This is a genomic window from Mesorhizobium hawassense (genome assembly GCF_003289945.1).
Classification (GTDB): Bacteria; Pseudomonadota; Alphaproteobacteria; order Rhizobiales; family Rhizobiaceae; genus Mesorhizobium; species Mesorhizobium hawassense.
This window is the reverse complement of sequence record NZ_QMBP01000023.1, coordinates 1-55,884: the sequence shown is the minus strand read 5'-3', so window position 1 is coordinate 55,884 and position 55,884 is coordinate 1. Positions and strand designations below refer to the sequence as shown.

The following is a 55,884-nucleotide window of genomic DNA, read 5'->3' as shown; positions in this document are numbered from 1 at the left end:
GGCCGAACGCCTGCGATCTCTTTGGTCAACATGGGAGGAATGGAATGGCGGAAAAACTGCATCCGAAAATCGACAATGGCCTGCCGAAGGAAAGCGCTTCTTTTTCCGGCGGCACGCTGGTCTGCGCCTGCACCAGCAAGCCGGTGAAGGTGAAGGTCAAGGGCCAGATCGCCCACAACCACGCTTGCGGCTGCACCAAATGCTGGAAGCCGGATGGCGCGGTGTTCTCGGTGGTGGCCGTTGCCGGCACTGGCGACGTCACGGTCACCGAGAACGGCGACAAGCTGAAGGTGGTCGACCCGGCCGCGCTCATCCAGCGCCATGCCTGCACCGGCTGCGGCGTCCACATGTACGGCCCGGTCGAGCGCGACCACCCCTTCAAGGGGCTGTCCTTCATCCACCCGGAGCGCTTCGAGGAGGACGGTTGGTCGCCGCCCGGCTTTGCCGCTTTCGTCTCCTCGATCATCGAGTCCGGCGTCGATCCGAAACGAATGGACAGTATCCGCGCCCAGCTGAGGTCGATCGGGCTGGAGCCCTATGACTGCCTCAACCCCGGCCTGATGGACTACATCGCCACCTGGACGGCGAAGAAGTCCGGGGCGCTTCCGGCCTGACGCCGTTGGAGCCAGCCGGCACCGTCCTGCGTGAAATACCTCATGGAGCAGGCTGACGGGCGATCGGATGATCGCCCGTTCTGTCTTGAGACGGCAACTGGAGGGGTTCATGCAAGCGCTCTTGATCGCCGCAGCGGTGCTCGTCACCGGGCTCGCCTTGGCTTATGGCATCAAGCGGTTTTCACTGGGCGACAGCGTGACGCTGATCGCTCTGATGATCATTCCGCTGCTCGCCTATGGCGTGGTCTCGGGCGACATCAGTGAGTTCACCGCGCCCGGCGGCTGGGGCGCAAAATTCCGCGAAGAGGCCAAGAGGACGATCGACCCGGTTCCGATCAGCTCTTCCATCGTAGAAGGTGAATTCGTCGCCAAGGGTGATTTTGTCCAACTTGAAAACGTCGACCGCAATTTGGCGCCCGGAGAGCCGGTGAGCATGACCTTGCAACTTGGCCGCGGCGACTACTACCAAGCGCCGGTCGTCGCCGAGTACATCAGGGTACTGTCGCAGCATGATCCCGATATGTCGGTCGTGGTGATCGACCCAGCCGGCAAATATGTCGCCTCGGCCAAGGGCAGCGTCGTTCTGGCGCAATTGACCAACCCCAAGAGCTCCGACCAGGCCGACCAGTTGATGAGCGCGCTACGTGGATCAGACCCGCGGCGATACTGAAGATCAGCGGCTTCTCCGACAAATCCATCGCCGACACGGCCAGCAATGTCGAAGCCTTGCGGAAAATGCAAAGCGAGAATACAGCCCGCTTGGTGGCGGTTACCCCGGAGCGAGTGCCCGAAGGCGTCGTGCTTCGCGACCTGATCGTCACCCGGTTGCTGGTCGAACTGGCGCCGCAAGACAAATAACCACCAGGAGCAGCCGATCGCCCGGGATATCATCATCTACGTCGATGCGGACGCCTGCCCGGTCAAGGCCGAGGTCGAGAAGGTCGCGGAGCGCCATGGCGTCGTCGTGACCTACGTTTCCAATGGCGGCTTGCGGCCGTCTCGCGATCCGATGATCCGCAACGTCGTCGTTTCCAAGGGCGCGGATGCCGCCGACGACTGGATCGCCGGGAACGCCAGGGCCAACGACGTCGTGGTGACGGCCGACATCCCGCTTGCCGCGCGCACGGTGGCGCTCGGCGCGCATGTGCTGGGACCCACCGGCCGCCCTTTCACGCCCGAGACGATCGGCATGGCGGTGGCGATGCGCGATTTGAAGCAGCATCTGCGCGAGACCGGCGAAAGTCGCGGCTTCAACGCCTCCTTCACGCCAAAGGACCGGTCGCAGTTTCTCGGTGAGCTCGACCGCATCTTGCGGCGCGCGCTCAAATCCGTCACACCGAACTGATCCGCACGCCTTTCAGGAGGCCGGGCCATGGGTGACGACACGACCCTCAAAAAACCGATGCGTCGGCACATGCAGTTCGCCTTGGCCGCGGCCATCGGCATCGTCGCACTGCTGCTTGCCCTGCTGCTGCGCGCGCCGCTCCCCTATTCGATCGGCGCCAACGTCTTCTTTGCATCCTATATCGCCTTGGTCCTCGCCTTGATGCCGAGGCTCACCGGCCGTTACCTCAGCAAGAACGCCCGCGCCACCGACATGCCGGTGCTGCTGATCTTCGCCGTCACGCTCTTCGTTGTGGTGGCGGCCATCGTCTCGCTGTTCCTGCTCATCAACCAGAAGGACGCAGCCCACCCCTGGCAGCTTGGCTTCGCCATGCTGTCGATCCCGCTCGGCTGGTTCACCATCCACGCCATGGCGTCACTGCACTATGCCCATCTCTACTGGAAGGACGGCGACGAGATCGACGAGAAGACCCAGAAGAAGATGCCGGTCGGTGGGCTCGATTTTCCCGGCGACAAACGTCCGGAAGGCTGGGATTTCCTCTATTTCGCGACCGTCATCGGCATGACGGCGCAGACCGCCGACACGGCCATCACCACTTCGCACATGCGCATGGTCGTGCTCGTCCACTCGATCCTGACCTTTTTCTTCAACACGGTGATCGTTGCCGCGGCGGTCAATCTGGCGGTCAGCCTGGGCACCCCGTAATAAATCCGTGATCGCATGAAACATTGCCTTGTGCGGCGACGTATTGAGGGGGAGACAATGACCTGAGAAGCCGCTTCCAAGAGGCGGCCGGAGGCAGAATGGACACTGTTGCCAACAACCAATCCGCCGCCAAGGCGGACGGCAAGGACACGACCCTCATCTATCGGCAATCGCGCTGGACGCGGCTGACCCACTGGATCTGGGCTTTCTCGCTGTTTTTCATGCTGCTTTCCGGCTTGCAGATCTTCAACGCGCGTCCGCAGCTCTATATCGGCAAGCAGTCCGGCTTCGAGTTCAACAACACGATCCTGCAGATCGGCGCCGAGAACACCGCGAACGGCCCGCGCGGTTTCACGCAAATCTTCGGCCATCGCTTCGACACCACCGGCGTGCTCGGCTGGTCAGGCCCACCGGGACAGGAGACGCAGCGCGCCTTCCCTTCCTGGGCGACGATCCCCTCCTACTACGATCTCGGCACCGCCCGCGTCGTGCATTTCTTCTTCGCCTGGCTGCTCAGCGCGACGCTGCTGATCTGGCTGGTCGCCGGGCTGATTAACGGCCATATCCGCCGCGATCTCGCCCCGCGCCTCTCCGATCTGCGCAAGCTGCCACGCGATATCGTCGACCACGCCAAGCTAAAATTCCATCATACGCGCGAATACAACACGCTGCAGAAGATGGCCTATGGCGGCGTGCTGTTCGTGCTTCTGCCGCTGATGATCATCACCGGGCTCGCCATGTCGCCGAGCATGAATTCGGTGCTGCCCTGGCTGAACGAAATCCTCGGCGGCCGGCAGACCGCGCGCACCATCCACTTCACCGTCATGCTGCTTCTGGTCGGCTTCTTCGTCATCCACATCGTGATGATCCTCGCCGCTGGCCCGATCAACGAGCTGCGCTCGATCATCACTGGCTGGTACCGCACCGACCCGCCGGAAAAACACGACCAACCGACCGAGAGGAGCGTCTGACATGGCAAAATTCCAGATCAGCCGCCGCAAGTTTTTGACCGCCAGCAGCCTCGGCCTGTCCGGCATCGCGCTTTCGGGTTGCGATGCCTTTGACAGCGGCCTCGGCATCGGTGGCGGTCTGCGCAGCTTCCTCGAAAACGCCAACGGCCTGACCTACCGCGCGCAGCGCCTGCTTGCCGGCCGCAACGCGCTGGCGCCCGAATTCACCGAGGCCGATATCCGCCAGCCGCAGCGGCCGAACGGCGTCACCGCGCCGGATGACGACACCTACAAAGGTCTGCTCGCCAACAACTTCGCCGACTGGCGGCTGGAGGTCACCGGGCTTGTCGAAAAACCGCTGTCGCTGACCCGCGAGCAGCTTCAGAATATGCCGAGCCGAACCCAGATCACCCGCCATGACTGCGTCGAAGGCTGGAGCTGTATCGCCAAATGGACCGGCACGCCACTGTCGCTGGTGCTCGACCAGGCGGTGGTGAAGCCGCAGGCCCGTTACGTGATGTTCCACTGCCTCGACACGATCGAGCAGAGCCTGTCCGGCGACATCAAATATTACGGCACGATCGATCTTATTGACGCCCGCCATCCGCAGACGATCCTGGCCTATGGCCTGAACGGCAAGCCGCTGCCGGTTGAGAACGGCGCGCCGCTGCGCGTCCGCGTCGAGCGCCAGCTCGGCTACAAGATGCCGAAATACCTCTACAAGATCGAGCTGGTCGACAGTTTCGCCAGTGTCGGCGGCGGCCGCGGCGGCTATTGGGAAGACAATGGCTACGACTGGTATGGCGGGATTTGATAGTCCCTCTCTTGCAGGCCGAGCACGATCTTGCGCCGGCCGAGCCTAATGCCATTGAAGAACGGCTCAACGGCGACAACCGGCGTCTGACAGGCTGCGACGATGATCGCGGCCTGGTCTTTCTGCTGCGGGACACGGCCGGACACCCGATTGGCATCGCCGCGGGTTATTCCTGGGCGGGGATCGCCGAACTCAAGCTGATGTGGGTCGACGAAGCCTGTCGAGGCCTTGGCCATGGCAAGAGGCTGCTCGATGCCTTCGTAGCCGAGGCTGCCGCGCGAAGCGCTCGACGCATCTGGGTCGCAACGCACGACTTCCAGGCACCGGGTCTCTACGAGAAGGCTGGCTTTGAACGTGTGGGCGAATTCGCCGGATGGCCCGAAGGCCATTCCAACATCATCCTGTGCAGGACGGTCGCCGTTAGGCGACCTTGTCCAGCAGCGGCTTCAGCGCCGGGTGGATTTCAGGCGAAGCCTGCTTGATCAGCGTCAGCAGCGCGCGTTCGTTGTCGCGCAGCGGCCGCTGGCCGCCGCCGATGCGCGCGGCCAGCCATTCGGCTTCGTCGGCGTCGATGGTCTCGGCGCGGCGGGCAAGCGCCTCCGCGGCCCGATTCCTGGCCTCCCAGTCGGACTCGACGTCGCCGGGCGATTGATAGGCTTCGAGGATTGCGGAAAACCCGCCGGAGACCATGCGGCTGAAGAAACCGCCGAGCGTCGGCGCCGCCTCGTCGAGGAAATTTTCGTGGCGCAGCGCCACTTCGCGCGTCGGCGGCTCGTAGCCGGCCGAGCACATGACATAATTGGCGATCGCCTTGACGAAGAGGTCGTTCCACGACGGATCGTTCTGGGCGGCCGCGGTCTGGTTGTTGATCCTGAACAGGACCTCCGCCTCGGCCTTGCTGATGGCGATGTTGCCATCGCCGCCATAGGCGTAGAGAATGCGGCGCAAGAGATCGACCTCGGCCCGGGCGATCAGCCCCGGCATAAGTTGGCCGCCGAGCATCAGCGGCCCTTTGCCGTCGATCACCGCATGCGCGACCTGCTCCAGCGCATAGGCCGAAAGCTGCCCGGGCGAGGTTTTCGCCTCTTCCAGCACATGCACCAGCAGCTCGAGCTCGGTGCGGCTGTCGACCATGCCGTCGCGAGAGATCGTGCGGACCAGCCAGTCGGCGTTCTCCTGCGAGATATAGCCTTCCGGCTTTTCCTGGTGGACGATGTAGTCGGTCACCGCCTCGACGAAGAACGGCGCCCATTCCCCGCACTTGTCGCGCGCCGTCTGGTCGAGCGCGAACAGCGCCTCCGCCTCACCGCGGCTGACCACGCCGTCCGCGAACACCTCGCGCCGCAGCATCGTCACGTCTTCGGCCGTGATCTTGTTTTTCGAGGTCAGCCCCGCAACCGGAGCGCTCATGATCAATTCGCCCATCTGCCGTCCCTGCCCGTCGCCTGTTGCTGGCGAACTTAGTGCGTCATGGCGGCGGGTATATCAGAAGTATCTTGAGAAACCGGCAAATGGCGTGGTTAGCGAAGACTTGCCGGTGCTGCGCTTTAGATGTGTTGAGATTCAGGTCAGGCCGAGTCGGAGTCGAAGACGGGCGCGAAGCGACCAAACTGGGTGGCTTCCGAGAACCGGAGCGGAGCGTACTTGCAGTACGTGAGCACCGGAAGTGCAGAAAGCCGGCATTTACAGACCGGCCTCACCTGAATATCAACGCATCTTCGATGTCGCAGGGAGGTGACAAGGTGTCGCCGACGGGCTATGGATGGCGCGTCGAGGGCTCAGGCGACTGAGTCCTTCCTGTTTGCGGGAGAGAACAGCGCAAGCTGTCGCCGAAGGGGAAATCGCCCGAAATCTCTCAGGCAAAAGAACCGTGGACGGGAAAGACAACTCTGGAAAGTCGGGAATCTTCCCGCGCCGAAGGTGTAAGCGCTGCCGACAGGGTTACGGGGCGCGAGTCTCTCAGGCTTCAGACAGAGGGGCACGACTAGGCCGCCAGTGGCGGTCGATTGCCGTGCGACTCTGGAGAAGACATGACAGGCGAAGACACCAGACACCTACCCCTCGAGGATTTGCACCAGGCCGCGGGCGCGCGTTTCGGCGCCTTCGCCGGCTGGTCGATGCCGCTCACCTACCCGCCCGGGGTGATGAAGGAGCATCTGCACGCGCGCGAGCATGCCGGCCTGTTCGATATCTCGCATATGAAGCTGTTCGCGGTCGGCGGTCCGGGTGCCGCGGCGCTGCTGAACCGCGCCTGCCCGCTCGATGCCGGCGCGCTGGAAACCTCGCAGTCCAAATACACCTTCTTCCTCAACGAGGCGGCGGGCATCATCGACGACCTGATCGTCACCCGCCTTGGCGACGACCGCTTCATGGTCGTGGCCAATGCCGGCAATGCCGTCGAGGACGAGAAGCATCTTCGCGCTCTGGCTGCGGATTTCAACGTGAGCGTCGAACCGCTCGACAGGGTTTTCCTGGCGATCCAGGGTCCGGATGCGTGGGCAGCTCTTGCACGTGCCGGCATCGAGACCGGCTCGCTGCTCTTCATGCACGGCGTCGAGCCCCGGCAAGACTGGTTCATGAGCCGCTCCGGCTATACCGGTGAGGACGGTTTCGAGATCGGCCTGCCGGAGGCCGATGCCCGCGACTTCGTTGCCAAACTGCTGGAAGACGATCGCGTGCAGTGGATCGGCCTTGCCGCCCGCGACAGCCTGCGCCTCGAAGCCGGGCTCTGCCTGCACGGCCAGGACCTGACGACGGAGATCGACCCGGCAAGCGCCGGGCTGATGTGGGCGATCCCGAAGGAGGTTCGCGCCGCCGGCCATTTCATCGGCGCCGACGCGCTGCGTTCGATCATCGAGCGCGGGGCGCCGCAGAAGCGTGTCGGCCTGAAGCCCGACGGTCGCCAGCCGGTCCGCGCTGGCGCAACGCTCATCGATGCCGACGGCAACCCGGCCGGCCACGTCACCTCCGGCGGCTTCGGTCCTTCTACCGGCCACCCGGTCGCCATGGGTTACGTCGACCCCGCCCTGGCCAAGCCCGGCACGAAACTTTTCGCCGACGTCCGCGGGACGAAAATCCCGGTCGACATCGCCGCCCTGCCCTTCACCCCACACCGCTACCGCAAAGGATGATTTCCAAGATGGCAAAGACCTATTTCACCGAAGATCATGAATGGCTGCGCGTCGAAGGCGGCGTCGCCACGGTCGGCATCACCGATTATGCGCAGGAACAACTCGGCGATCTCGTTTTCGTCGAGCTGCCCGAGATCGGCCGCAAGCTCGCCAAGGGCGATACCGCCGTCGTCGTCGAATCCGTCAAGGCGGCATCGGACGTCTATGCGCCGGTCGACGGCGAGATCACCGAAGCCAACGGCTCGCTGTCGGCCGACCCCTCGCTGGTCAATTCCGCGGCGACCGGCGATGGCTGGCTCTGGAAGATGAAGCTCGCCAACGAAAGCCAGCTCGACAGCCTCATGGATGAGGCCGCCTACAAAGCCCATATCGGCTGATATCAGGATTTTGGAAATGACCGCAGCACTCACTCCCTTTTCGGCCCGCCATATCGGTCCCGGCGTCAGCGACGTCAGGGCAATGCTCGCAACTATCGGCGTGCCATCCGTCGAAACGCTGATCAGCCAGGCCGTGCCTAGATCGATCCGCCTCGACCAGCCACTCGACCTGCCCGCTCCGGCGAGCGAAGCGGAAGCGCTGGCCGAACTGTCGGCGATCATGGCGAAGAACACGGTGCTGAAGAGCTTCATCGGCGCCGGCTATCATGGCGTCTTCGTGCCGCCGGTCATCCAGCGCAACCTGTTCGAGAATCCGGCCTGGTACACGGCCTACACGCCCTACCAGGCCGAGATCAGCCAGGGCCGGCTGGAAATGCTGTTCAACTTCCAAACTTTGGTCGCCGAGCTCACGGGCCTGCCGGTGGCGTCGGCCTCGCTGCTCGACGAAGCGACCGCCGTCGCCGAAGCCGTCGGCATTGCGCTGCGCCACCACCGCGACAAGCGCACCAAGGTGGCGCTTGCCGGCACGCCGCACCCGCAGTCGCTGGATGTCGTTCGCACCCGCGCCGAACCGCTCGGCATCGAGGTCGACGGCGAGACGATCGACGACGACACGGCCGCCCTGCTCGTCTCCTGGCCGGACACTTTCGGCGTCTATGGCGATCACAAGGCAGCGATCGAAAAAGCCCGCGCCGTGGGCGCGCTGGTCGTCTTCATCGCCGATCCGCTGGCGCTCACCTTGACCGATGCGCCGGCCTCGCTTGGCGCCGACATTGCCGTCGGCCCGATGCAGCGCTTCGGTGTGCCGATGGGTTTTGGTGGCCCGCACGCCGCCTATTGCGCCGTTTCCGACAAACTGACCCGTCTGATGCCAGGCCGCCTCGTCGGCCAGTCCACGGACACCAAGGGCCGCGCCGGCTACCGGCTGGCGCTGCAGACGCGCGAGCAGCATATCCGCCGCGACAAGGCCACTTCCAACATCTGCACGGCGCAGGCGCTGCTGGCCAATATGGCGACGGCCTATGCGATCTGGCACGGCCCTGCCGGCCTGCAGGCGATTGCCGGCCAGATCCATGGGCTGGCCGACCGACTCGCCTCCGGCCTCAAGGCCGCGGGCGTTGCCGTGCTCGGAGCGAACCGATTCGATACGGTCACGGCCGAAGTGAAGGGCAAGGCCGTCTCGATCGCACAGGCCGCCGAAAAGACCGGGCGGCTGCTGCGCGTCATCGACGCCGATCATGTCAGCATTGCCTTCGACGAGACGTCTACGGAAGCCGATCTCGAGGCGATCGCCGGCCTCTTCGGCGCCAAGCCAGGGACGCAAGCCAGTTCCCTGCCCGGCAAGCCGCGCGGCAAGGAATTCCTGACGCAGCCGGTCTTCCACGAGAACCACTCCGAGACCGAGATGATGCGCTTCCTGCGCCGGCTGGCCGACAAGGACTTGGCGCTCGACCGCACCATGATCCCGCTTGGCTCCTGCACCATGAAGCTCAATGCCGCCGCCGAGATGATGCCGGTGAGTTGGCCGAGCGTCGCCAATCTGCACCCCTTCGCGCCGGCCGGCCATTCGCAGGGCTATCGCAAGATGGCCGCTGAACTGGAGACCTGGCTGTCGGAGATCACCGGCTTCGACGCCGTCAGCCTCCAGCCCAATGCCGGCAGCCAGGGCGAATATGCCGGCCTGCTCGCCATCCGCGCCTATCACCGCGCGCGCGGCCAGGGCCACCGCACGATCTGCCTGATCCCGTCTTCGGCGCACGGCACCAATCCGGCGAGTGCCGCGATGGCAGGCATGAGCGTCGTCGTCGTGCGCTGCCTGGACGACGGCAACATCGACATGGACGATCTGCGCGCGAAGGCCAACGAGCATTCCAAGAACCTCGCGGCGTTGATGTTCACCTATCCCTCGACTCATGGCGTCTATGAGGAAGGCGCGCGCCATCTCTGCGCGCTGATCCACGAGCACGGCGGCCAGGTCTATTTCGACGGCGCCAACCTCAACGCGCTGGTCGGCCTCGCCCGCCCCGGCGATATCGGCGCCGACGTCTGCCACATGAACCTGCACAAGACCTTCTGCATCCCGCATGGCGGCGGCGGCCCGGGCGTAGGTCCGATCGGCGTCCGGGCGCATCTGAAACCCTATCTGCCGGGCCATGTCACCGAAGGCTCGGCGCATGCCGTTGCGGCAGCACCGTTCGGCAGCGCCTCCATCCTGCCGATCACGTGGATGTATATCCGCATGATGGGCGGCTCCGGCCTGAAGCAGGCGACCGAGACCGCGATCGTCTCGGCCAATTATGTGGCGACGCGGCTCGCGCCGCATTTCCCGCTGCTCTACAAGGGCCGCAGCGACCGCATCGCGCATGAATGCATCCTCGACACCCGCGTGCTCAAGGAGAGCGCCGGCATCAGCGTCGACGACATCGCCAAACGCCTGATCGACTATGGCTTCCACGCGCCGACCATGTCGTTCCCGGTCGCCGGCACCCTGATGGTCGAGCCGACCGAGTCCGAGCCCAAGCGCGAGCTCGACCGTTTCTGCGAGGCGATGATCGCCATCGCCGGCGAGGCGGCGAAAGTGGCGAAGGGCGAATGGCCGTCCGACGACAACCCGCTGGTCAACGCCCCCCACACCGCGGCGGAAGCGCTGGCGGGCGCGTGGACCCATCCCTATTCGCGGCTGGAGGCGGCCTGTCCGGCGGGCGACGCCGATCTGGCGGCGAAATATTGGCCGCCGGTGTCGCGCATCGACAATGTCGCCGGCGACCGCAACCTGGTCTGCTCGTGCCCGCCGCTGTCGGAATATCTCGGCGCCGCCGAATAGCCGCGCCGGCGTTTCAGGCAGTCTTCAGGACCGGCCCGGTATCGGGCTGGCCCGCTTCGGCCTCAGCGATGACGCGGTTGCGCCCCGCACGCTTGGCCGCATAAAGCGCAGCGTCGGCCTGTGCCAGCACCTCGCTCAAAGGGCGGCCCGCGGCCGAGCCGAACCCCATGCCGCCGCTGACGCTGCTGCGCAGCGGGCCGCGATGGGTCGGCACGATCTCCGTGCCGAAAGCGACGCCGAGCCGGCTTGCCAGGTCATGCGCTTTCTCGGGCGTGATGCGCGTCATGACGAGCGCGAATTCTTCGCCGCCGAGCCGGAAGGCGTCGACGCCTGCCTTGCCGTATTTCTTGATCACCGCCGCGAAGCGGCAAAGGACTTGGTCGCCGACGGGATGGCCGAAGACGTCGTTGGTCGTTTTGAAATGGTCGAGATCGAACATGACGATCGCCGTGAACGGACCGAAGCTGCGATCGCCGTAGAGCTCGTTGAGCGCCCTGCGGTTCATCAGACCGGTCAGCGGATCGGTCATCGTCTCCGCCTTGAGCTCGATCTGCGCCTGCAGATGGTGCAGCGAAAGCGTCAGCGCGCCGAGGCCGGTCATGCAGGCGACCGCGACGACGGAGTTCAGCCGCTCCGCCCAATTGTCGGGCGCGGCGCCCAGCACCCATTGCCCTTTGACGACCAGCACAAGGCAGCACAGCGCGAAGGACACGCCGCAGGCTCCGCTGAGGAACGAAACGACCAGCAGGATGCGGCGATCGTGATCGCCTTTCATCCAGAACATCGTTCCGATCGCCGCGAGCAGCACCGTCACGGAAGCGTAAGTGATCTGGAAGCCGATGCCGTCGAAACCGAGATGAGTGACCATCGCGCAGGCGGCCATCGCGGCCAGCGTCGGCACGATGGCGCGGCGATAGTGGCGAAAACCGAGATACTGCATGGCCGACAGGCAGATCACCAGGAAACCCAGGGTTAGCAGCGCCAGCACGGCCTGGCAAAGCCAGGGATCGGCATCCTTGGTGTAGCGCCAGAACGCGACGACATGGGCAACCAGCACGAGGATGCCGCAGGCAACGGTGAGGACGAAGCGCGCCCTGGGCGTGGTGAGCCAGATGGCGAACATGGTGATGCTGAGGCAAGTGCCCGACAGCGCCGCCGCGAGCAGGAGCGAGCTGAAATCCAACATCGTAAGAACTGCCTCTAGGAGGAGTCTGGTCGCCTCTCTTGTAGGTTGCCACGGGCAAGCGCAAACCGTTTTCCGATAAGTCCCACCGCTACGTCATCACAGGGTTTACAAAGCGTCGACATATGAGGCGAAATCCCATCACGACACACGGGATACGCGAACTTGCGGAAGGATCAGCCCTTGTCGAGCAGCGCCAGATTGGCGTTCACCACCGTCGGGTCGGCCATGCCGGCCCTGGCCTCGAGCAGCAGCGCGCGCGCCTTTTTCTTGTTGCCGCGCAGAAGCTGCGAGTAACCCATATTGTTGACGATCTGCGGCTTGCGCCCGGCGACTTTCAACAGCTGCGCATAGGCGCGATCGGCGAAATCGAAACGGCCGAGTTCGTCATAGGATGCGGCAAGTCCCATCCAGGCTTCGGCATTGTCGGATTTGAGCTCGACCGCCTTGCGGAAATGCTGTTCGGCGAGGCCGAAATTCGCTTCGCGAAACTGCGCCTTGCCTTCGACGAGATCGTTGGCGCTGATATCCTTGGCCACCGGCTGGATCGCCGTGGTCTTGGTCGTGTCGACGTTGTTGTTCGTCGTGCAGCCGGTAATCATCAAGACGGCCGCGAATGCCGCCGCTGCCTTGGAAAGTCTCTGACGCATGCCCCTGCCCCATCGCCCGATTTGCCGGGTCGTTCTTCAGGGAAAGACCATACAGAAGAGCGATTAAGCTTCGGTGCCGAAATGCAGCTAAATTTTGGTTGCCCACCAAGGATGCGTTAACCAGCGCTGACGCTTGGATTAGTGGTGGGCGGTCAGCTTCACGATGATCGGGATAATGGCGATCATCAGCACCACTGGCAGGATGCACACCGTCACCGGAACCGACATTTTGGCCGGCAAGGCGTGCGCTTTCTCCTCGGCCAGCGACATGCGCTTGTGCCGCATTTCGTCGGAGAAGACGCGCAGCGAGCCCGACAAGCTGGTGCCGAGTTCCTTGGACTGCTGCAGCAACGTCGCGAAGGAACGCACCTCATCGAGGCTGAGGCGGTCGGCGAGTGCTTTCAGCGCATCGTCGAGGCTACGGCCGGCCCGCAACTCCAGCGACACCAGGATCAGGTTCTGGCTGAGCGAGGGATAGGTGCGGGAAAGCTCCTTGGAAACGCGCTCGATGCCGGCCTCCATGCTCATGCCGGCATCGGAGCAGACGATCATCAGGTCCATGAAGTCGGGAAAGCCGTTGCGGTATTCCCGCATCTTTTCCCGCACCTTCTGCGTCAGCACCAGGCCCGGCAGGAAATAGCCGCCAGCGCCCGACAAGATGATGAAGGTCCAGCGGCTGGTCATGGTCGACTCGGCACTCGCCGCCCAATGGTTGATCAGGAATGCGCCGAGCGCCGCGCCGACCAGGGCGGCGAAACGGATCAGGAAGAACATGCCGACCGCGCGCGGCTCCATGTAGCCGGCCTGGATTAGCTTGAGGCGCAATCGCGCGACATTTTCCGGGTCGCTCTTGGCGTAGAATTCCTGCGCCCGTTTCACCGCCTTCTCGCGCACGGCATTGGTGTTTTTCTTGGGCGCGGCCTCGGCCTGTTCGACGGGCTGCATCACCTCGACCTTCAGCCGGCGCTTGACCTCGCTGCGGTCGCCCTTGGCGAGCACCAGCGGCCAGGCGACGGCGCCGCCGCCCAGCACAAGCAGCAGCACGGCAACCGGCATCAGTGAGGTCGGGGCAAGCGAGGCGAGGAAGCGGATGACGTCTTCCATCTCAGAACCTGAAGTTCGACATCTTGAACATGATGGCGTTGCCGAGCAGCAGCCAGATGATGGAGCCGCTCAGCATGTACCAGGTCTTCGGCACGTCCCAGACATCCTGGTAGAACTGCGGCATAAGCACCATGATGGCGGTGAACAGAAGCACCGGCACCGCGGTCAGGATGTAGGCCGACATGCGCCCTTCCGTCGAGATGGCGCGCACCTTGCGGCGCAGCTTGCCGCGATCGCGGATCGTCGATGACAGGCCGTCGAGGATCTCGCGCAGATTGCCGCCCGAACTGCTTTGGATCGACACCGCCGTGACGAACAGCGGCAGGTCCTCATGCCCCACCCGGTCGAACAGATTGTTCAGCGCCGAGACCAGGTCGGAGCCATAGGTCACCTCGTCGGCGACGACGCCGAACTCGGTCCCGATCGGATCGGCCATTTCGCGCGACACCATGGCAATCGCCACCGGCACCGGATGGCCGGCCTTCAGGCCGCGCGTGATCAGTTCCAGCGCCTCGGGCAATTGCATCCCGAACCGCTTGTGCCGGCGCTTGCGCCAGAAGCGCATGACCATCACGGGCAGCACCGGCAACAACACGACGAACAGCCCAAGGCCGAACAACAGCGGCAAGCCCTTCCAGATCGCCAGGAGCGCCAATGCCATGGCCACGCCCGAGGTGATCGTCAGGAATTTCGGCAGCGGCGTGGTCATACCGGACTGCGTGCGCAGGGCGCGGAAGCGGTCGAGCGAAAAGATCGAGCTGGTGCCGTCGATCCCGCGCTCCTTGCGCAGTTGGATCAGCACCTGTTCCTGGCTGATCTTGTTCTCCGCCAGCTTCATGCGGCGGTTGATTGCGGTGCGCTTGTCGCTCCGCCCGGCATAGAGCAGGTAGCAGCCCTCGGCGATCATGATGCCGGTGAGCGCCGCCGCCGCGTAGACGACATAGACCGGGCTGAATCCCTCGAACACCGGCCTAGTCCTGCGGCCGGCCGGGCTCGAAATACTTGCCCGGGAATTCGATGCCCATATTGCGCAAATCCTCGAGAAAGCGCGGCCGGATGCCGGTAGCCTCGAAGTGGCCGAGGATCCTGCCGTCCGCCTCCATGCCGGTGCGCACGAAGCGGAATATCTCCTGCATCTGGATCACGTCGCCTTCCATGCCGGTCACCTCGGCGACGCTGGTCACCTTGCGCTTGCCGTCGGAGAGGCGCGTCAGCTGGACGATGATGTCGATGGCGCTGGAAATCTGGCTGCGGATCGACTGCACCGTCATCGGCATGCCGGTCATGCCGAGCATCTGTTCCAGGCGCGAGATGGCGTCGCGCGGCGTGTTGGCATGGATGGTCGCCATCGAGCCTTCATGGCCGGTGTTCATCGCCTGCAGCATGTCGAAAGCCTCCTCGCCGCGGCACTCGCCGAGGATGACGCGGTCAGGACGCATGCGCAGCGCGTTCTTGACCAGGTCGCGCTGCTTCAGTTCGCCGTGGCCCTCGATATTGGCCGGACGCGTTTCCATGCGCGCGACGTGCGGCTGCTGCAACTGCAGCTCGGCCGCATCCTCGATGGTGATCAGGCGCTCGTCTTCCGGGATGAAGGCCGACAATGCGTTGAGCATCGTCGTCTTGCCGGTGCCGGTACCGCCCGAGATGATCGTGGTCTTGCGGGCATGCACAGCCGCCGCCAGCACCTCGGCCATGTTCTGGGTGATGGCGCCGAATTCGACCAGCTTGTGCAGGCCGAGCTTGTTCTTGGAGAATTTGCGGATCGAGACCAGCGGCCCGTCGACGCCGACCGGACGGATCGCCGCGTTGAAGCGCGAGCCATCGAGCATGCGAGCGTCGACCATCGGCTGCGATTCATCGACGCGCCGGCCGACCGCCGCGACGATTTTATTAATGATTCGAAGCAGATGCGCCTCATCCTTGAATGGGATGTGAACCTGCTGCAGCTTGCCGCGCTTTTCGACGAAGCAGTTCTGGTGGCCATTGATCAGGATATCGTTGATCTCGGGATCCTTGAGCAGCGGCTCCAGCGGTCCGAGGCCTACCATCTCGTCGACGATGTCGTCGACCAGCGAGTCGAGCTCGGCGATATTGATCGCCATCCGCTCCTCGCGCGTCTTTTCCGAGACGAATTCATAAACTTGCCGGCGCATTTCGTCCCGGGGCAACCGCTCGAGCGCCACGAGGTTGATCTCTTCGAGCAGCATGCGATGGATACGCACACGCGCATCGAGCACCTTGTTGGCGCTTTTTGCAGGCTGGGCCTCAGGCTTTGGCGGCGCCGGCTTGCGGGTCGTCGGGATAACCACCGCATTATGGACGACGGGCGGGGGCTCCGGCGCCCGTTGCGGACGAACGTCGCGGCTCTGCAGGTTGGAAAAGCGGCTGTTCATCCTGCCTTCCTCTTCAGTAAGCCCCTACCCAGGCCGAACAGCGATTTCGACTTGACCGTCGTCTGGACGGCCTCCTCCGGCAGGATGATCTTCTTCAGGTCGTTGACGACATTGGCGTTGGGGTCGATGGCGTGCAGCGGCACGCCGCGATCGACGGCCTCGCGCACCAGCCGGTAGTTGTTGGAAATGCCGCCGACGAAATGCTCGCCGAGTATGTCCTGGACGTCGGCCTGCTTGATGCCGTTGTCGAACATCTTCTGCTCGAAGCGATTGACGATGACGTTGGGCTTCACTTCCTTGCCGGCGGTCTCGTAGACGGCCTGGATGAGCCGCTGCGTGTGGCGCAGGCAGGGCACCGTCATCTCGGCGACGATGTAGAGTTTGTTGGAACCGAGCAGCACCGTCTCGGTCCAAGGGAACCAGGTACGCGGCATGTCGATGACGACATTGTCGAAATAGGCCGCCACGAGGTCGAGCATACGCACAACGACATCGGTCTTGAACGAGCGCATGTCCGAAGGGCGCGTCGGCGCGGCAAGCACGCAAAGCCCGCTCGCATGCTTGGACAACATCACGTCGAGCAGCTGCCGGTCGAGGCGCTCGGGCTGGTTCTCGATTTCCGTGATGTCGAAGCGCGGTTCGAGGTCGAGATATTCGGCGCAGGCGCCCTGCTGGAAATTGAGGTCGACCACGCAGGTCGAGGCGCCACGCGTCACCGAGTGATGCAGCTGGAAGGCCGTCTGCAAGGCGAGAGTCGTGGTGCCGACGCCACCGGCGGCCGGCATGAACGTATAGATGTGGGATTCGGTGTTCTCTTCCCGCCCCGGCCCTTGCAGCGCGCGGATGACGGAACGCACGAGGTCGGCCGTTGTGATCGGCTTGACCAGGAAATCGGCGACCTTGAGCTGCACCAGGATGCGCACCGCCGCCGCGTTGAATTCCTGGGTGACGACGACCACCGGAACGCTGCCTTCCAGCCGTCGCATGACGCGCTGCAGCGATTCGATCTCTTCGAGCTTCGCCGCATCCATGTCGACGATGACGGTGCCGAAATCCGCCTCGAGGACCTCGCCGCGCAGCTCGTTGACACTCTTTTCCAGCGTCAGAAGCTCGATGATCTCGGAGGCGGCGAAAGCCGTCCGCGTGTCCTGCAGGAACGCCCTGTCCGTCGAAACAAGCAGGATCTTCTTGGTCTTGGTGCCAGATGCCATCGTCGTCAGCCCATCAATTCGTCGTCGTCGACGACGATGTCGTCGATGCCGACCCGGAGCCGGCCTTCGCACCGACGGCGGCGCTCTCCGGACCAGGGCGCTGGGCCGGCACCAGCAGCCGGGTGTTCTGGACGCCGTACTTCCACGGGTCGACCATCTGCATGGCGGTGTTGGACGCCTGCGCGTTGCCGGCCGCCAGCGTCACGCCTTCGGTGCGTACATAGTCGTCACTGGTGCAGCCGCTGACGAAACCGGCCAGGAGCAGAGCGATGCAAAGGGAGGTACGCATGGCCTTAGTCCTTTGGCAGGTCGAGGAAGTGGCCGGATATGGTGGCGGCCACCGGGCGGGCGGCGCTGCCGTCAGCCAGCGCCACCGGACGCTTCGGCGCCGAGGCGTCCGCTTCCTCGGTGTTGTTGAGGAAATAGTCGGCCGGACTCGGCGGCTGTGTGCCGTCGGTCGGTTCCACCATCCTCTTCGACGGATCGACCGGCTTGACCAGGTAGGGCGTGACGATGATCACCAGATCGGTCTCGCGCCGCTGATAGGATTTCGAGGAGAACAGCGGGCCGAGCACCGGCAGCTTGCCTATCCCCGGCACCCGCGACGTCGTGATGTCGTTCTGCGACTGCAGAAGACCAGCGATCATGAAGCTTTGGCCGTTCTTGAGGTCGATCGATGTCCTGGCGCGGCGCACAATGAAGGCCGGGATGGAAATGCCGCTGCTGACCTGGATGGACGCGGACGGGTCGATCGAGGACACTTCGGGCGCGATGTCGAGGCTGACCAGCCCGTCCTTCAGCACCGTGGGCGTGAAATCCAGGCCGACGCCGTACTTCTTGTAGGTGACGCTGATCTTGCCATTGTCTTCGGACACCGGGATCGGGAACTCGCCTCCGGCGAGGAAGCTCGCCGTCTGGCCCGAGCGCGCAATCAGGTTCGGCTCCGCCAGCCGCCGCGCCAGGCCGCGTTCCTCCAGCGCCTTGATGGCGATGTCGATTGAAACACCGTTCGACAGCAGGCTGCCGATGATCTCGCCGGTTCCGGCCCCCGTCACGTCCCCCCCGTCCGGGTTCAGCACGACTTTGCGGTTGCCGATGCCATAGGCAAAATTGGCGGAGTATTTGGCGCCGAGGTCCTGGCCGGCCTGGCGGTTGATCTCGACGAAGCGGACGTTGAGCTGCACCTGCTGCGACGACGAGATGTTGACCGAATTGATGACTTCCTCGTTGCCGGAAAAGCGCGACGCGATCTTGCTGGCCTTGTCGGCGGCAACCGCGTCGTCGGCCTCGCCCGACAGCACGACGCGGCCGTTTGCCGAACCGACCTTGATCTTGGCGTCGGGCACGCTGGCGCGGATGGTGCTTGCCAACTGGTCGGTGTCCAGCGTCACCTCGATGTCGATGGTGCCGACGAGCTGCTTGTTCTGGTCGAACAGGGCGATGCCGGTGGTGCCCAGATTGTTGCCGAGCACGTAGAAGGACTTGTCGGTCAGCGGATTGACGTTGGCGATCTCCGGATCGCCGATGACGATCTGGTAGAAGGGAGCGCTCGTCATGATCGTCTTCGGCTTGCCCTTGGCGACCTTTATCGAGGCGTTCTTGTTCGCCGAGACGTAGACGACGTCGTTGTCGGCCCTCGCCGGCGCGGTGACGCCGAGCATTGCCACCGCCAGCGCGATCGCGCCGAGAAGGCGCCACCCTCCGGTCGTCCGAAATGCATCAAACCCAAACATCTTGCCCTGTCCCCGCCGGTCCCCACCGGCTATTGCTGCAGTTCCTGCGGCGTTTCCCGTGAAGGAACCTTGTATTCCTCGACCTTCTCGCCGCGCGTCACGATCACCGTCTTGAATTTCGGTCCGTCAGACTCCTTCGTCACCGCGTTGACGAGCGAGGCGGCGCTGGCCTGCGCGTTCGCGGCGACTGACCCGCCGAAGGATGAGATGGTCGTCAGCCCGCTTTTGCTCGCGGAGGCATCGGCTGCGGAGCGCAAGGACAGCGACAAGGTGCCGACGGTGCGGGCAAGCGCCACTTTCTGCGCCCCCTCGTTGGTCACCTCGAGGGTCACGGAATTGGCGACCTGCGGCTCTGTCTTGCGCTCGTCGGCGCCCTGTCCGACCGAAAGCACCTTGGCGTCCGATACGACGATCTCGGACGTGACCGTCGAGCCGGCCGCGCCCTGGGCATTCTTGGACACCTCCTGGATGTCTCCCGCGTCGCGCGTCAGCACGACGTCGACCCGGTCTCCCGGCGTGATGAAGCCGCCGACGCCGGCGATCTCGTCGGTGCGGATGGTGACGGCCCGCATTCCAGGCGACAGCATGTTGGAAAGGGTGGCGCGACCGTTCGGCCCCGACAGCTTGGTCAGCAGCACCGGCTCGTTGACCTCGATCGGCGACAGCACGACCCGGCTGCCATCGGCAAGCAGCTTGTCGATCGTCGGAAACGCGCCTTGCGGCAGAGAATCCTGCGGCCACGGAATCTCGGCCAGTTGCGGCCGTCCGAGCTCCATGCCGTAACGCAGCGGCGCTTGAGCCACCACGATGGTCTTGAACTCGACCTTGGGCTGCTGCGGAGCTTCGACCGTGACGACCTTGACCTCGGGCTGGGCCTTTGCCTGGCTCTTGACCCAGAAGTCCGCCGCAAAGATCGAGATCGCGCCGAAAACGGCTGCGATACCGATCATGGTTATGGCCCTGCCCCTCACAACGAAACCCCTGACGCCCGTGGTCTTTTGTTAGTTGGGCCTCACGCTAGGCATTAATGTTAAAGAATAAGGAACACCGGGCCGCGCCGGCCGCCCTATTTCGGCCGGCTTGGTTATCGAATGGTTTTGGAATAAGAGACAGTTTGATCCCTGAACGGAACAGGAACTCGTTCGCCCGCCAAAAGCGTGGCAGTATCGAGAACTGATTCGCATTATCGGACGCTAGGCCCAGCATGGACGACAGCAACGACCTCTTCGGCAAGATGGAAAAACCGGCACAGCCGGTGCGCGCGCCGTCGCGTCCCGCCGATCCGCTCGTGCAGGCTGCGAAGCGTTCGACCGCTGTCCGCGATGGCAGCGAAGGTTACAGTGCTGCGGATATCGAAGTGCTGGAGGGGCTGGAGCCGGTGCGCCGCCGGCCAGGCATGTATATCGGCGGCACAGACGACAAGGCGATGCATCACCTGTTCGCCGAGGTCATCGACAATTCGATGGACGAGGCGGTCGCCGGCCATGCCACCTTCATCGATGTCGAACTCTCCGCCGACGGCTTCCTGACCGTCACCGACAATGGCCGTGGCATCCCGGTCGATCCGCATCCGAAATTCAAGAAACCTGCGCTCGAAGTCATCATGACGACGCTGCATTCGGGCGGCAAGTTCGACTCCAAGGTCTACGAGACCTCCGGCGGCCTGCACGGCGTCGGCGTCTCCGTCGTCAACGCGCTGTCAGACCACCTCGAGGTCGAAGTCGCGCGCGGCCGCCAGCTCTACCGCCAGCGTTTTTCGCGCGGCATCCCGGTCAGCGGCCTCGAGCATCTCGGCGAGGTGCACAACCGCCGCGGCACCAGGACCCGCTTCCATCCCGATGAGCAGATCTTCGGCAAGGGTGCCGCCTTCGAGCCGGCCCGGCTCTATCGCATGACGCGTTCGAAGGCCTATCTGTTCGGCGGCGTCCAGATCCGCTGGACCTGCGATCCGTCGCTGATCAAGGAGAAGGACCAGACGCCTGCCAAGGCGGAGTTCCATTTTCCCGGCGGCCTGAAAGACTATCTCAAGGCGACGCTGGGCGACGAGTTCCAGGTCACGCGCGAGGTCTTCGCCGGAAAGAGCGACAAGCAGGGCGGCCACGGTTCGCTCGAATGGGCGGTGACCTGGTTCGGCGGCGACGGTTTCCTCAACTCCTACTGCAACACCATCCCGACGGCCGAAGGTGGCACCCATGAGGCCGGCTTCCGCAACGTGCTGACGCGGGGCCTGCGCAGCTATGCCGACCTGATCGGCAACAAACGCGCCTCGGTCATCACCACCGAGGACGTGATGATCTCGGCCGCCGGCATGCTGTCGGTGTTCATCCGCGAGCCGGAATTCGTCGGCCAGACCAAGGACAGGCTGGCGACCATCGAGGCGATGCGCATCGTCGAAAACGCTTTGCGCGACCCGTTCGACCATTGGCTGGCCGACAATCCGCAGGAGGCCTCGAAGCTTCTGGAATGGGTCATCGCGCGCGCCGACGAGCGCGTGCGCCGCCGCCAGGAAAAGGAAGTCTCGCGCAAGAGCGCGGTGCGCAAGCTGCGTCTTCCGGGCAAGCTCGCCGACTGCACGCAGAATGCCGCCGCTGGAGCCGAGATCTTCATCGTGGAGGGTGACTCGGCCGGCGGCTCGGCCAAGCAGGCACGCGACCGCGCCAGCCAGGCGGTGCTGCCGCTGCGCGGCAAGATCCTCAACGTCGCCAGCGCCGGCAACGACAAGCTTGCCGCCAACCAGCAGATCTCCGACCTCGTCCAGGCGCTCGGCTGCGGCACCCGCTCGAAATACCGCGACGAAGACCTGCGCTACGACCGCGTGATCATCATGACCGACGCCGACGTCGACGGCGCGCATATTGCCTCGCTCTTGATCACCTTCTTCTACCAGGAGATGCCGAACCTGATCCGTGGCGGCCATCTCTACATGGCCGTGCCGCCGCTCTATTCGATCCGGCAGGGCGGCAAGGTCGGCTACGCCCGCGACGACGAGCATAAGGACGAGCTGCTGCGCACCGAGTTCACCGGACGCGCCAAGGTCGAGATCGGCCGCTTCAAGGGCCTGGGCGAGATGATGGCTTCGCAGCTCAAGGAAACCACGATGGATCCGAGGAAGCGCACGCTTCTCAGGGTCGACGTGAACGAAGCCGATTCAGCGACCAAGGACAGGGTCGATGAGCTGATGGGCACCAAGCCCGAGGCGCGCTTCCGCTTCATCCAGGAACGCGCCGAATTCGCCGAAACGGACGTGCTGGATATCTGATCGCGGACTGGTCCATAAAGACTCCTGCACGGAGACGAGTGTGACCTGGACGCGTCTGAAAGAGCTTGTCGAGACGCCGCTCAGCGGGCTGACGCAGCCGACCCGGTCGGACTGGATCTTCGCTCTGCGCACGGTTTCGGCCGGACTGATCGCGCTGCTTGCCGCCTACGCGCTGAAACTCGACCGTCCGCAATGGGCGATGATGACGGTGTTCATCGTCGCCCAGCCGGTGGCCGGCATGGTGCTGGCGAAAGGCTTCTACCGGTTGCTCGGCACGCTGGCCGGCGGCCTGGCCGCGATCGGCATTACATCCCTGTTCGGCGTCAATCCCTGGCTCCTGGTCACGGTGCTGGCGCTGTGGATTGGCGTCTGCACGCTGGTCTCGTCATTGCTGCGCAACCCCGAAGCCTATGGCGCCGCTCTTGCCGGCTATACTGCAATGATCATCAGCCTGCCGGCCCTCGGACACTCGAATGTCGTGGTCGACCTTGCGGTCGCGCGTTGCGCCGAGATCGTGCTCGGCATCGTCTGCGCCGGCGTCACCAGCCGGCTGATCCTGCCGAAGCTCGCGGCCGACGCCATCATTTCGAGGCTGAAGCGCAGCATTCTCGACCTCGCCGAATATGCGTCAGGCGCTTTCTCCGGCGGCGAGCCGGCAAGCCTTGCCGCGCTTCAGCGCAAGCTGATCATCGACGCCCAGACGCTCGCCGAAATGCGCACCTATGCGCGACTGGAGGCGCCGAGCTTCGCCACCCGCGCTCATCCGGTGCGGCGCACGATCGGCCAGCTTCTGTGGGCGCTCTCGGCGGCGCGCGCGCTGCACAGCCATCGCGCACCGAAAAATGCGGCGCTGATCCCGATGCGCCGGGACCTGAAAAATTTGGTCGGCGAGTTGGCGGCGACACCTGGCGCGCTCGATGACACCAGCCCTTGGGTCGCCCGGCTCGACGCGATCGCGGGCAAGGCCAAGGAAATACCCGACCTGCCCAAAGATGGCGGCCCCAACGCTACCGGTGAAGACAAGGTCGGCACCATCACGCGCCTGACCATTGCCGGCGATTTCGCCGAGGCGCTGAAGCAAGTGATGCGCGGACTGGACGCGCTTTGCTCGCCCGTTTCCCGCAAATCGCGCGAGCGGGGCCAGCCGGCGCTGGTCGTCCACCGCGATTACCAGGCCGCATGGCGCAATGCCGTACGCGCAGCGCTCGCAACGTTGCTGGTGGCGATCTTCTGGCTGACGACCAAATGGTCGGAGGCGGCCGGCACCGTCATCCTCGTCGCCGTCGTCTCCAGCCTGTTCGCGGCGCGCCCCGATCCCGTGCAGTCCGCCTGGGGCTTCTTCACCGGCACGCTGATCGCGCTGCCCTTTGCATTCCTCGTCGGCCAGGTCGCGCTGCCGGCGCTGCCCGGCTTCGGCTGGTTCACGCTCTTCGTGGTGCCGATACTGATGCCGGCTGCGCTCGGCATGGCCAATCCGCGCCATGTCGGCGTCGCCACCGCTTTCGCCATCAACTTCCTCGCCTTCCTCAGCCCGCACCAGCAGATGATCTACGATCCCGGACCGTTCTTCGCCGGATCGGCCTCGATCCTGGTCGGCATCCTGATTGCCATCGGCGTCTTCATCGTCGTGCTGCCTGCCAACCCGTGGGTCACGGTGGAGCGCCTCTCGCAGGCGATGCGCGAGGACCTGGCGCGGCTTTGCCTGCATGAGCGCATTCCCCGGCGCTCGGCCTTCGAAAGCCTCGCCTATGACCGCATCAACCAGTTGATGCCGCAGGTGCAGCAGACCGGCCGCAAGGGCGATCCCATCCTCGGCGGCAGCATCTCCGCCGTCACCGTCGGGCTGGAGGTGCTGCGGCTGCGCCACGCCCAACTGAACTCCGCCATCCCGCACGAAACGGTCGAGTCGATCGGCAATTTCCTGCGCGGCCTGGCGCGCGAATTGCTGTTCCGGCGACCGGGCGAGCCGCAGACCGCGACCATCGCGGTGGCCAGGCAATATGCGGCGAGCATCGCCGAGCGCAGCGACCGGCTCGAAATGCTGCAGATCGCCGCCTCGCTGCGCATCATTGCCGCGGCGATGGAAGATTATCCGGATTTCTTTGCGAGAAGCCGAGGCTGATGCCTCAAGCCGCAGCGATGGCCAGCGCATGCCCGCGCGCGTTTTCGCGCAGCGCATCGAGATGGATCGACTTCACCAGCCCGGCAAGGTCGCCCACGGCCGACTGGCCACCGAGTTCCTTCAACATCAGCCAGCTCACTTCCTGCACGCCGGCGACACGCCGGCCATTGGCGACCTCGCGCCAGATCTTGAGCGCACGCAGGATGATGGCATGCGTGCCCGGCGCGAGTCCGGCGCTGCGGAACAGCGCCTGCAGCGCCACATCATGCCCGCCGGCGAGAAGTGCCTTCACCCGCTGCTCGGACTGCCCGGCGAGCGCGACCAGCGTCGAGCCGAAGAAATCGACCTTGCCATGCGCGATGGTGCGGATGATGAAGCTTGCCGTGAGATCGCCGCGCAGCCTCAGATGCTCGATCAGCGCGGCATGCTCTTCCATGCGCGTCCCCTCGATCAGCGTCACCGAGGCCTTCACGCAGGCGTCGCGCATCACACGGTCGGCGCGCGCGGCGCCCATCATCGCCAGCACCAGTGGCGAACCTTTCAGGCTCTCGCCGAGCTTGACCAGCAGCATGTGCCGGCAGTCGGCCGGCAGGCGCCGGTCGGCGACCAGCGCCTCGCGCACCAGCGGCAGGTTGCCATGTCGTTCGGCCATGCGGCGGAAGCTCAGCGAGGCAATCTCGGCGCCGCTGTTGCGGACCAGCGCGGCACAGGCTTCCGGCTCGCCGATCTCGGCGATTGCCGCAGCCAGCGACATGGAGACGACCGGGCGGTTGGCGATCAGCTCCTGCGTCGCCTTCTGACCGCAGGCGACGCGCTCGACCAAGTCGGCATCGGTAAGCAGCGGCGAACGCGCCAGCACCAGCGCCGCCACTTCCGGCTGGTCGGCGGCTAGGGCGCTGATCACCTGAGGTGGCGCGTGATGGCTCATCGACAGCGCTTCCGCGAGCGCCTGGCGCACCTTGGAGGAAGCGTCGTCCAGAAGCAGCGTCAGCGCCGCCTCGGCGGCGCAGCGATCCTCGAACGGCAGATCGGAGTTGATATAGGCACGCGCCAGCGCGCTCGCGGCGGCGGCGCGCTCGGAAACCCTTGCCGTATCAATCCATTTTAGAAAGTGCGAAACAACCATGCCGATCAGCTACGCCCTCGCCGGAATGTCCCCGGCCCCGTTGTGAACGGTAGGCCGGAAATGGTTTACGAACGGTTCACCATGTTTCTTAACCGGCTTGATGGCGCCGCGACCAACGCCTATCAAGCAGGGACATCGGAGGAGATCGACCATGGCCGGGCTTTATCTGGAAGAGTTTGTCGTCGGCCATGTCTTCCGCCACACGCTGCGCAAGACCGTGACCGAAAGCGACAACATGCTGTTTTCGGTGATGACGCTGAACCCGCAGCCGTTGCACATCGATTTCGACTTCGCCGCGAAAACCGAATGGGGCAAGCCGCTGGTGAATTCGCTGTTCACGCTCGGCCTGATGATCGGCATTTCGGTGAACGACATCACCGTCGGCACCACGGTCGCCAATCTGGGCATGAAGGAAACGGTGTTTCCGCACCCCGTCTTCCACGGCGACACCATCCGGGTCGAGACGACGGTCGTCTCCATGCGCGAGTCCAAGTCGAAGCCCGACCGCGGCATCGTCGAGTTCGAGCATCGCGCCTACAATCAAAATGACGTTCTCGTCGCCAAATGCACCAGGCAGGCGATGATGCTGAAAAAGGCGGCCTGATGCGCTCGCTGCTCTTCGTTCCCGGCGATTCCGAGCGAAAGCTGGAAAAAGGCTTCGCGGCCGGCGCCGACGCGGTCATCGTCGATCTCGAGGATTCCGTTGCCGCCGCCAACAAGGTTGCGGCGCGCGCAGTGGCTGCGCGTTTCATCGCCGCTCAAAGGCGGCAGGCGAGCTCCGCCGTTTATGTGCGGGTCAACGACCTGTCGACCGGACTGACCGACGACGATCTCGACGCACTTGTTCCAGTAAAGCCCGACGGCATCATGCTGCCCAAGTCGAACGGCGGGCAGGATGTCCAGCAACTGGCGGCGAAGCTTCGCGTCCGCGAAGCCGAGAACGGCTTGCCGGACGGCGCCATAAGAATCCTGCCGATCATCACCGAAACCGCGGCCGGCGTCTTGGCGGCGGCGAGCTATGCCGGCGCGAGCGCGCGGCTTGCCGGCCTGACCTGGGGCGCCGAGGACCTGTCGGCGGCGATCGGCGCGCGATCGGCGCGCGACGAAAGCGGCCGCTACATCGACATCTTCCGCCTCGCCCGCACCATGACCATCCTGGCCGCCGGCGCAGCCGAGGTCTCGGCGATCGACACCGTCTTTCCGGACTTTCGTGACATGGAAGCGTTCGAGAAGGAATGCCGCGAGGCCGAGCGCGACGGGTTTACCGGCAAGATGGCGATCCATCCGGCGCAGGTGCCGGTCATCAACGCCGCCTTCACGCCGTCGGCCGAGGCCGTCGCGCGATCGCAGGCGATCGTCGATGCCTTCGCGGCAGCGGGAAATCCCGGCGTGGTCGGTATCGACGGTAAGATGTATGACCGGCCGCATCTGCGGCTCGCCGAACGGCTGCTCGCCCGCGCCAAGGCTGCGGGCGTTTCCGCCTGACCTGCTACCAGACCAGCGGGATCAGCCTGTAGCGGACATTGGTTGCGTAGTCGTCATAGCCGCGCAGCCCGGTCCGCAGGGTGTTCTCCTCGATGGAAATGCGGATGGCCAGGAGCACGATGAAAAACAGCACCGACGCCAGCCCCCACCATGAGCCGAGCAGCAGCGCCGTGCCGGCGAAATAAAATATGGCGCCGGCATACATCGGGTGGCGGACATAGCTGTAAGGGCCGGTGGTGATCACATGCTGATCTCGCTCCTTCTGAATCTTTACGACCGGCGCGGCAAAGCTGTTCTCCAGCATCGTCAGATAGCAGATCCAGATGCCGACGAGCAGGACGAGCGCGCCGACCGCCTGCACCCAGACGGGAACCGCCGGCCAGCCGAAACGGACACCGAACCCCATCAGGGCAAGCCAACCGAAGATGCCGAGCAGCAATATGCTCAGCAGGATCTTGTCGGCAGCGGTCTGGGTCTTCTGGATCGGCGGGCGCAGGCGCTCGTTCATCAGGCCAGGATCGCGCCGGGCGAGCGCCACGCCCATGGTGAGGCTCAGCCCGACCATCACGACGATGTACACCCAGGCTCCGGTCCAGTGCAGCGTGCCTGCCGATAGGAACAGCACCGCTCCCATGACGCCGAACCACACGAATGTCTGGACAACCAATCTCGAGATCATGACAACCTTCCATGAGCACCGCCCACCGCGATTTGATCGAATCCGACCATCGGTCTATTATACCGACCGCCGGTCTATTCATCAAGGCACTCCATGTGCTCTGGACGAGAACGGCCGCCATATGCACAAGGTTTCGCCATGCCCCGCATCATCAAGCATCCGGAACTCAGGCGCGAAGAACTGCTGGATCACGCCCAGGCGCTGTTCCTGACGCATGGCTACGACAGGGCGAGCCTCAACGACGTCATCGCGGCGGCCGGCGTCTCAAAGGGAGCCTTCTATCACTACTTCGCCTCCAAGGAGGCCCTGCTGGAGGCATTGGCCGAGCGTTTCGCCAGGCAGGCGCTGGCCGGTGTCCAGAAGATCCTCGACGATCCGAACCTCGATCCGCTCGGACGCCTGAACGCCCTGATGGCAACGTCGCGCCAGGCCAAGATCGAGACCGCGCCGGAAGCGTGGGCGCTGTTCGAGACGCTGTTTCGCCCGGAAAACCTGGTGCTTTTCCATCGCATCAACCTGGCTGCCAGCAAATCCTTCTCGCCGGTGCTGGTCCAGATCATCCGCCAAGGCCTCGACGATGGCACCTTCCGGACGTTCGACCCCGAAGGCGTCGCCGACATCGTCATGCAGTTCGGGACAGCCACCTACGACATCATCGCCAAGGCATTCGCCGGCGGCAGCGATGCCGATATGGAGATCGCCATCGAAACCCTGGAGAAACGCGTCAGGCTCTACGAGATCGCGCTCGACCGCATTCTGGGGCTTCCCGACGGCAGCATCCGGATCGGCGAACCAGGCTACGTGCGGGCCGTCATGACGGCGAGGCGCGATAATCCTGCCGAGACCGCCGCGGCCCCCAAGCGCGCGGGACGCGACTAACCGGCCCAGGGACCGTTGTAATCGGCATAGAGCTTCGCCGGGTCTGGCCGCGGCCGTTCCGGCGCCGGCCCCTCATACGAGCCGATATGGACGAAGCCGATGACGCGCTCCTGCGGCGAAAGCCCCAGGATCGCCCTGCCCTCCGCAACATCCGAATACCAGTTGCTGATCATATTGGTGCCATAGCCCAGCGCGTTGGCCGCGATCATCAGGTTCATGGCCGCCATGCCGCCCGACAGGAACATCTCCCATTGCGGGATTTTTGGGTTCTCCTTCGGCACCGACACGACGCCGACCACCAGAGGCGCGCGCGAGAAGCGCGCCAGTTCCTGGTTGCGCCGGCCTTCCGGCAGCGGCCCCTCGCGCTGCTCGGCAAGTGCCGCCAGCCTCTTGCCGATCTCGACGCGGGCCTCGCCGCGATAGAGGATGAAACGCCAGGGCTCGAGCCGGCCGTGGTCGGGAACGCGCGAGGCCGCCGCGATCATGGTCGCGATCTCGGCATCGCTCGGCGCCGGCTGCTTGAGGTCGGGGATCGGCGCGGAATTACGGGTGAGCAGGAAGTCGATGATCGGCGACGCCATGGGCGCAAGTCTCCTGGAAAGCATTCGATTTTGAGCTGAAGCACGCCATCGGGAGGTCGGGCGGCTCGGGCGGTGGCGTTTTGCGCCGGATAAGAAGCCGCTGTGGGCAGCAACGCGCTCCTAGGCCTTGAAATTGCCACCGCCTTGGGCTTCAACGCAAGGCATGTTTGAGGGGACCCTGCGCCTTTTCGTTGTCGCACTCGTCGCTGCGTTGTTCGCGGTGCCGGTTTCCTTCGCCCTGGCCCAGAATGCCAACGATGTCGGCGACATCAAACTTCCAGGTATTTCGAGCTACGCGACGCCGAAGACCGGAGCACCGCTGGCGCTCGGCAATGGCGGCGCCGTCACCCTGTCCGCGCAACTGACCGACAAGGGCACGGACATCACCCGCGGCATCGTCTGGCGGGTCTTCAAGCCGCAACCGGCCAGCGACGGCAAGCTGCCGATGGTGGCATCCGCCCATGGCGGCACCGCCGTTTTCCAGCTCGACCCCGGCAGCTATCTCGTCCATGCCTCCTATGGACGCGCCGGCGCCACCAAGCGCATCACCGTCGGCAAGGAGGCCAAGCGCGAAAGCCTCGTTCTCGATGCCGGCGGCTTGAAGCTCGACGCGGTGACGTCGGGCGGTGCGCCGATCCAGTCGAAGAAGCTGCGATTCTCCATCTATGAAGGCGAGGCCGCGGCCAATGGCGACCGCGCGCTGATCGCCCCCGACGTCGCGCCGAACACCGTGGTGCGCCTGAACGCCGGCACCTACCATGTCGTCTCGACCTATGGCGCGGTCAACGCCGTCATCCGCTCCGACATCCGCGTCGAGGCCGGCAAGCTGACGGAGGCGACCGTCGAGCACCGCGCCGCCGAGATGACGATGAAACTGGTGCGCGAGCCCGGCGGCGAGGCCATCGCCGACACCTCCTGGTCGTTGCTCAACGAGAGCGGCGATCCGATCAAGGAAGCGGTCGGCGCTTTCGCCTCGATGGTGCTGGCCGAAGGCCAGTACACCATCATCGCCAAGAACCGCGACCGCATCTACCAGAAGGATTTCACGGTCGTCGCCGGCCAGAACCAGGAAATCGAGGTCGTGGCCAATGAAACGTCGGCCATCGATCCTGAAGAAGGCGCGGACTAGAAAGCTTCAGCGTATCAGGCGGCCTTGCGCATCCGCTTCGGCAGGAATGGAACGCGGCCACGCTGCGCCCTTGGCGTCGCCAAATCGAACACCGAACGGTAGAGGCGGTCGAGCAGCGCCTTGCGGTCGCGCAGCGGCTCTAGGTCGCTCCATGTCAGCACTTCGCCGATCTGCACCTCGATCGCCTTGCCAGACAGGCGGGCGAACTCGCGGATCAGCAAGGAAAGGCGCAGCGTCAGTGACGTCCTGCCGATGAATTTGGCCACGCGGTTATCGCGCTCGGCCATGTTCATCGGGCCGCTGACGAGGTGAAACAGCCGGCCGTTCTGGCCGGAAAAGTGCATTGGGATGACAGAGGCCTTGGCCTCCTGCACCAGCTTGGCCGGAAACATCTTCCATGGCAGGTCGATGGCACGACCGAAAACCTTGGGCGCGGTGGCGACACCACCGGCGGGGAAGATCACGATGGTGACGCCTTCCTTCAGCAGCCGCACCGCCTCATGGCGCACCGCCATGTTGTTCTTCAACGCTTCCTTCGTCTCGGAAAAATCGACGGGCAGCGAATAAGGCTCCATCTCGCGGATCCTGAGCAGATCCTTATGGATCATCACCCTGAACGGGCGGCCCAGTTGCTCGACGAGCGACAGCACGGCAATGCCGTCGCCGATGCCGAAGGGATGGTTGGCGACGATGACCAGCGGGGTGTCCGGCAAGGCCGCCGGCGGCCACTGGACCGCATTGCGGACCTTGACGTCGATCAGGTCCAGCATGCGGGTGAACACGCGATCTCGGGTTGGCACCACCTGGCTGCGCCAGAAGTCATAGAGCACTGCAAAGCGGTCGCGGCCCGACAGGCCCTCGACGGAATGGATGAACCAGCGCGTCAGCGCTGGCTGATGCGCGCTGGCGTAGGAGAGCTCGGGAAACCGTCTTTCCCGCAGTTTCAGCTTGAGCATGGCGGCTGGTTACAGGCTTGGCGTGACAGGCGTATGAAAATGGCGGTGGATCACTCCACCGCCATCGGATGAGCCATCGGAAGGTCAGGCGGCGCGACGCTTGCGATCTGGCGAGACCGCCTCGTCGGAAAGCTGCTTCACCGCATCCTCGAGCTTCAGCGATTCCTGGTCGCGGGAGCCCAGCCGGCGGACATTGACGGTTTCCTCTTCGGCTTCGCGCTTGCCGCAGACGAGGATGACCGGCACCTTGGCCAAGGAATGCTCGCGCACCTTGTAGTTGATCTTTTCATTGCGCAGATCGGCTTCGGCGAGCAGCCCCGCGGCCTTCAGCCGCTCGACCACCTTTAGAGCGTACTCGTCCGCATCGGAGGTGATCGTCGCCACCACCACCTGGAGCGGCGCGAACCACAGCGGGAAATGGCCGGAATAGTTCTCGATCAGGATGCCGAGGAAGCGCTCCATCGAACCGCATACGGCACGATGCACCATCACCGGCTGCTTCTTCTCCGAATCCGAGCCGATATAGAAGGCGCCGAAACGTTCCGGCAGGTTGAAGTCGACCTGCGTGGTGCCGCACTGCCATTCGCGGCCGATGGCGTCCTTCAGCACATATTCGAACTTCGGCCCGTAGAAGGCGCCCTCGCCCGGATTGATCGAGGTCTTGATGCGGTTGCCGGAGCGCGCGCGGATCGTCTCCAGCACATTGCTCATAATCGCCTCGGCATGGTCCCAGGCCTCGTCGGTGCCGACGCGCTTGTCCGGCCGCGTCGACAGCTTCACGCTGACCTCGTCGAAGCCGAAATCGGCATAGGTCGACAGGATCAGGTCGTTGATGCGCAGGCACTCCGCGGCTAGCTGCTCCTCGGTGCAGAAGATATGCGCGTCGTCCTGCGTGAAGCCGCGCACCCGCATCAGCCCGTGCAGCGCACCGGACGGCTCGTAGCGATGCACATTGCCGAACTCCGCAAGCTTTACGGGCAGTTCGCGGTAAGATTTCAACCCATGCTTGAAGATCTGCACGTGACCGGGACAGTTCATCGGCTTCAGCGCGAAGACGCGGTCGTCGTCGGTATCGTCACCGGCGACCGTGACCTTGAACATCGCGTCGCGATACCAGCCCCAGTGCCCCGACGTCTCCCACAGGCTCTTGTCCAGAACCTGCGGCGCGTTGACTTCCTGATAGCCGTGCTCGTCGAGGCGGCGGCGCATGTAGTTGATCAGGTTCTGCACCATCTTCCAGCCCTTGGCGTGCCAGAAGACGACGCCCGGTCCCTCTTCCTGGAAATGGAACAGGTCCATCTCGCGGCCGAGCTTGCGGTGGTCGCGCTTCTCGGCCTCCTCCAGCAGCGTCTGGTAGGCGTCGAGCTGCGCCTGGTCGGCAAAGGCGGTGCCATAGATGCGCGTCAGCATCGGATTGTTCGAGTCGCCGCGCCAATAGGCGCCAGCCACCTTCATCAGCTTGAAGGCATTGCCGATCTGCCCGGTCGAGGCCATGTGCGGACCGCGGCAGAGATCGAACCAGTCGCCCTGCGCATAGATCTTGAGGTCCTGGTCTTCCGGAATGGCATCGATCAGCTCGAGCTTGTAGCGCTCACCCTTGTCGGCGAAGACCTTCTTCGCCCTCTCTCGCGACCAGACTTCCTTGGTGAACGGCTTGTTGCGCTGGATGATCTCGCGCATCTTTTTCTCGATCACCGAGAAATCGTCCGGCGTGAACGGCTCGTTCCTGGCGAAGTCGTAATAGAACCCGTTCTCGATCACCGGTCCGATGGTCACCTGCGTTCCCGGCCACAACTCCTGCACGGCCTCGGCAAGCACATGCGCCGTGTCGTGGCGGATGAGTTCCAGCGCGCGCGGATCCTCGCGGGTGACGATCTCGACCTTGCCCGACTTGCCGAGCGGATCGGAAAGATCGCGAAGGGTGCCGTCGAGGCTGTAGGCGACGGCCTTCTTGGCCAGCGACTTCGAGATCGATTCGGCGAGGGCAGCACCAGTCATCGCCGCGTCGTAGTCGCGGACCGAGCCATCGGGAAACGTCAGGGAAACGGAATTCGGCATCAAATTCTCCTATCCAGTCCCGCAAACGAGCGCGGGTGGTGAAATGCATGTCGCAGGATGCGTTGCTGCATGCAGAGGTTAGCCGGAGGCGTCCGGCAGCGGCGCGGTTTTAGAGGCAGTGCCGCGTCAGGTAAAGAGCGGCCGTCAGGAAATGTCGCCAGCAATGTCGCAGGCTGCTCGCGCAGGCTTGTGAACAGAGCGCGGCGCGGCTTGTATAACGGCATGGAAGACGCATCCCCCAGCCGAACCGCCCTGCGCGTCGCGCGCTTGCGGGCACTACATCAGTTCTCGCCGCAGGCCGCACTGTTTCGCGATCCTTACGCGAGCGCAATTCTGGGCGACGCAGCACCTAGCGCGCCGGAACTCGAGCAGGAAGACGAACATGGCCGTCGCATGCGCCTTTTCGTGGCGGCGCGCGCCCGCTTCGCCGAGGACTGGCTGTCGTTGGCCGTGCGGCGTGGCGTCCGCCAGATCGTGGTGCTCGGCGCCGGCCTCGACACTTTTTCGCTGCGCAATCCATATCCGGATGTGAGGGTGTTCGAGGTTGACCACCCCGCGACGCAGGCCTGGAAGCGCCAACGGATCGCCGAAGCCGGACTTGCCGAGCCGACCGACGCCACCTTCGTGCCGGTCAATTTCGAACGCCAGAGCCTTCCCGGGGAATTGGCGGCGGCAGGTTTGAAGCCGAATGAACCAAGCTTCTTCATCTGGCTGGGGGTTGTGCCGTACCTGACGCATGAAGCGATTTTTGCCACGCTTGGCTATATTGCCAGCGTCGCCGGGTCAGAAGTCGTCTTCGACTATAGCGAGCCGGCCGAGAACCGCGATGCGGCGGGTCGGGCGACGCTTGCCTTTTATGCCGCGCGCGTCGCGGCCATCGGCGAGCCCTGGATCAGTTTCTTCGTTCCCGATGAGCTGGCGAAGTCGCTCGCCGAAGCCGGCTTCGACGACATCGAGGACCTCGACAGCGGCGATATCGCCGCCCGTTTTACGAGGTCCCCGGGCAACAAGAGCAATTCCGGCGGGCACATCCTGCGTGCCCGCCGCAGCGTCTGAGAGAGACTACTTCACCAGTTGCGGCAGGTCCTTCAGGAAGGCCGCGCGCGTGGCGATGCCCTTCGGCGTATCGGTGCGCCTGGCATCCACGACCAGCTTGGCAAAGACGATGCGCCGGCCGTCCTTCTCGGCCCAGCCGACGAACCAGCCGAGCGAGCGCTTGCCGTCCTGACCGAGCCTGGTGCTGCCGGTCTTGCCTTGCACAGCCCAGTCCCCTGTCGTGAAGGTCGGGAGGATCGCCTTGGTCATCTCATGCGCTTTCGCGGACACCGGCATTTTGCCGGCCAGCAGTTGGCGCAGGAAAGCCGTCTGCTCGGCGGGCGATATTTCGAGCGAGGAATTGATCCAGGACTGCGTGAGCCCATTGTCCTTGCCGGCATCGCCGGAGACGTCCTTGTTGCCGTAGCCGAGTTTCGACACATAGAAGGCAAACTTTTCGGCGCCGAGCTGCCGCGTGATCTCGCGCGAGTACCAGACGATGGAATCGCGTTCCCAGATCGTCGGGTCGACGGTCTTCTGGTCGCGCTTTGCCGCCTTGAACTCCGGCTTGTAGTCCCAGCTCGGCGTGTGCTCGTCGCTTAAGATTCCGGAATCGTAACCGATCAGCGCCAGGGGCACCTTGAACGTCGAGGCCGGGCTGACGCGCTGGTCGCAGACGCCGTCCTGATAGAGCGTTTCGCCGCTTTGCTCATCCTGGATCAGCGTGCAGTGGATGTCGTCGAGCGGCGCCGATTGCGCCCGCACCGGCAAGCCCAGCATCCAGGCCAGAAGGAAAAGGACGATGGCAAAAATGAAGGGATAGCGGTCCATCTGGCGCATGGCGAAAGTCACTCCGGTATGAGATTGCGGGAGCGGCTTAGCGAGGCGACTTGTCTCGATTTTGTCTCAAATTCGCAGTGTTTGTGCAGCCTGCCGTTAACCCTACCGGAGCGTTAAATCCTGAGTCGCGCCTGATGGCGAAGCAATCAGATTTCGCGTCGGCTGTGCCTTTTTCCAATGCGCCAATAGCGCCAGGGCATGAACCAGACATAGCGCTCGTCAAGCGTCTCCGGCACGCGGTCGATGCCGTGCGTTCCGAACGGCCCGCAGCGTAGGACCCGGAACAGTCCCATCCAGCCGCCAGCCCATAACCCGTGGCGGGCGATCGCCTCATGCGAATATTCGGAGCAGGTCGGCAGATGCCGGCAGCTGTTGCCGACGAAGCCGGAAAGCGTCAGTTGATAGAGGCGCACGAGCGACGTGCCCAGGATACGCCCGGGCGTCTTGCGCCAGGGTCCCGGCCAGTTGCGCCCGCGCTGGATCGGCCGGGCGCCATGCGTATGTCCGTGATGGCCGTCCATCTCTCCGCAGCCTGTTTCACTGCGCGATAGATGTGGGCTTCGGCGCTGAAACGCAATGCTTTGCCGCTCACTTCCTGAAGCGACGGACAGGATGCCTGTCGGTCCACTGGGCGTGGTGCGAAGGAAGATCGCGACGGTCGTAGTGGCGGTTCCGCATGGCTGCCCCATGCCACTGGAATGTCGCGATTCGCATAACCTCGTTCAGAATATCTAGAAGCTGGTTCATGGCAGTGCTCCTCTGAGCACCGATTAGACCGCCGCTGGCCTTCCTTCTCAAACGAGTATAATTTCCACGTCGGATAACCTGAGGTTATGCGACATGAAGCGAGGACGGTTGCCGCTGACGGCGCTCAGGAGCTTCGAGACAGCCGGGCGGCATTTGAGCTTCAGCCGGGCGGCAGAGGAGCTTTATGTTTCGCAGGCAGCGATCAGCCGGCAGATCCGCGAGCTCGAGACATTCCTGCGCCAGCCGTTGTTTCTGCGCCTTCACCGCCGCGTCGAACTGACCGATGCGGGGCATCGGCTGCTCGCCCAACTGATCAGGAGCTTCGACGACATCGATCGGCTGCTGTCGGAGCTGGTGGCGTCGCCGGCGCAATCGGTGGTCCGCGTCAGCGTCGAGCCATCGCTGGCCGCCGTGTGGCTGGTGCCGCGGCTCAATCGCTTTCGCCAATTGCGGCCCGACATCGACGTATCCCTCGAAGTCGATGTACGGCCGATCGAGTTCCGCAGCGATCAGCCCGAACTCGCCTTGCGCTTCAGTGCGCACGCCACGTCATGGCCGCGCACGGAGGCCGACCGCTTGGCTTCGACGGTCGATTCACCGGTCCTGTCACCGGCGCTATTGGCATCGGGCCCTCCCCTGGAAAAGCCCATAGACCTTCGCCACTACACGCTGCTGCACGAGGAAAACCGCCAAGGCTGGGCGCGCTGGTTCCAGGCGGCCGGCGTGCCCGCCGACGCTATACCAGCGCGTGGCCCGATGCTGGCCGACGTCTCGCTCTCGAAACAGGCTGCGCTGCTCGGCCATGGCGTGGCCCTCGGCGATCTCCTGCAGATCGGTGAGGAGCTCGCGTCGGGCACTTTGATCAAGCCGTTCGATATCGACGTCGCCTCCGGCGCCTACTGGCTGGTGGCCAGACGCTTGCGGGACTTGCCGGAGCCCGCCAGGGCGTTCGCCGACTGGATCCGAAGCGAATTCGCTCTGGCTAGAGGTGCGGCCTAACCGTCAGGCCACATGTTCGGCGTTCTTTAAGCCGCCTGTCCGGCGCGCTTCTTCTCGATCTGGCCGATCGCGTCGACCACCGCGTCGAAGGTCAGCATGGTCGAGGCATGGCGTGCCTTGTAGTCGCGCACCGGCTCCAGATATTTGAGGTCGGCGAAGCGGCCTTCCGGCGGCGCGCCGTTCTCCTTGAGCATCTTCAGCATGGTTTCGCGCACGGCGCGCAATTCGTCGGCGCTGGCGCCGACCACATGCTGAGCCATGATCGAGGACGAGGCCTGGCCGAGCGCGCAGGCCTTCACGTCATGTGCGAAATCGGTGACCACATCGCCGTCCATCTTGAGATCGACGGTGACTGTCGAGCCGCACAATTTGGAATGCGCTTTGGCCGTCGCGTCGGCATCGTCGAGTCGGCCGATCCGCCCTATGTTTCCGGCGAAGCCGAGAATTTTCGCATTGTAGACGTCGTCGATCATATTTTTCCAATCCGTCGCCGCCCAGCGAACAGGCTTTGCCGCTCTCGCGTCTTCCTTTCGCGCTGCTTGAACCATATATAATGGTGGCAATCGGGCATCGACAAGGCGACGACAAGCCATTGTCCCTGCTCAAATGTTCACGCCGCTTGCGGGATGGAAATGGGCGATTTTCACCCAAAAGGTCGTGGTCCGTTCAACTCGTTCCACCTTTGAGTGGGACTACGGGAGACGCCTTTATGGATGCCGTCATCAAGAAAATCATGCCCCCGTCCGAATATATGGAAAAGCCGGTCACCGACCGGCCGACCGAGGCCGAGGTCGAAGCCGCCGTGCGCACGCTCTTGCGCTGGACCGGCGACAACCCCGAACGCGAAGGTCTGATCGATACGCCGAAGCGCGTCACCAAAGCCTTCCGCGAGATGTTCAACGGCTATGACATGTGCCCGGCCGACGAGCTTGGCCGCACCTTCGAGGAGGTCGCCGGCTATGACGACCTCGTCATCGTCAGGAACATAAAGTTCCACTCGCATTGCGAGCATCACATGGTGCCGATCATCGGCAAGGCGCATGTCGGCTATCTGCCGGACGGCAAGGTCGTCGGCCTGTCGAAGATCGCCCGCGTCGTCGACATCTTCGCGCATCGCCTGCAGACGCAGGAGGCGATGACCGCGCAGATCGCCGGCGTCATCCAGGACGTGCTCAACCCGCGCGGCGTCGCCGTCATGCTCGAGGCCGAGCATATGTGCATGGCCATGCGCGGCATCCGCAAGCAGGATTCGACCACGCTGACCTCAACCTTCACCGGCGTCTTCAAGGACACGCCCGAGGAGCAGGTCCGCTTCGTCACCATGGTGCGCGCCGGCGGCTGATCGCCGGCCGTCGCCGGCCCATCAGGCCATGATCCCGAAAAGTGGAGACCGGTTTTCGGATAAGATCATGGCCAAACAGAAAGATGGACCGGCGATGTCGGCAGTCGAATTTCCAAAAGCTCCGTCAGACAAGAAAGCGCTGGAGGAAGGCGCTCTCCTTTCTCCGCGCTTCGACGTCGCGGGCCTCGTCACCGTCGTCGTGACCGACGCCGCGGACGGCATGCTTTTGATGGTCGCGCATATGAACGCCGAGGCGCTGGCGCTCACGCTCGAGACCGGCATCGCCCACTACTGGTCGCGCTCGCGCAGCGCGCTGTGGAAGAAGGGCGAGACGTCGGGCAATTTCCAGCACGTCGTCGAGATGCGCACGGATTGTGACCAGGACGCGATATGGTTGCGCGTTAAAGTGTTGGGCCACGACGCAACCTGTCACACCGGCCGGCGTTCCTGTTTCTATCGGACGGTGGGGCTGAACGACGGCAAGGCGACGCTTGCCGACGACGGCAGCAAGCCGCTGTTCGATACGGACAAGACGTATCTGAAGCCGGTGTGAACCATTCAATATTCACAAACCACTCAGATTCACTATTCTCAAATATCCTTTTGGTAGAAGGGATATGGGACAAGGGAGATCGTGATGCTCGAATGGGCGTCATTGCGCAGCAAAGCTGACGTTCGGGAGGCCAACGGCCCCTCCTCGTCCGGCGGCGCGCCCGGTCCGAAACCACCGATGAAGACAGGCATCTCGTTGGCGCTCGGCGGCGGCTGCGCGCGCGGTTGGGCCCACATCGGCGTGCTGCGCGCGCTCGACGAGGCCGGCATCGAAGTGTCGATGATCGCCGGCACCTCGGTCGGCGCCCTGGTCGGCGGCTGCTATCTGGCCGGCAAGCTGGACGAGCTGGAGGAATTCGCCAGGAGCCTGACCAAGCGGCGTATCTTCGGCCTGCTCGACCTCAATCTGCGCGGCAGTGGCCTGTTCGGCGGCATGAAGCTCGACCAGCGCCTGCGCGAGCACCTCGACGGCGCCCGCTTCGATGATTTGCCGAAACCCTTCGTCGCGGTCGCTTCCGAAATTCGCACCGGCCACGAGATCTGGCTGTCGAGCGGCTCGCTGGTCACCGCCATGCGCGCCTCCTATGCGCTGCCCGGCGTCTTCGAGCCGGTGGCCTGCAACGGCCGCGTGCTGGTCGACGGTGCGCTGGTCAATCCGGTGCCGGTCTCGGTCTGCCGCGCCTATGAGCAGCCGCTGGTCGTGGCGGTCAACCTGCACTACGACCTGTTCGGACGCGCCGCCGTCATCAAGCATAGCGCCGGCGAGCTGGTCGTCGAGAACGATGCGCCGCGCCCTGGCCAGCCCCATCACCAATCACACCAAACGCGCCTCGGCATCACCGGCGTCATGGTCGAAGCCTTCAACATCATCCAGGACCGGATTTCGCGCGCGCGCCTCGCCGGCGACCCGCCGGATATGTCGCTGCAGCCGAAGCTCAGCCATATCGGCCTCACCGAATTCCACCGCGCCGACGAGGCGATCAGCCTCGGCTACCAGGCGACGAAGTCGCAGATCAGCGAGTTGATCCGGCTGCAATCCGTTCTCGTGTGAATTTCCGGGTATCCTCGTTATGCTAAGGCCGCGTCGCTGATGCGAAACTGCACCGTGCGGTTGCCGTTCCAGTAATTGCCCGACAGCGAACCGGCGATGTGCACGGTCCTGCCTCTATTCCTGAACAGGAACTCGCCAAGCGCCGTGTCGACGGCGCGGAACGCGATCGCCTGGATGTTGCCGCCGCTTTGCGACTGCAGGTCGACGCGAATGTGATTGGTGCCGATCGCACGCGCGTCGGTCAGCCGGTGGCGCGGCAGCACGAACACCGGCGCGATGTGTCCGGCGCCGAACGGTCCGGCCTTCTCCAGCGCATCGAGCAGCGTGATCGTAGCGCCCTCGGCGGCCAAGGCGCCGTCGATCGCCAGGCTTTCCTCGCTCTGCAGTCGGAACACATCGGCCGCCGCCCGCGCTTCGAAGAAGGCGCGCAGGTCGCCGAGCTTGGCGCGCTCGACGGTGATGCCGGCGGCCATCGCATGGCCGCCGCCCTTGACGATCAGCCCGGCCTCGGCCGCCTCGCGCACCAGCCGGCCAAGATCGAAGCCGGTCACCGAGCGCCCTGAGCCGGTGCCGATGCCGGTCGAATTGAAGGCGATGGCAAAGGCAGGCCGGCGCGCATAGTCCTTGAGCCGCGAAGCGATCAACCCGACGATGCCCGGATGCCAGCTGTTGCTGGCGGTGACGATGATTGCGGGACCATTGCCGCCGGCAAGTTCCGCGTCGGCCTCGGCGCGCGCCTGCGCCAGCATCTCCTGCTCCATCTGCTGCCGTTCCTGGTTCAGCCGGTCGAGCGTCTCGGCGATGCTTGCCGCCTCGACAGGATCATCGGTGGCCAAAAGCCGGCTGCCGAGGGCCGCATCACCAATGCGGCCGCCGGCATTGATGCGCGGCCCGATCAGGAAGGAGAGATGGAAGGTGTTGATCGGCTCGCCGATGCGCGAGACCCGCGCCAACGCCGCCAGCCCCTCATTCTTCTGCTGGCGCGCCACCTGCAGTCCCTTGACCACGAAGGCACGGTTGACGCCGGTGAGCGGCACCACGTCGCAGACGGTTGCCAGCGCGACGAGGTCGAGCAGCGAAAGCAGATCGGGCGGCGCGGCGTTGGGCAGCCTTTCGCGCAGCACCTTCGCCGTCTGCACAAGGCACAGGAAAACGACACCGGCGGCGCAGAGATGCCCTTGCCCAGACAGATCGTCCTCGCGATTGGGATTGACCACCGCGTCGGCAGCCGGCAGCGGCCCGCCGACCTGGTGATGATCGAGCACCACGACATCGGCGCCGGCCTCTCTGGCCGCCTCGATCGAGGTCGCACTGTTGGTGCCGCAGTCGACGGTGACGATCAGCTTCGCGCCGCGCGCGATCAGCTCCCGCATCGCTTCCGGGTTAGGCCCGTAGCCCTCGAAGATACGGTCCGGGATGTAGATCTCGGACGATACCGAAAAATGCGTGAGAAAGCGTTTGATGAGCGCCGACGAGACGGCGCCGTCGACGTCGTAATCGCCGAAGATCGCCACTTTTTCGCCGGCGACGATCGCCTCCGCCAGCCGCGCCGCCGCCTTCTCCATATCGGTCAGCGATGCCGGGTTTGGCAGAAGCTCGCGTATGGTCGGGTCGAGGAAGCGCTCGGTCTGCTCCGCGGTCACGCCGCGCCCGGCCAGCACCCGCGCCACGACATCGGGCACGCCATGACCCTGCGCGATCGCCAAGGCGGCCATGTCCTGCCGCTCGGTCAGCCGGTGTTCCCAGGAAACACCGGTCGCCGATTGCCTGACATCGAGGAAGAACCGTTTCTCGCCCGTCATGCGACGCGCCGTCTGCACATCATGACTGCGCAGATATCAACACACGGCGGCCGGAGCAATTCCAGGAACGTGCGCAATCCGGGGAAAAGTGTGGAACGGTTTTCCCCGAACGGCGCGAAAAGCGTTCAAGCCGCAGAAATCAGAACTTGTCCAGATCCTGGTGACGCGCCTTGATCTCGCGCACCGTGCGCGAGGACGAGCGCAGCACGATGGTGTGGGTGGTGATGAAGGTGCGACCGAACTTCACCCCGTCGAGCAGGTTGCCGTCGGTGACGCCGGTCGCCGCGAACAGCACGTCGCCGCGCGCCATGTCTGAAGCGCGATAAATCCGCTTCGGATCGGAAATGCCCATCTTCTGCGCCCTCGCCACCTTCTCGGGCGTGTCGAGGATCAGCCGGCCCAGCATCTGCCCGCCGGTGCAGCGCAGCGCCGCCGCGGCCAGCACGCCTTCCGGCGCGCCGCCGGTGCCGAGATAGATGTCGATGCCGGTCTCGTCAGGGTCGGTGGTGTGGATGACGCCGGCGACATCGCCGTCGCCGATCAGCCGGATCGCGGCGCCCGTGGCGCGCACGGCGTCGATCAGCTTGGCGTGGCGCGGCCGGTCGAGGATGCAGGCGGTGATGTCGGAGACGGCCACGCCTTTGGCCTTGGCCAGATTGGCGAGGTTTTCCGCCGGCGAGGCATCGATGTCGATCAGGCCTTCCGGATAGCCCGGGCCGATGGCGATCTTGTCCATGTAGACGTCCGGCGCGAACAGCAGGCTGCCCTTCTCGGCAATGGCGATGACGGCCAGCGCGTTGGGCAGGTTCTTGGCGCAGATCGTCGTGCCTTCCAGCGGATCGAGCGCGATGTCGACCGCCGGGCCTTTGCCGCTGCCGACTTCCTCACCGATATAGAGCATCGGCGCCTCGTCGCGCTCGCCCTCGCCGATCACCACCGTGCCCTTGATCGCCAGCCGGTTGAGTTCCTGGCGCATCGCGTCGACCGCCACCTGGTCGGCGGCTTTCTCATCGCCGCGCCCGCGCAGCCTGGCGGCCGCCACGGCCGCCCGCTCGGTGACGCGCACGACTTCCATCGTAAGGATCCGGTCGAGACCGGCACCGATGTTCTGGGCGATGTTCATGGATTTCGCATTCCTCGTTTGACTGTTCGCTTCGAGCAATTCCGGAGCGACTTTCCCAGACTTGCTCCCGCCTCCCGCCAGAGGCGGGCTTCTTCTGGCAAAGCTCCATGACAACGGCAAGACTGGCTGCGTCACTTTTTGAAAGGGCAGCAAAATCAATCGATTAAAGGCGGATTGCGACCGCGCATGTCTCCCGAAAGTGGAGACCGGTTTCGGGCCGAAGACATGCGTGAAATCAAATTGGAGCTATTCGGCCCGTTCGATGCGGATCACCTGCGGCTTGTCGGTCAGATGACCGTCCTTGGTGATGCCTTCGACGGCCTTGCGCACCGCCGCTTCCGTCGTCTCGTGGGTAACGAGGATCACCGTCTTCTGCGCCTGCGTTTCCGGGCCGGCCGCCTGCTGCACGATCGATTCCAGCGAGATGTCGTTGTCGGCCATGCGCTTGGCGATGGCTGCGAAGACACCCGTGCGGTCATGCACGGTGAGCCGGATGAAGTAGCCGCCGGCATGGCTGCGCATCCGCGCCTTCTTGTATGGCTTCAGTTCCTTCGCCGGCCAGCCGAACACCGGAGCATGCTGGAAGCCGGGCCGGCTCTTGGCGATATCGGCAATATCGCCGATTACCGCCGAGGCGGTGGCGTTGCCGCCGGCGCCCGGGCCGGAAAGCAGGAGTTCGCCCAGGATGTCGGTTTCGATCGCCACCGCGTTGATGACGCCATGCACCTGCGCGATGACCGAAGCCGTCGGCACCATGGTCGGATGCACGCGCTGCTCGATGCCGCTATCGGTGCGCTGCGCGACGCCAAGCAGCTTGATGCGGTATCCGAGATCGCCGGCCGCGCGGATGTCGGCCTGGGTGATGTTGGAGATGCCTTCCATATAGATATCGTTGGCTGCGATCCTGGTGCCGAAGGCAAGGCTGGTCAGGATCGACAATTTGTGCGCCGTGTCGTGGCCCTCGATGTCGAAGGTCGGATCGGCCTCGGCGTAGCCGAGCCGCTGCGCATCCTTGAGGCAGGCATCGAAGGAAATGCCTTCGGCCTCCATGCGGGTCAGGATGTAATTGCAAGTGCCGTTGAGGATGCCGAAGACGCGCGTCACCGCGTTGCCGGCCATCGCCTCGCGCATCGTCTTGATGACCGGGATGCCGCCGGCCACCGCCGCCTCGTAGTTGAGCAGCACGCCCTTCTTCTCGGCGATCTCGGCCAGCGCCACGCCATGCTTGGCAAGCAGTGCCTTGTTGGCGGTGACGACATGGCGCCCGGCCTCGAGCGCCGCCTTCACCGACTGCCGCGCCGGCCCCTCGTCGCCGCCGATCAGTTCGACGAAGACATCGATGTCGGCCTTTTCGGCCAGCTTGACCGGGTCGTCGAACCATTTCGCGGCGCTCAGGTCGATGCCCCGGTCGCGCTTTGCATCGCGGGCCGAAACGGCCGTTACGACGATGTCGCGGCCGCACTGGCGGGTGAGCTCGGCCGCCTTGTCGCGCAGCACGCGCGCCACCGAGGCGCCAACCGTGCCAAGGCCGGCAATTCCAACACGCAACGCTTCAGCCATGTCCGGCGACGCCCCTCAAATTCAATAAATGTCAGGCAAATTCAGCGGCGCGCGGCGAGCGGCACCACATTGTTGGGCTGCTTGGCGGTGGTCGCGAGGAACTTCTTGATGTTGCGCGCCGCCTGGCGGATCCGGTGCTCGTTCTCGACCAGCGCCACGCGCACATAGTCGTCGCCATGCTCGCCGAAGCCGACACCCGGCGCCACCGCGACATCCGCGTGCTCGATGAGCAGCTTGGAGAATTCGAGCGAGCCGAGATGCCGGAACTGTTCGGGGATCGGCGCCCAGGCGAACATCGAGGCTGCGGGTGCCGGAATGGTCCAGCCGGCGCGGCTGAAGGAATCGACCATCACGTCGCGGCGCTTGTGGTAGACCTCGCGCACCTCGGCGATGTCGGCGCCGTCGCCGTTCAGCGCATGCGCGGCCGCCACCTGGATCGGCGTGAACGCGCCGTAGTCGAGATAGGATTTCACGCGCGTCAGCGCCGCGATCAGCCGCTCGTTGCCGACCGCGAAGCCCATGCGCCAGCCGGGCATCGAGAAGGTCTTCGACATCGAGGTGAACTCGACGCAGACATCCATCGCGCCCGGCACCTGCAGCACCGAAGGCGGCGGATTGCCGTCGAAATAGATTTCCGAATAGGCGAGATCCGACAGGATGATGATGTCGTTCTTCTTCGCGAAGGCGACCACGTCCTTGTAGAAGTCGAGCGAAGCGACAAGCGCCGTCGGGTTCGACGGATAGTTGAGGATCAGCGCCAGCGGCTTCGGGATCGAGTGGCGGATGCCGCGCTCGACCGCCGGGATGAAGCCGTCATCGGGCTCGACCTGCAGCGAGCGGATGACGCCGCCCGACATGATGAAGCCGAAGGCATGGATCGGATAGGTCGGGTTGGGGCAAAGGATGACGTCGCCAGGCGCGGTGATCGCCTGCGCCATATTGGCGAAGCCTTCCTTCGAGCCCAGCGTGGCCACCACCTGCGTGTCGGGATTCAGCTTCACGCCGAAGCGACGCTGGTAGTAGTTGGCCTGAGCGCGGCGCAGGCCAGGAATGCCGCGCGAGGAGGAATAGCGATGCGTGCGCGGATCGCGCACCACTTCGCACAATTTGTCGACGATCGCCTTCGGTGTCGGCAGGTCCGGATTGCCCATGCCAAGGTCGATGATGTCGGCGCCGCGCGAACGGGCGCTGGCCTTCAGCCGGTTGACCTGCTCGAAGACGTAAGGCGGAAGCCGGCGGACCTTGTGAAATTCTTCCATTTCAGTTCCAGACCATCAGAGTTTCGGCGCGCGATATAAACCTAATTGCAGTTAGGGTCGAGGGTCGGGTCGCATTTGCCCTCGATCTGCTTCAGCGTGTCGCCGCCATGCGTCTTGGCCAGGGTGTTGAGCGCCGCCGAATTCGCCGGCGGTTTGACGCCTTTGCCCTTGGATAACTGCGCCTGCTCCTCGGCCTTGAGCTGCGCGAGGTTAGCGGCGGTCTCTTCCTTGGTGAGCTGCTTGGCGGCCACCTGCGGCGGGATGTTGAGGTTCGGATAGGAGCCGGTGTCCTTCGGGCCTTCGGTCAAGGCCGTCGGCGCCGCATTGTTCGCACTGGTGCTGGTGCAGCCGCCGGCGAGCAGCAGCGCGCCGAGCAGCCCCGCCACGACCGCCATGCGGCAAATCGGGCCCGCGCCGAGAAAAAAAGTCCCGCCAACATTAATCGTCATATTGTTTTCCTGGCAGCCGGGTTACAGCGAAATGGACCCGGTCAGATGTCCCATGGTAATATGTCAAGAAAACGCTCCGGGAGGAACCCCGCGAACCATGTCCAAACCTGACGATTCGGACAAAGTGGAAAATGGCGGACCTTCGGCCATTGAGCAATATCTGGTGAAGGACCCCGAGCGCTTCGCCCTGAACATGGCGCGCATGGTCGAGCAGGCGGGCAAGGCGGCTTCCGCCTGGGCCGAGCCGCGCGAGAAGGGCGAGGTGCGCGATCATGTCGCCGAACCCGTCGTCGACATGGTCAAGACCTTCTCCAAGCTCTCGGAATACTGGTTGGGCGACCCGCAACGCGCGCTGGAAGCGCAGACGCGGCTGTTCGCCGGCTATATGACCGTCTGGGCGAACGCCATCCAGAAGGTCACGCCCAACGCCGAAGCCGCCGACGATGCGGTCAAGCCGGAGCGCGGCGACAAGCGCTTCCAGGATCCCGAGTGGGGCCGCAATGCCTTCTTCGACTTCCTGAAGCAGGCCTATCTCGTCACCTCGCGCTGGGCGAACGAGCTCGTCGAGCATGCCGAGGGCCTGGACGATCACACCCGCCACAAGGCGAGCTTCTACGTCAAGCAGGTGTCCAACGCGATCGCGCCGTCGAACTTCATCCTGACCAATCCGGAACTGTTCCGCGAAACGGTCGCCTCGAACGGCGAAAACCTCGTGCGCGGCATGAAGATGCTTGCCGAGGACATCGCCGCCGGCAAGGGCGACCTGAAGCTGCGTCAGGCGGACTATACGCCCTTCGAGATCGGCAAGAATATCGCGACGACGCCGGGCAAGGTCATCGGCCGCAGCGATGTCGCCGAGATCATCCAGTACGATCCGGTGACGGAGACTGTGCTGAAACGGCCGCTGCTGATCTGCCCGCCCTGGATCAACAAATACTACATCCTCGACCTCAACCCGCAGAAATCCTTCATCCGCTGGGCGATCGAGCAGGGCCACAGCGTCTTCGTCATCTCCTGGATCAACCCGGACGAGCGCCACGGCGCCAAGGGCTGGGAGGCCTATATCCGCGAAGGCCTGCAATTCGGCCTCGACATGGTGGAAAAGGCGACGGGCGAGAGCGGTGTCAACGCCATCGGCTACTGCGTCGGCGGCACGCTGCTCGGCGCCGCGCTCGCGCTTCTGGCGCAGGAGGGCGACCATCGCATCAAATCGGCCACCTTCTTCACCACGCAGGTCGACTTCACCTATGCCGGCGATCTGAAAGTCTTCGTCGACGAGGATCAGGTCGCCGCCGTCGAGCGCTCGATGAGCGAGAAGGGCTATCTCGACGGCACCAAGATGGCGACCGCCTTCAACATGCTGCGCTCGGGCGATCTGATCTGGCCCTATGTCGTCAACAACTACATGCGCGGCAAGGAGCCCCTGCCCTTCGACCTGCTCTACTGGAATTCCGATTCCACGCGCATGGCGGCGGCCAACCACTCCTTCTATCTGCGCAACTGTTATCTCGAGAACAATCTCTCTCGCGGCACGATGGAGCTTGCCGGGCGCACCGTCTCGCTGGCAGACATCACCATCCCCGTCTACAACCTGGCCACGAAAGAGGACCACATCGCGCCGGCGCTTTCGGTGTTCGTGGGATCGCAGTTCTTCGGCGCCGACGTCGAATATGTGATGGCGGGTTCCGGCCACATCGCCGGCGTCGTCAACCCGCCCGCCGCCAAGAAGTATCAGTACTGGACCGGCGGCAAACCGGTGGGCGACTTCAACGCCTGGCTTGCCACGGCGCACGAGCATCCGGGCTCCTGGTGGACGCACTGGCAGCACTGGATCGAGAACCAAGACGACATCCGCGTACCCGCCCGCAAACCCGGCAAGCGTATGAAAATCTTGGGAGATGCGCCGGGCACCTATGTCAAGGTGCGTGTGTAACGGATTGTAATGTCTGGTGAGTTGACGGGCCGCTAAAACAGGGCGAAATGGTGGCGTCAATCGCATTAGCGGCCTCAAATCACCTTCCGACGCAGAATAATTCCGAGGCTTGCAGATTGGACACACGTCCCGTTTCCGGTTGGGAACAGGAGGGTTATCGCGACGCGGTTCCAGAGTGGCGTGGCGGTGACGAACCGACCGGATACCGAGGGGGAATTTGTTTTGAAATCAGTAGGTTGGCGTCCAGGGCGAAGGGAGAGCCGCAGCATTGCGGCGGCGCTCTTCTCCGTGCTCCTGGCCTCCTGCACATCCACCGGCGACCCGACCATGTCGGTCGTCTCGCCCGCCTATAATGCGACCGCCAGCGAGATGAGCGCAACGTCCGGCGCCAAGACCGCTACCACGGCCGATTCGACAGTTCAGGCAGCATCCGCGACCCCCGACGCGGCATCGACCGTGATGAGCGAAGGCGACACGCCTTTGCCCGAAAAGGTGGCCTACGTGCCGGAGACGCGACCGCAGGCCGCCTTCCCCGCCGTCGCCGTGCCCGCGGGCGCCGCCACGATCGCCGGCAACACGCCGCAACCGCTGGTTCAGCCGGCGCAGACGGGCGGACAGACGCAGACCGTCGCCCAGCAGGTCGCCGCCGGCGATGCCACCGCCGTTGCCTCGAAGGCGCAGGCGACCACGCAGGCCATGAGCAATGGCGTCTATGTCACCGCGGGTGAGCCGACGCAGCCGCAGATCGCCGCGCCGAAGAAGGGCCTGTTCGCCTCGCTGTTCAGCACCGCGCCGGCCTCGGCCGCGCCCGCGCCGCTGATCAACAACGCACGTTCCGGCGATCAGCCCGCCGCGCAGGCAAAGACCACGCCACCCCCGCCGGCCAAGCCGATCGTCGAGCTGGCCTCCGCGACGTCGGCCGCAAAGCCGGTGCAGCTCGCCTCGCTCGACGACCCAGCCAATCACATCACCGGCGCCGACGCCCTGCCCGGCGTACGCCAGACCGCGCTGTTCGAAATCAAGCGCAAGTCCGGCATCGACGACGAAAGCGACGTCGATCTCAACGAGGACGAGGGCGGCGGCGGTTCCTACCAGGTGGCCTCGGCCGCCGGCATGGCCAGGCTCGCGCCCAACGGCCTTCTGAGACAGAACGAAAGCGTCGACGTCGCCTGCCTGAAACCGTCGCTGGTGCGGGTGCTGAAGACGATCGAGGGCCATTTCGGCCGCAAGATGATCGTCACCTCCGGCTACCGCGATCCCTCGCGCAACCGCCGCGCAAACGGCGCCAAGAATTCGCTGCACATGTACTGCGCCGCCGCCGACATCCAGGTGCCCGGCGTCTCGAAGTGGGACCTGGCGAACTACGTCCGCACCATGCCCGGCCGCGGCGGCGTCGGCACCTACTGCCACACCGAATCCGTCCATGTCGACGTCGGCCCCGAGCGCGACTGGAACTGGCGCTGCCGTCGCCGCAGCGGCGGTGGCGAGGACGGCTGAGCCGGCCTGCCCTTCAGCCGCGTTCGCACTCACGAGCCACTTTTTTCGCCCAAACCCGCGCGTTTCACGGCGCCGTGAAAAAAGTTGTCGCTTGTGGCGCCAGATGGGTTGCCGGTTGCCAACAACGCAATTATAAGCCGCTTCGTCTGAGCGCGCCCATCGTCTAGCGGTTAGGACACCGCCCTTTCACGGCGGTAACAGGGGTTCGATTCCCCTTGGGCGTACCAGATCCTCTTCTACAGTGTCCCGGACCGGTTAGTTGACGGCGCTCTATTGCGTCCCGGCCCCGACCCAGCGGTTGTTCTCCATCACGATCCCGCAATCGGTGCTCTCCGCCTTCGCGCAACCTGCCAGTGCCGCATCACGGTTGGCGGCAAGGCCGTATTTGCCATCATATAGGTAGTAGAAATTTTGAGTGCTTGGAGAGAAGGCAAATGCTTTGGGTGTAGGGGCGGTGAAATAATCCGCGATGACTGACTCGTCTCGCGTTAAACCAAGCCGGTTCATCAACTGTGAAACGTTGGAGTAATTCCAGGTCGGCAGGCCGCGCTTGCGGAGAAAATCATCCAACTTTCCGAGCCACTGCATTCCACCATCGATAAGAAGCTTGTGACCTTCGTTGTTAAATGGCTCGAGTTCGGAAAAAGTCACGGTCGAACCACCACTGGCAAACGCAACACGCAAACGTTCCGCCAAGTCCGGTCCAAAATAGCTATCATTTTGGGCATATAGCCATAGGTTGGGCACACGACTGGTGGCACCATATTCTCTATATGCCTTGAGAAGTTCGTCTTCCCATGCTCCGCAGTTGAACCGCAGACCTCCGGAGACGCTTACGACACCGACCACGCCAGGCGGATTGCGCGCTCCCAGCGCTACGGCTGTCGCGCCTCCTGTGGAACCGCCGACAACAATGATGCGAGATGCATCTACGTCCGGTCGGTCCTTTAGGACATCGATAGCTGCCTGCAGATCGTCCGCAGCCAGATCAAGATCCAGCTTGATATGAGGTTTCCTGCAGTCATCCCTTGGCATGGAGCCATCGGATCGACCATAGCCTCTCCGAATAACCACAACCGCAAGCCAACCTCTTGTTGCTAGGTCGCGCGCGCGTGGCTCGAATTTCGTCGTATTTTCACCGGCGATTTCCGCTGATGTACTACCAGTGCCATTTGTGATCAGAGCAAGTGGCAGCGGTCCTTTCGCCCCCGCCGGCTTCACGGAATAGCTGTCGAGACGATAGTGTTTGCCGTTAATTACTACGCGAAGAAATCCATGGCTCTCATCAAAATCAGGATCTTTGGCAGAGGCGGCCTGAGAAACTAGCGCCAGACCAAAGACGGCTGCCAAGCTGAGAACGAGCTTTCTTGAAAAGCGTGAAAAAGCACCCAATTTCGCCCCCTCGCCGACACCGGGTCGACGTCTACTCGGATATTCTCGACGTGATCGCCTTCAGACAGTGTATGGAATGTAAAGCTTAGTCAATATCCAGTACATGCCAGTAGCATCCACACTGTAAATGGACTGTGCCCAAGCAAGATTTCTTGCTGCTGTAGCCAAGTTCGGCTACCCTGCGGCATCATGCCCGCCAACGATCCCCGTCGAGACCTGCGTCTCGAAAAACTCGATCTTGAGGTCGAACGATTTGAGCAGCTTCTGGGTGCTCGGCTTGACGACCGCGTCATCGAATTCACCTTTGATGAAATGCGCCGCTGACTCCATGTCCGCCCAGAAACTCATGACGACGAGCTCGCTGTCGGCTCCCCTCACCTTGCGCGCCAACGTCGCGCCGAGATGTCCGGGGAGCTCGGCCATCTCCACGAAAGTCGTGCGCCGAAGATGATCCGCATAGGCGTCCACCACCGCGTCGGAGCCGGCGACGGCTCGCCAGAAACGGACAATCATGCGTCTTCCTTTCTGAAGCCCGATCGGTCAACCGTTGCCATCAAACATCTGCCGCGCAGCCACTTCCATGTCCCTGCACATGATGCCTCGGGGACGATCGTGGGTGGAAACTTCATATCAAGAGCGACCGGCGTCAAGGACACGTTCGTATGGCTGCCTTAGGGATCCTGATACGAGCGCCAGATCGCTGTCTCTGAAGTTGGACCCGTGCCAGGAGCTTGCCTATCGTCCGGCATCGCTCAAACGAGACGTCTTCCAGTGCACGCGAGGTTCAGACTTGCCAATTATGGCTGGCGATCACGATCGCGAGAGCATTGCGAATGTTCCTCGAATAGTTAATTCACCTAATAATTTATATAAATCAATAATTTAGCTTAGAAAAATCGCACCCAAGCCAAAGCGAACAAGGTTAACAAGTAGCTAATGTCCCTTTGACTCCAATAGCCTACCGGTAACAGACTCATTGCGGGACCGGGGGATGAGCTTCAGGAGCACCTCTGTCCGGGTATGGGTAACAGGGGAAGTTCACATGAAGAGTCTCTTCAAGCAATTCGTCGCCGATGAAAACGGCGCCGCCATGGTCGAATATTCGATCCTGATTGGCATCATCGCAGCTGCCTCGATCCTCGTGATCATTGCCATCGGCGCTTGGGTCGGCGGCCAGTTCACCGGTCTCTGCGCATCGCTCAACGGGCACGGCGCCGTAGGCTATACGGCTTGCGCGGCCGCCACCTGATCAGGTCAGAGGTTGAGCCTTGGAATCCTTCGGAGGGCTGGCGTTCATCGCTCCGGCCCTCTTTGCTTCTCATATAGAAACTTCGCCCCACCGAGATCAGGGGCTTCTCGATAAACCTATAAGATAGCGCCGCGATGGTAATCGAGGCCGCGACTACGATGAGTGATGCCCACCACGAGAGCGACGCCGTAGGGCCAGCCCGAAGCGCAATGATGATGGGATAGTGCCAAAGATAGATCGAATACGAGATCCGACCGATATAAACGACTGGCCTCAGCGAGAGCATCCAGGCAACGACCGTTTTGGCCGGCCCAGCCAGCGCGAGCACGATGCATGCAGATGCGAGATCGACAAGGATCCCGCCGATGGTGAGTGGAGTAGCGGTCTGCCACTGCAACGTCGCGAGCGACAACGCGATCGCACAGAGACCGGCGATGCCGAGACTCTCGGCCCAAGCCGACGTCGGCCGCCACGGCAGCACAGCGACGGCGCCGCCGAGGATCAAACCGCTCATGCGGGTGTCGAACCGGTAGTAGGTTCGCCAGAAATCGAGCCCAAGCCCAAGATCGATGATCCGCCAGAGCGTCGCGGCCAGGAAGGCCATGATTAGGACGAAGAATGCTCTTCGTCCCGCGAAGCGCGCCAGAAGCAGTATCACTGCCGGCCAAAGCAGGTAGAAATGCGCTTCGACCGAGAGCGACCACGTGTGGTTGAGTTCCACCCTAGGCACGCCCCAGAATGCCCGCGAGTAATCCGAAAGATAGAGGCCGGCCAAGAATGCGTTACGGACCGCCGCAGAGTGAGGGAAAACGATCGGTGCTACAGCGAGATAGGCCGCGAGCGACAGCACCAGCGCCGGCCATAGACGGATTGCGCGCCGCAGATAGAACCGGCCGAATGCGATGGTTCCTGTCGAGGCGCGCTCGGCCCACAGCATCGATGTGATCAGGAAGCCGGAGAGCGCAAAAAAGATATCGACCCCGACAAAGCCGCCCGGCGCTACGGCGCGGTTGCAATGGAACGCCACAACCAGGCCAATCGCGACCGCCCTCAAGCCGTCGAGTGCCGCATTTCTTTCAAGATCGCTTATCCCATGGCCCGGCGAACCATCCACCGTCGCCGTTTTGCCGTCTCGCCGCCAGTTCGGAACTGACTCGATAAGGGGGCCACGCGAATTCAGGTTCGCGTGCTCGGCTGCGATCCAGCGATCTGGCTCCGCCGTCCGGTCGTCGACGTAGCCCCAGAAGCTCCACATCGGATTTCTTCTTCCGGTGAGCAATTGGCGCGCTTGTGCTCCTCGGCGCACCTTCACGCGTCGTTCGTTCGGACGATAACGGATTTAGTAGCTACTAATATGAAGCGGCCAGCGCCCTGCGTTGAGGTCAGTCCCACCGGTCAGAAAGGCAGGCTGCCCAGTGCGGCGCCTTGGCCGAGTTCGGCCGTAGAGTGCCGAATCGCTGTCGCTGAAATTGGTTCCGTGCCAGCCAGGCGCCGTCCGTTCGACACCAGCGCCGCCCAGGCTGCGGAGCCAGGACGAACGCCTGAGATGGCACCCAGCAGCAGCATGAGGACTGCCGGGTAGGCGGCGTGAAATCTGAGCCGCCGTGCGAGAGGATTTGGGGCGAATGGGTTGATCTTCGGCAATGGCGGAAATTGACTTCGGAGAATTCCCGGCACACCTTTGCGTGCATGGGTGGGGGAAGACTTTACGGATTGGAAGCTCTGCGCGGAGTCGCGGCTTTAGCCGTGGCTACGTTCCATTTGATAGAGACCTACGACCTCCCGCCCGTTCCCATCGGCTATTCGGTGGCCGTCGACCTGTTCTTCATCCTGTCCGGGTTCGTCATGACCAGGACCTACGAGCAGCGTTTGCGAGACGGGCTGACGACGCTTGGCTTCATCGGGCTGCGATACCGCCGCCTGTTCCTTCCGCTTGCCATTGGTTCGACGATCGGACTGGTTCTGACGGCCGCCATCCGTGGCCCGTCAATCTCGATGACAGTGGCCTATCTGCTGATCCTGTTGTTTCTGCCGTCAGGCGGTCCCTATGCATTCGCCTTGAACGTCCCGGCGTGGTCGCTGTTTGTGGAGATCATCGCCAACATGCTGCATGGCGCGATCTTTGCGAGATTGTCCAATGCGCGGCTTCTCATGCTGGCTGGACTATGCGGCCTTCTCGCCGCGGGCGGCGCTGCAGGCCATATGCATTGGGGGGCCAGTATCGTGTCGATCCTGTGGCTGGTTCCCCGCGAGCTGGCCTGCTACCTCGCCGGCATCTGGATGTTCCGCCGCTATGGCGATGCGCCGCTCGGACACCATCCTGTTTCTGCGGTGATTGTCTTCGCGATGCTGCTCTGCGTCGCATCTGCCAATGCCGCATTCGAAATCGGGACGTTGGCCGCCTGTCCCTTCCTCGTTCGGGCATCTCTCGGCCTGCCGCGCACGCAATGGGCTGCCTGGGCCGGCGCACTCTCCTACCCGCTCTACGCCACGCACTTTCCGGTCATACTGGTCTCGTTTTGGACCGGTCTTCATCCTGCTGCCGGGGCCACCCTGGTGGCTACGGTCGCAATCGCGGTGACGCTGGCCTTCGAAATCCGGCGCAGGCCCTCCACTTTTTTGGCGAACACTGGATAGGCGACAGGTCCACTAGAAAGGCCCGCCGACCGCTGCGCTGCGCCTTTGGGCCTAGCCGCCTTTAGGCACTCGGTCCAAATTGAACGGTCGCGGATACGCCACTAGATTGCCGGCGCGGGAGGAAAGCTACCACCGCATTGGGCCGGTGCCGCATCCAACCCTCAACGGGAACCCCGTGCGCACCGGCCATCCGGTTTTCCTGGCTATGGCGCTGAGCCGTCACAGCAGCGTCGTCAGGCCTGCTGAATAGCGGGTTATATTTGCCCTTCAAAGTTGGCATGGCTGCCGCCATGCAACTGTGCGGATAGTTAACCCGCAAGATTCGCTATGCTTTTCAGCAACTTAAGCCATAGCTAATATCTCTCGCTCGTTCCATCGAGGTTAACGAATTGCTAAAATTCCTTTGACTCCAACAGCATGCAGGAGAAGGATTGATGCGGGACCGGGGGATGAGCTGTCTTTAGGAGCACCTCTGTCCGGATTTGGGTAAACAGGGGGAAGTGCATGAAGAAGCTTTTCAATCTCGCCAAGGCGTTCAGCGCTGAAGAAAACGGCGCGGCCATGGTCGAATATTCGATCCTGATCGGCATCATCGCTGCGGCATCGATCCTGGTGATCATTGCCATCGGCGCTTGGGTCGGCGGCCAGTTCACGGGCCTCTGCGCCTCGCTGAATGGTCACGGCGCTGTCGGCCATACCGCCTGCGCTGCGGCCACCTGATCGCAGGCTTAAGGTAACCCTTTGGAGGAGTTGGGGGCCGGTCATCGTACCGGCCCCTTTCAGTTCAAAGCGTCTAAATCCGAGAAACGTCGCCTAGTTGTGGAGCCTCAACAGGTTGTCCTGGGTTAGGGCGAGGCGACTGATAGGTGGTTTTGACTTTAGGCTGCCGTGGGGGCGATGCCAATTGTATCTGTGCAACCAGCCAGGCAATTCGGCGGCGCGGTGATCGGATGTCTGGTAGGCAATGGCATAGGCCCATTCGCGCAGCGCCGTCTGGATGAAGCGCTCGGCCTTGCCATTGGTCTTGGGGGTATAGGGCCTTGTCCTGACGTGCTTGAGACCGAGATCGCGGCAGGCTTTGGCGAAGACCTTCGATCTGTAGCAAGAGC

General features: G+C 63.7%; 54 protein-coding genes, 1 tRNA gene and 1 riboswitch. Of the genes, 28 read left to right on the top strand and 27 right to left on the bottom strand.

Annotated elements, in window-relative coordinates; translation table 11 throughout:
* Positions 1-44: 44 nt before the first annotated feature.
* The 8 genes from gfa to DPM33_RS31315 all read left to right on the top strand — a co-directional run bounded on the left by gfa (position 45) and on the right by DPM33_RS31315 (position 4,910).
* Positions 45-614, top strand: coding sequence for an S-(hydroxymethyl)glutathione synthase (gene gfa, locus DPM33_RS31345; RefSeq protein ID WP_112101236.1), 570 nt, complete (start codon positions 45-47; stop codon positions 612-614).
* A 121-nt stretch (positions 615-735) separates the two neighbouring features.
* Positions 736-1,284 (top strand): hypothetical protein, encoded by a 549-nt coding sequence (locus tag DPM33_RS31340; protein ID WP_146770353.1) that lies wholly within the window; start codon positions 736-738, stop codon positions 1,282-1,284.
* Between the two features lie 65 nt (positions 1,285-1,349).
* Positions 1,350-1,472, top strand: coding sequence for a hypothetical protein (locus DPM33_RS37545; RefSeq protein ID WP_281004839.1), 123 nt, complete (start codon positions 1,350-1,352; stop codon positions 1,470-1,472).
* A gap of 28 nt (positions 1,473-1,500) precedes the next feature.
* Entirely contained in the window at positions 1,501-1,959 is a 459-nt protein-coding gene (locus DPM33_RS31335; RefSeq protein WP_425373604.1) for a YaiI/YqxD family protein, read from the top strand.
* A 27-nt stretch (positions 1,960-1,986) separates the two neighbouring features.
* Positions 1,987-2,664: a DUF1345 domain-containing protein gene (locus DPM33_RS31330; protein ID WP_112101233.1), complete on the top strand. Its 678-nt coding sequence runs from the start codon at positions 1,987-1,989 to the stop codon at positions 2,662-2,664.
* A 98-nt stretch (positions 2,665-2,762) separates the two neighbouring features.
* Positions 2,763-3,635 carry a cytochrome b/b6 domain-containing protein gene (locus DPM33_RS31325; protein WP_112101232.1) on the top strand — a complete coding sequence of 291 codons (873 nt, stop codon included), beginning with the start codon at positions 2,763-2,765 and terminating at the stop codon, positions 3,633-3,635.
* A gap of 1 nt (position 3,636) precedes the next feature.
* Entirely contained in the window at positions 3,637-4,428 is a 792-nt protein-coding gene (locus tag DPM33_RS31320; protein WP_112101231.1) for a molybdopterin-binding protein, read from the top strand.
* Complete coding sequence (locus DPM33_RS31315; RefSeq protein ID WP_342634387.1) at positions 4,389-4,910, top strand: GNAT family N-acetyltransferase; 522 nt, start codon at positions 4,389-4,391, stop codon at positions 4,908-4,910. The genes DPM33_RS31320 and DPM33_RS31315 overlap by 40 nt, the downstream gene beginning before the upstream one ends.
* Here the strand turns inward: DPM33_RS31315 and DPM33_RS31310 are convergent.
* The gene (locus DPM33_RS31310; RefSeq protein ID WP_112101230.1) at positions 4,849-5,853 is read right to left on the bottom strand and encodes a hypothetical protein; all 1,005 of its coding nucleotides are present in this window, start codon (positions 5,851-5,853) and stop codon (positions 4,849-4,851) included. The two genes, DPM33_RS31315 and DPM33_RS31310, sit on opposite strands and share 62 nt — an antisense overlap.
* A 369-nt stretch (positions 5,854-6,222) precedes the next feature.
* A riboswitch (glycine riboswitch) is annotated at positions 6,223-6,309 on the top strand.
* A gap of 149 nt (positions 6,310-6,458) precedes the next feature.
* Here DPM33_RS31310 and gcvT point away from each other — a divergent pair.
* The 3 genes from gcvT to gcvP are packed head-to-tail and all read left to right on the top strand — an operon-like array spanning position 6,459 to position 10,760.
* Complete coding sequence (gene gcvT / locus DPM33_RS31305; protein ID WP_112101229.1) at positions 6,459-7,559, top strand: glycine cleavage system aminomethyltransferase GcvT; 1,101 nt, start codon at positions 6,459-6,461, stop codon at positions 7,557-7,559.
* An 8-nt stretch (positions 7,560-7,567) separates the two neighbouring features.
* Complete coding sequence (gcvH, locus tag DPM33_RS31300; protein ID WP_112101258.1) at positions 7,568-7,936, top strand: glycine cleavage system protein GcvH; 369 nt, start codon at positions 7,568-7,570, stop codon at positions 7,934-7,936.
* Positions 7,937-7,952: 16 nt separating this feature from the next.
* Positions 7,953-10,760 carry an aminomethyl-transferring glycine dehydrogenase gene (gene gcvP, locus DPM33_RS31295; RefSeq protein ID WP_112101228.1) on the top strand — a complete coding sequence of 936 codons (2,808 nt, stop codon included), beginning with the start codon at positions 7,953-7,955 and terminating at the stop codon, positions 10,758-10,760.
* Positions 10,761-10,773: 13 nt separating this feature from the next.
* On the opposite strand, the gene DPM33_RS31290 is transcribed toward gcvP, so the two are convergent.
* From DPM33_RS31290 to cpaB, 9 genes are all read right to left on the bottom strand, one after another.
* On the bottom strand, positions 10,774-11,946 hold the full coding sequence (locus tag DPM33_RS31290; RefSeq protein ID WP_112101227.1) for a GGDEF domain-containing protein: 1,173 nt from the start codon (positions 11,944-11,946) through the stop codon (positions 10,774-10,776).
* 173 nt (positions 11,947-12,119) lie between these two features.
* Positions 12,120-12,593, bottom strand: coding sequence for a tetratricopeptide repeat protein (locus DPM33_RS31285; protein WP_112101226.1), 474 nt, complete (start codon positions 12,591-12,593; stop codon positions 12,120-12,122).
* 138 nt (positions 12,594-12,731) lie between these two features.
* Positions 12,732-13,697: a type II secretion system F family protein gene (locus DPM33_RS31280; RefSeq protein ID WP_112101225.1), complete on the bottom strand. Its 966-nt coding sequence runs from the start codon at positions 13,695-13,697 to the stop codon at positions 12,732-12,734.
* Position 13,698: 1 nt separating this feature from the next.
* Positions 13,699-14,664, bottom strand: a complete 966-nt coding sequence (locus DPM33_RS31275; protein WP_112101224.1) for a type II secretion system F family protein — start codon at positions 14,662-14,664, stop codon at positions 13,699-13,701.
* 4 nt (positions 14,665-14,668) lie between these two features.
* Entirely contained in the window at positions 14,669-16,090 is a 1,422-nt protein-coding gene (locus DPM33_RS31270; RefSeq protein WP_112101223.1) for a TadA family conjugal transfer-associated ATPase, read from the bottom strand.
* Positions 16,087-17,301: a CpaE/TadZ family protein gene (locus tag DPM33_RS31265; protein ID WP_112101222.1), complete on the bottom strand. Its 1,215-nt coding sequence runs from the start codon at positions 17,299-17,301 to the stop codon at positions 16,087-16,089. The genes DPM33_RS31270 and DPM33_RS31265 overlap by 4 nt, the downstream gene beginning before the upstream one ends.
* Before the next feature lie 13 nt (positions 17,302-17,314).
* Positions 17,315-17,590, bottom strand: coding sequence for a hypothetical protein (locus DPM33_RS31260; protein WP_112101221.1), 276 nt, complete (start codon positions 17,588-17,590; stop codon positions 17,315-17,317).
* 4 nt (positions 17,591-17,594) lie between these two features.
* A complete protein-coding gene (locus DPM33_RS31255; RefSeq protein WP_112101220.1) occupies positions 17,595-19,034 on the bottom strand; it encodes a type II and III secretion system protein family protein in 1,440 nt (479 codons plus the stop codon).
* A 29-nt stretch (positions 19,035-19,063) separates the two neighbouring features.
* The gene (gene cpaB / locus DPM33_RS31250; RefSeq protein WP_112101219.1) at positions 19,064-19,984 is read right to left on the bottom strand and encodes a Flp pilus assembly protein CpaB; all 921 of its coding nucleotides are present in this window, start codon (positions 19,982-19,984) and stop codon (positions 19,064-19,066) included.
* Positions 19,985-20,238: 254 nt separating this feature from the next.
* Between cpaB and parE the strand changes: the two genes are divergently transcribed.
* Both parE and DPM33_RS31240 read left to right on the top strand, forming a co-directional pair.
* Entirely contained in the window at positions 20,239-22,293 is a 2,055-nt protein-coding gene (parE, locus tag DPM33_RS31245) for a DNA topoisomerase IV subunit B (RefSeq protein ID WP_112101218.1), read from the top strand.
* A gap of 40 nt (positions 22,294-22,333) precedes the next feature.
* Entirely contained in the window at positions 22,334-24,415 is a 2,082-nt protein-coding gene (locus tag DPM33_RS31240; RefSeq protein WP_112101217.1) for an FUSC family protein, read from the top strand.
* A 4-nt stretch (positions 24,416-24,419) separates the two neighbouring features.
* On the opposite strand, the gene DPM33_RS31235 is transcribed toward DPM33_RS31240, so the two are convergent.
* Positions 24,420-25,541, bottom strand: coding sequence for a DUF2336 domain-containing protein (locus DPM33_RS31235; RefSeq protein ID WP_112101216.1), 1,122 nt, complete (start codon positions 25,539-25,541; stop codon positions 24,420-24,422).
* A gap of 151 nt (positions 25,542-25,692) precedes the next feature.
* Between DPM33_RS31235 and DPM33_RS31230 the strand changes: the two genes are divergently transcribed.
* Both DPM33_RS31230 and DPM33_RS31225 read left to right on the top strand, forming a co-directional pair.
* Entirely contained in the window at positions 25,693-26,145 is a 453-nt protein-coding gene (locus DPM33_RS31230) for a MaoC family dehydratase (RefSeq protein WP_112101215.1), read from the top strand.
* The gene (locus tag DPM33_RS31225; RefSeq protein ID WP_112101214.1) at positions 26,145-27,026 is read left to right on the top strand and encodes an HpcH/HpaI aldolase/citrate lyase family protein; all 882 of its coding nucleotides are present in this window, start codon (positions 26,145-26,147) and stop codon (positions 27,024-27,026) included. The genes DPM33_RS31230 and DPM33_RS31225 overlap by 1 nt, the downstream gene beginning before the upstream one ends.
* Before the next feature lie 4 nt (positions 27,027-27,030).
* Here DPM33_RS31225 and DPM33_RS31220 read toward each other — a convergent pair whose 3' ends face one another.
* Positions 27,031-27,705, bottom strand: a complete 675-nt coding sequence (locus DPM33_RS31220) for a methyltransferase family protein (protein ID WP_112101213.1) — start codon at positions 27,703-27,705, stop codon at positions 27,031-27,033.
* A 138-nt stretch (positions 27,706-27,843) separates the two neighbouring features.
* On the opposite strand from DPM33_RS31220, the gene DPM33_RS31215 reads away from it, so the two are divergent.
* Positions 27,844-28,584, top strand: a complete 741-nt coding sequence (locus tag DPM33_RS31215; RefSeq protein WP_112101212.1) for a TetR/AcrR family transcriptional regulator — start codon at positions 27,844-27,846, stop codon at positions 28,582-28,584.
* On the opposite strand, the gene DPM33_RS31210 is transcribed toward DPM33_RS31215, so the two are convergent.
* Complete coding sequence (locus DPM33_RS31210; protein ID WP_112101211.1) at positions 28,581-29,165, bottom strand: nitroreductase family protein; 585 nt, start codon at positions 29,163-29,165, stop codon at positions 28,581-28,583. The genes DPM33_RS31215 and DPM33_RS31210 overlap by 4 nt on opposite strands.
* A gap of 163 nt (positions 29,166-29,328) precedes the next feature.
* Here DPM33_RS31210 and DPM33_RS31205 point away from each other — a divergent pair, with 163 nt between their 5' ends.
* Entirely contained in the window at positions 29,329-30,294 is a 966-nt protein-coding gene (locus DPM33_RS31205) for a hypothetical protein (protein WP_112101210.1), read from the top strand.
* 14 nt (positions 30,295-30,308) lie between these two features.
* Here DPM33_RS31205 and DPM33_RS31200 read toward each other — a convergent pair whose 3' ends face one another.
* Positions 30,309-31,250, bottom strand: a complete 942-nt coding sequence (locus tag DPM33_RS31200; protein ID WP_112101209.1) for a lysophospholipid acyltransferase family protein — start codon at positions 31,248-31,250, stop codon at positions 30,309-30,311.
* A gap of 84 nt (positions 31,251-31,334) precedes the next feature.
* Complete coding sequence (gene thrS, locus DPM33_RS31195; RefSeq protein WP_112101208.1) at positions 31,335-33,308, bottom strand: threonine--tRNA ligase; 1,974 nt, start codon at positions 33,306-33,308, stop codon at positions 31,335-31,337.
* Between the two features lie 222 nt (positions 33,309-33,530).
* Between thrS and DPM33_RS31190 the strand changes: the two genes are divergently transcribed.
* The gene (locus tag DPM33_RS31190; RefSeq protein ID WP_112101207.1) at positions 33,531-34,364 is read left to right on the top strand and encodes an SAM-dependent methyltransferase; all 834 of its coding nucleotides are present in this window, start codon (positions 33,531-33,533) and stop codon (positions 34,362-34,364) included.
* A 6-nt stretch (positions 34,365-34,370) separates the two neighbouring features.
* Here the strand turns inward: DPM33_RS31190 and blaOXA are convergent, their stop codons facing one another.
* Both blaOXA and yidD read right to left on the bottom strand, forming a co-directional pair.
* Entirely contained in the window at positions 34,371-35,183 is an 813-nt protein-coding gene (gene blaOXA, locus DPM33_RS31185; RefSeq protein ID WP_112101206.1) for a class D beta-lactamase, read from the bottom strand.
* Between the two features lie 146 nt (positions 35,184-35,329).
* Positions 35,330-35,704, bottom strand: a complete 375-nt coding sequence (yidD, locus tag DPM33_RS31180; RefSeq protein ID WP_112101205.1) for a membrane protein insertion efficiency factor YidD — start codon at positions 35,702-35,704, stop codon at positions 35,330-35,332.
* 319 nt (positions 35,705-36,023) lie between these two features.
* Between yidD and DPM33_RS31170 the strand changes: the two genes are divergently transcribed.
* Positions 36,024-36,929, top strand: coding sequence for a LysR substrate-binding domain-containing protein (locus tag DPM33_RS31170; RefSeq protein WP_112101203.1), 906 nt, complete (start codon positions 36,024-36,026; stop codon positions 36,927-36,929).
* Between the two features lie 26 nt (positions 36,930-36,955).
* On the opposite strand, the gene DPM33_RS31165 is transcribed toward DPM33_RS31170, so the two are convergent.
* Positions 36,956-37,402 (bottom strand): iron-sulfur cluster assembly scaffold protein, encoded by a 447-nt coding sequence (locus DPM33_RS31165; protein WP_112101202.1) that lies wholly within the window; start codon positions 37,400-37,402, stop codon positions 36,956-36,958.
* Between the two features lie 236 nt (positions 37,403-37,638).
* Here DPM33_RS31165 and folE point away from each other — a divergent pair, with 236 nt between their 5' ends.
* The 3 genes from folE (at position 37,639) to DPM33_RS31150 (ending at position 39,874) form a co-directional block, all read left to right on the top strand.
* On the top strand, positions 37,639-38,271 hold the full coding sequence (gene folE, locus DPM33_RS31160) for a GTP cyclohydrolase I FolE (RefSeq protein WP_112101201.1): 633 nt from the start codon (positions 37,639-37,641) through the stop codon (positions 38,269-38,271).
* 94 nt (positions 38,272-38,365) lie between these two features.
* Positions 38,366-38,824: a phosphoribosyl-AMP cyclohydrolase gene (hisI, locus tag DPM33_RS31155; protein WP_112101257.1), complete on the top strand. Its 459-nt coding sequence runs from the start codon at positions 38,366-38,368 to the stop codon at positions 38,822-38,824.
* Between the two features lie 84 nt (positions 38,825-38,908).
* Positions 38,909-39,874: a patatin family protein gene (locus DPM33_RS31150; protein WP_112101200.1), complete on the top strand. Its 966-nt coding sequence runs from the start codon at positions 38,909-38,911 to the stop codon at positions 39,872-39,874.
* Positions 39,875-39,891: 17 nt separating this feature from the next.
* Here DPM33_RS31150 and recJ read toward each other — a convergent pair whose 3' ends face one another.
* The 5 genes from recJ to DPM33_RS31125 form a co-directional block, all read right to left on the bottom strand.
* Positions 39,892-41,676 carry a single-stranded-DNA-specific exonuclease RecJ gene (recJ, locus tag DPM33_RS31145; RefSeq protein WP_112101199.1) on the bottom strand — a complete coding sequence of 595 codons (1,785 nt, stop codon included), beginning with the start codon at positions 41,674-41,676 and terminating at the stop codon, positions 39,892-39,894.
* A 139-nt stretch (positions 41,677-41,815) separates the two neighbouring features.
* Entirely contained in the window at positions 41,816-42,799 is a 984-nt protein-coding gene (glpX, locus tag DPM33_RS31140; protein WP_112101198.1) for a class II fructose-bisphosphatase, read from the bottom strand.
* A 246-nt stretch (positions 42,800-43,045) separates the two neighbouring features.
* A complete protein-coding gene (locus DPM33_RS31135; protein ID WP_112101197.1) occupies positions 43,046-44,359 on the bottom strand; it encodes a homoserine dehydrogenase in 1,314 nt (437 codons plus the stop codon).
* 41 nt (positions 44,360-44,400) lie between these two features.
* Entirely contained in the window at positions 44,401-45,618 is a 1,218-nt protein-coding gene (locus DPM33_RS31130; RefSeq protein ID WP_112101196.1) for an LL-diaminopimelate aminotransferase, read from the bottom strand.
* A 41-nt stretch (positions 45,619-45,659) separates the two neighbouring features.
* Positions 45,660-46,067 (bottom strand): hypothetical protein, encoded by a 408-nt coding sequence (locus DPM33_RS31125; RefSeq protein WP_167449276.1) that lies wholly within the window; start codon positions 46,065-46,067, stop codon positions 45,660-45,662.
* A 97-nt stretch (positions 46,068-46,164) separates the two neighbouring features.
* Between DPM33_RS31125 and phaC the strand changes: the two genes are divergently transcribed.
* From phaC to DPM33_RS31110, 3 genes are all read left to right on the top strand, one after another.
* Positions 46,165-48,000, top strand: a complete 1,836-nt coding sequence (gene phaC / locus DPM33_RS31120; RefSeq protein WP_112101195.1) for a class I poly(R)-hydroxyalkanoic acid synthase — start codon at positions 46,165-46,167, stop codon at positions 47,998-48,000.
* Between the two features lie 327 nt (positions 48,001-48,327).
* Positions 48,328-49,497: a YcbK family protein gene (locus DPM33_RS31115; RefSeq protein WP_167449277.1), complete on the top strand. Its 1,170-nt coding sequence runs from the start codon at positions 48,328-48,330 to the stop codon at positions 49,495-49,497.
* 152 nt (positions 49,498-49,649) lie between these two features.
* Positions 49,650-49,724 (top strand) — tRNA-Glu (locus DPM33_RS31110).
* Between the two features lie 43 nt (positions 49,725-49,767).
* Here the strand turns inward: DPM33_RS31110 and DPM33_RS31105 are convergent.
* Together DPM33_RS31105 and DPM33_RS31100 are read right to left on the bottom strand one after the other, a co-directional pair.
* Entirely contained in the window at positions 49,768-50,889 is a 1,122-nt protein-coding gene (locus DPM33_RS31105; protein ID WP_112101193.1) for an alpha/beta hydrolase family protein, read from the bottom strand.
* Positions 50,890-51,063: 174 nt separating this feature from the next.
* Positions 51,064-51,402 carry a hypothetical protein gene (locus DPM33_RS31100; RefSeq protein WP_112101192.1) on the bottom strand — a complete coding sequence of 113 codons (339 nt, stop codon included), beginning with the start codon at positions 51,400-51,402 and terminating at the stop codon, positions 51,064-51,066.
* 529 nt (positions 51,403-51,931) lie between these two features.
* On the opposite strand from DPM33_RS31100, the gene DPM33_RS31095 reads away from it, so the two are divergent.
* On the top strand, positions 51,932-52,138 hold the full coding sequence (locus tag DPM33_RS31095) for a Flp family type IVb pilin (protein WP_112101191.1): 207 nt from the start codon (positions 51,932-51,934) through the stop codon (positions 52,136-52,138).
* Here DPM33_RS31095 and DPM33_RS31090 read toward each other — a convergent pair.
* Positions 52,089-53,450: an acyltransferase family protein gene (locus DPM33_RS31090; protein ID WP_146770352.1), complete on the bottom strand. Its 1,362-nt coding sequence runs from the start codon at positions 53,448-53,450 to the stop codon at positions 52,089-52,091. The two genes, DPM33_RS31095 and DPM33_RS31090, sit on opposite strands and share 50 nt — an antisense overlap.
* A gap of 377 nt (positions 53,451-53,827) precedes the next feature.
* Here DPM33_RS31090 and DPM33_RS31085 point away from each other — a divergent pair, with 377 nt between their 5' ends.
* Together DPM33_RS31085 and DPM33_RS31080 are read left to right on the top strand one after the other, a co-directional pair.
* Positions 53,828-54,775 carry an acyltransferase family protein gene (locus tag DPM33_RS31085; RefSeq protein ID WP_112101189.1) on the top strand — a complete coding sequence of 316 codons (948 nt, stop codon included), beginning with the start codon at positions 53,828-53,830 and terminating at the stop codon, positions 54,773-54,775.
* A 504-nt stretch (positions 54,776-55,279) separates the two neighbouring features.
* Entirely contained in the window at positions 55,280-55,495 is a 216-nt protein-coding gene (locus tag DPM33_RS31080; RefSeq protein WP_112101188.1) for a Flp family type IVb pilin, read from the top strand.
* Positions 55,496-55,588: 93 nt separating this feature from the next.
* Here the strand turns inward: DPM33_RS31080 and DPM33_RS31075 are convergent.
* On the bottom strand, positions 55,589-55,884 hold a 296-nt coding region (locus DPM33_RS31075), incomplete at its 5' end, for an integrase core domain-containing protein (protein ID WP_146770350.1).

What these genes read in the sequence shown, in the direction of transcription:
- gfa (WP_112101236.1), top strand. Translation starts at nt 45, where the DNA reads ATGGCGGAAAAACTGCATCCGAAAATCGACAATGGCCTGCCGAAGGAA.
- DPM33_RS37545 (WP_281004839.1), top strand. Translation starts at nt 1,350, where the DNA reads ATGCAAAGCGAGAATACAGCCCGCTTGGTGGCGGTTACCCCGGAGCGA.
- DPM33_RS31330 (WP_112101233.1), top strand. Translation starts at nt 1,987, where the DNA reads ATGGGTGACGACACGACCCTCAAAAAACCGATGCGTCGGCACATGCAG.
- DPM33_RS31325 (WP_112101232.1), top strand. Translation starts at nt 2,763, where the DNA reads ATGGACACTGTTGCCAACAACCAATCCGCCGCCAAGGCGGACGGCAAG.
- DPM33_RS31320 (WP_112101231.1), top strand. Translation starts at nt 3,637, where the DNA reads ATGGCAAAATTCCAGATCAGCCGCCGCAAGTTTTTGACCGCCAGCAGC.
- DPM33_RS31310 (WP_112101230.1), bottom strand. Translation starts at nt 5,853, where the DNA reads ATGGGCGAATTGATCATGAGCGCTCCGGTTGCGGGGCTGACCTCGAAA.
- gcvT (WP_112101229.1), top strand. Translation starts at nt 6,459, where the DNA reads ATGACAGGCGAAGACACCAGACACCTACCCCTCGAGGATTTGCACCAG.
- gcvH (WP_112101258.1), top strand. Translation starts at nt 7,568, where the DNA reads ATGGCAAAGACCTATTTCACCGAAGATCATGAATGGCTGCGCGTCGAA.
- gcvP (WP_112101228.1), top strand. Translation starts at nt 7,953, where the DNA reads ATGACCGCAGCACTCACTCCCTTTTCGGCCCGCCATATCGGTCCCGGC.
- DPM33_RS31290 (WP_112101227.1), bottom strand. Translation starts at nt 11,946, where the DNA reads ATGTTGGATTTCAGCTCGCTCCTGCTCGCGGCGGCGCTGTCGGGCACT.
- DPM33_RS31285 (WP_112101226.1), bottom strand. Translation starts at nt 12,593, where the DNA reads ATGCGTCAGAGACTTTCCAAGGCAGCGGCGGCATTCGCGGCCGTCTTG.
- DPM33_RS31280 (WP_112101225.1), bottom strand. Translation starts at nt 13,697, where the DNA reads ATGGAAGACGTCATCCGCTTCCTCGCCTCGCTTGCCCCGACCTCACTG.
- DPM33_RS31270 (WP_112101223.1), bottom strand. Translation starts at nt 16,090, where the DNA reads ATGAACAGCCGCTTTTCCAACCTGCAGAGCCGCGACGTTCGTCCGCAA.
- DPM33_RS31265 (WP_112101222.1), bottom strand. Translation starts at nt 17,301, where the DNA reads ATGGCATCTGGCACCAAGACCAAGAAGATCCTGCTTGTTTCGACGGAC.
- DPM33_RS31260 (WP_112101221.1), bottom strand. Translation starts at nt 17,590, where the DNA reads ATGCGTACCTCCCTTTGCATCGCTCTGCTCCTGGCCGGTTTCGTCAGC.
- DPM33_RS31255 (WP_112101220.1), bottom strand. Translation starts at nt 19,034, where the DNA reads ATGTTTGGGTTTGATGCATTTCGGACGACCGGAGGGTGGCGCCTTCTC.
- cpaB (WP_112101219.1), bottom strand. Translation starts at nt 19,984, where the DNA reads ATGATCGGTATCGCAGCCGTTTTCGGCGCGATCTCGATCTTTGCGGCG.
- parE (WP_112101218.1), top strand. Translation starts at nt 20,239, where the DNA reads ATGGACGACAGCAACGACCTCTTCGGCAAGATGGAAAAACCGGCACAG.
- DPM33_RS31235 (WP_112101216.1), bottom strand. Translation starts at nt 25,541, where the DNA reads ATGGTTGTTTCGCACTTTCTAAAATGGATTGATACGGCAAGGGTTTCC.
- DPM33_RS31230 (WP_112101215.1), top strand. Translation starts at nt 25,693, where the DNA reads ATGGCCGGGCTTTATCTGGAAGAGTTTGTCGTCGGCCATGTCTTCCGC.
- DPM33_RS31225 (WP_112101214.1), top strand. Translation starts at nt 26,145, where the DNA reads ATGCGCTCGCTGCTCTTCGTTCCCGGCGATTCCGAGCGAAAGCTGGAA.
- DPM33_RS31220 (WP_112101213.1), bottom strand. Translation starts at nt 27,705, where the DNA reads ATGATCTCGAGATTGGTTGTCCAGACATTCGTGTGGTTCGGCGTCATG.
- DPM33_RS31215 (WP_112101212.1), top strand. Translation starts at nt 27,844, where the DNA reads ATGCCCCGCATCATCAAGCATCCGGAACTCAGGCGCGAAGAACTGCTG.
- DPM33_RS31210 (WP_112101211.1), bottom strand. Translation starts at nt 29,165, where the DNA reads ATGGCGTCGCCGATCATCGACTTCCTGCTCACCCGTAATTCCGCGCCG.
- DPM33_RS31205 (WP_112101210.1), top strand. Translation starts at nt 29,329, where the DNA reads ATGTTTGAGGGGACCCTGCGCCTTTTCGTTGTCGCACTCGTCGCTGCG.
- DPM33_RS31200 (WP_112101209.1), bottom strand. Translation starts at nt 31,250, where the DNA reads ATGCTCAAGCTGAAACTGCGGGAAAGACGGTTTCCCGAGCTCTCCTAC.
- thrS (WP_112101208.1), bottom strand. Translation starts at nt 33,308, where the DNA reads ATGCCGAATTCCGTTTCCCTGACGTTTCCCGATGGCTCGGTCCGCGAC.
- DPM33_RS31190 (WP_112101207.1), top strand. Translation starts at nt 33,531, where the DNA reads ATGGAAGACGCATCCCCCAGCCGAACCGCCCTGCGCGTCGCGCGCTTG.
- blaOXA (WP_112101206.1), bottom strand. Translation starts at nt 35,183, where the DNA reads ATGCGCCAGATGGACCGCTATCCCTTCATTTTTGCCATCGTCCTTTTC.
- yidD (WP_112101205.1), bottom strand. Translation starts at nt 35,704, where the DNA reads ATGGACGGCCATCACGGACATACGCATGGCGCCCGGCCGATCCAGCGC.
- DPM33_RS31170 (WP_112101203.1), top strand. Translation starts at nt 36,024, where the DNA reads ATGAAGCGAGGACGGTTGCCGCTGACGGCGCTCAGGAGCTTCGAGACA.
- DPM33_RS31165 (WP_112101202.1), bottom strand. Translation starts at nt 37,402, where the DNA reads ATGATCGACGACGTCTACAATGCGAAAATTCTCGGCTTCGCCGGAAAC.
- folE (WP_112101201.1), top strand. Translation starts at nt 37,639, where the DNA reads ATGGATGCCGTCATCAAGAAAATCATGCCCCCGTCCGAATATATGGAA.
- hisI (WP_112101257.1), top strand. Translation starts at nt 38,366, where the DNA reads ATGTCGGCAGTCGAATTTCCAAAAGCTCCGTCAGACAAGAAAGCGCTG.
- DPM33_RS31150 (WP_112101200.1), top strand. Translation starts at nt 38,909, where the DNA reads ATGCTCGAATGGGCGTCATTGCGCAGCAAAGCTGACGTTCGGGAGGCC.
- recJ (WP_112101199.1), bottom strand. Translation starts at nt 41,676, where the DNA reads ATGACGGGCGAGAAACGGTTCTTCCTCGATGTCAGGCAATCGGCGACC.
- glpX (WP_112101198.1), bottom strand. Translation starts at nt 42,799, where the DNA reads ATGAACATCGCCCAGAACATCGGTGCCGGTCTCGACCGGATCCTTACG.
- DPM33_RS31135 (WP_112101197.1), bottom strand. Translation starts at nt 44,359, where the DNA reads ATGGCTGAAGCGTTGCGTGTTGGAATTGCCGGCCTTGGCACGGTTGGC.
- DPM33_RS31130 (WP_112101196.1), bottom strand. Translation starts at nt 45,618, where the DNA reads ATGGAAGAATTTCACAAGGTCCGCCGGCTTCCGCCTTACGTCTTCGAG.
- DPM33_RS31125 (WP_167449276.1), bottom strand. Translation starts at nt 46,067, where the DNA reads ATGACGATTAATGTTGGCGGGACTTTTTTTCTCGGCGCGGGCCCGATT.
- phaC (WP_112101195.1), top strand. Translation starts at nt 46,165, where the DNA reads ATGTCCAAACCTGACGATTCGGACAAAGTGGAAAATGGCGGACCTTCG.
- DPM33_RS31115 (WP_167449277.1), top strand. Translation starts at nt 48,328, where the DNA reads ATGTCGGTCGTCTCGCCCGCCTATAATGCGACCGCCAGCGAGATGAGC.
- DPM33_RS31100 (WP_112101192.1), bottom strand. Translation starts at nt 51,402, where the DNA reads ATGATTGTCCGTTTCTGGCGAGCCGTCGCCGGCTCCGACGCGGTGGTG.
- DPM33_RS31095 (WP_112101191.1), top strand. Translation starts at nt 51,932, where the DNA reads ATGAAGAGTCTCTTCAAGCAATTCGTCGCCGATGAAAACGGCGCCGCC.
- DPM33_RS31085 (WP_112101189.1), top strand. Translation starts at nt 53,828, where the DNA reads ATGGGTGGGGGAAGACTTTACGGATTGGAAGCTCTGCGCGGAGTCGCG.
- DPM33_RS31080 (WP_112101188.1), top strand. Translation starts at nt 55,280, where the DNA reads ATGAAGAAGCTTTTCAATCTCGCCAAGGCGTTCAGCGCTGAAGAAAAC.